Annotated in this window: 53 protein-coding genes (1 of these 53 only partly in view); 37 read left to right on the top strand and 16 right to left on the bottom strand. The window is 64.2% G+C overall.

The genetic code is table 11. The features are described from left to right. The 4 genes in view from ACVOKO_RS04215 to ACVOKO_RS04200 are tightly spaced (at most 21 nt apart) and all read left to right on the top strand, a layout consistent with a single transcriptional unit that may run on beyond the window. Window positions 1-680, top strand: the 3' portion of a protein-coding gene (locus ACVOKO_RS04215) for a helix-turn-helix domain-containing protein (RefSeq protein ID WP_346497588.1). It extends 97 nt beyond the left edge of the window; the window shows 680 of its 777 coding nt (coding positions 98-777); its start codon lies beyond the left edge, outside the window; it ends in the stop codon at window positions 678-680. Between the two features lie 21 nt (window positions 681-701). Next, entirely contained in the window at window positions 702-1,442 is a 741-nt protein-coding gene (gene modA, locus ACVOKO_RS04210) for a molybdate ABC transporter substrate-binding protein (RefSeq protein WP_346497586.1), read from the top strand. A gap of 2 nt (window positions 1,443-1,444) precedes the next feature. Next, complete coding sequence (modB, locus tag ACVOKO_RS04205) at window positions 1,445-2,128, top strand: molybdate ABC transporter permease subunit (protein ID WP_346497733.1); 684 nt, start codon at window positions 1,445-1,447, stop codon at window positions 2,126-2,128. Next, window positions 2,118-2,783, top strand: coding sequence for a sulfate/molybdate ABC transporter ATP-binding protein (locus tag ACVOKO_RS04200; RefSeq protein ID WP_346497584.1), 666 nt, complete (start codon window positions 2,118-2,120; stop codon window positions 2,781-2,783). The genes modB and ACVOKO_RS04200 overlap by 11 nt, the downstream gene beginning before the upstream one ends. Window positions 2,784-2,839: 56 nt before the next feature. Here the strand turns inward: ACVOKO_RS04200 and ACVOKO_RS04195 are convergent, their stop codons facing one another. Continuing rightward, window positions 2,840-4,048: an NnrS family protein gene (locus ACVOKO_RS04195; protein WP_346497582.1), complete on the bottom strand. Its 1,209-nt coding sequence runs from the start codon at window positions 4,046-4,048 to the stop codon at window positions 2,840-2,842. Window positions 4,049-4,484: 436 nt separating this feature from the next. Here ACVOKO_RS04195 and ACVOKO_RS04190 point away from each other — a divergent pair, with 436 nt between their 5' ends. The 10 genes from ACVOKO_RS04190 (at window position 4,485) to ACVOKO_RS04145 (ending at window position 12,809) form a co-directional block, all read left to right on the top strand. Next, window positions 4,485-5,525, top strand: a complete 1,041-nt coding sequence (locus ACVOKO_RS04190) for an aliphatic amidase (RefSeq protein WP_346497580.1) — start codon at window positions 4,485-4,487, stop codon at window positions 5,523-5,525. Between the two features lie 35 nt (window positions 5,526-5,560). Further along, window positions 5,561-6,739 carry an AAA family ATPase gene (locus tag ACVOKO_RS04185; protein ID WP_346497578.1) on the top strand — a complete coding sequence of 393 codons (1,179 nt, stop codon included), beginning with the start codon at window positions 5,561-5,563 and terminating at the stop codon, window positions 6,737-6,739. A gap of 27 nt (window positions 6,740-6,766) precedes the next feature. Then, entirely contained in the window at window positions 6,767-7,924 is a 1,158-nt protein-coding gene (amiC, locus tag ACVOKO_RS04180; protein WP_346497576.1) for an aliphatic amidase expression-regulating protein AmiC, read from the top strand. Next, a complete protein-coding gene (locus tag ACVOKO_RS04175; protein ID WP_346497574.1) occupies window positions 7,921-8,538 on the top strand; it encodes an ANTAR domain-containing response regulator in 618 nt (205 codons plus the stop codon). Before amiC ends, ACVOKO_RS04175 begins: the two co-directional genes overlap by 4 nt. Window positions 8,539-8,540: 2 nt before the next feature. Beyond that, window positions 8,541-9,047, top strand: coding sequence for an AmiS/UreI family transporter (locus ACVOKO_RS04170; protein ID WP_346497572.1), 507 nt, complete (start codon window positions 8,541-8,543; stop codon window positions 9,045-9,047). A 97-nt stretch (window positions 9,048-9,144) separates the two neighbouring features. Beyond that, complete coding sequence (locus ACVOKO_RS04165) at window positions 9,145-10,791, top strand: mechanosensitive ion channel family protein (protein WP_346497570.1); 1,647 nt, start codon at window positions 9,145-9,147, stop codon at window positions 10,789-10,791. 184 nt (window positions 10,792-10,975) lie between these two features. After that, the gene (gene rocF / locus ACVOKO_RS04160; RefSeq protein ID WP_346497568.1) at window positions 10,976-11,896 is read left to right on the top strand and encodes an arginase; all 921 of its coding nucleotides are present in this window, start codon (window positions 10,976-10,978) and stop codon (window positions 11,894-11,896) included. Between the two features lie 141 nt (window positions 11,897-12,037). Then, window positions 12,038-12,190 (top strand): entericidin A/B family lipoprotein, encoded by a 153-nt coding sequence (locus ACVOKO_RS04155; RefSeq protein ID WP_346497566.1) that lies wholly within the window; start codon window positions 12,038-12,040, stop codon window positions 12,188-12,190. A 52-nt stretch (window positions 12,191-12,242) separates the two neighbouring features. Continuing rightward, window positions 12,243-12,380 carry an entericidin A/B family lipoprotein gene (locus tag ACVOKO_RS04150; protein WP_062170399.1) on the top strand — a complete coding sequence of 46 codons (138 nt, stop codon included), beginning with the start codon at window positions 12,243-12,245 and terminating at the stop codon, window positions 12,378-12,380. A 207-nt stretch (window positions 12,381-12,587) separates the two neighbouring features. Next, window positions 12,588-12,809 (top strand): CsbD family protein, encoded by a 222-nt coding sequence (locus ACVOKO_RS04145; protein WP_346497563.1) that lies wholly within the window; start codon window positions 12,588-12,590, stop codon window positions 12,807-12,809. A 242-nt stretch (window positions 12,810-13,051) separates the two neighbouring features. Here the strand turns inward: ACVOKO_RS04145 and ACVOKO_RS04140 are convergent, their stop codons facing one another. Further along, window positions 13,052-13,879, bottom strand: a complete 828-nt coding sequence (locus ACVOKO_RS04140; protein WP_346497561.1) for a hypothetical protein — start codon at window positions 13,877-13,879, stop codon at window positions 13,052-13,054. Between the two features lie 123 nt (window positions 13,880-14,002). On the opposite strand from ACVOKO_RS04140, the gene ACVOKO_RS04135 reads away from it, so the two are divergent. The 4 genes from ACVOKO_RS04135 to ACVOKO_RS04120 all read left to right on the top strand — a co-directional run bounded on the left by ACVOKO_RS04135 (window position 14,003) and on the right by ACVOKO_RS04120 (window position 18,517). Beyond that, the gene (locus ACVOKO_RS04135; protein ID WP_346497559.1) at window positions 14,003-15,304 is read left to right on the top strand and encodes a tryptophan--tRNA ligase; all 1,302 of its coding nucleotides are present in this window, start codon (window positions 14,003-14,005) and stop codon (window positions 15,302-15,304) included. Window positions 15,305-15,326: 22 nt separating this feature from the next. Continuing rightward, window positions 15,327-15,620 carry a hypothetical protein gene (locus tag ACVOKO_RS04130; RefSeq protein ID WP_346497557.1) on the top strand — a complete coding sequence of 98 codons (294 nt, stop codon included), beginning with the start codon at window positions 15,327-15,329 and terminating at the stop codon, window positions 15,618-15,620. 85 nt (window positions 15,621-15,705) lie between these two features. Then, the gene (locus ACVOKO_RS04125) at window positions 15,706-16,638 is read left to right on the top strand and encodes an MBL fold metallo-hydrolase (protein WP_346497555.1); all 933 of its coding nucleotides are present in this window, start codon (window positions 15,706-15,708) and stop codon (window positions 16,636-16,638) included. Window positions 16,639-16,864: 226 nt separating this feature from the next. Next, window positions 16,865-18,517 carry a M28 family metallopeptidase gene (locus tag ACVOKO_RS04120; protein WP_346497731.1) on the top strand — a complete coding sequence of 551 codons (1,653 nt, stop codon included), beginning with the start codon at window positions 16,865-16,867 and terminating at the stop codon, window positions 18,515-18,517. Window positions 18,518-18,680: 163 nt separating this feature from the next. On the opposite strand, the gene ACVOKO_RS04115 is transcribed toward ACVOKO_RS04120, so the two are convergent. Next, window positions 18,681-20,015, bottom strand: coding sequence for an MFS transporter (locus ACVOKO_RS04115; protein WP_346497553.1), 1,335 nt, complete (start codon window positions 20,013-20,015; stop codon window positions 18,681-18,683). A 198-nt stretch (window positions 20,016-20,213) separates the two neighbouring features. Between ACVOKO_RS04115 and yedA the strand changes: the two genes are divergently transcribed. Together yedA and rarD are read left to right on the top strand one after the other, a co-directional pair. Further along, complete coding sequence (gene yedA, locus ACVOKO_RS04110; RefSeq protein WP_346497551.1) at window positions 20,214-21,116, top strand: drug/metabolite exporter YedA; 903 nt, start codon at window positions 20,214-20,216, stop codon at window positions 21,114-21,116. Continuing rightward, window positions 21,113-22,024 (top strand): EamA family transporter RarD, encoded by a 912-nt coding sequence (rarD, locus tag ACVOKO_RS04105; RefSeq protein ID WP_346497549.1) that lies wholly within the window; start codon window positions 21,113-21,115, stop codon window positions 22,022-22,024. The genes yedA and rarD overlap by 4 nt, the downstream gene beginning before the upstream one ends. Window positions 22,025-22,156: 132 nt before the next feature. Here rarD and ACVOKO_RS04100 read toward each other — a convergent pair whose 3' ends face one another. The 3 genes from ACVOKO_RS04100 to ACVOKO_RS04090 form a co-directional block, all read right to left on the bottom strand. Next, window positions 22,157-22,528 carry a VOC family protein gene (locus tag ACVOKO_RS04100; protein ID WP_346497547.1) on the bottom strand — a complete coding sequence of 124 codons (372 nt, stop codon included), beginning with the start codon at window positions 22,526-22,528 and terminating at the stop codon, window positions 22,157-22,159. Window positions 22,529-22,789: 261 nt separating this feature from the next. Then, the gene (locus tag ACVOKO_RS04095) at window positions 22,790-24,499 is read right to left on the bottom strand and encodes a M28 family metallopeptidase (RefSeq protein WP_346497545.1); all 1,710 of its coding nucleotides are present in this window, start codon (window positions 24,497-24,499) and stop codon (window positions 22,790-22,792) included. Window positions 24,500-24,560: 61 nt separating this feature from the next. Continuing rightward, window positions 24,561-25,214 (bottom strand): DUF4097 family beta strand repeat-containing protein, encoded by a 654-nt coding sequence (locus ACVOKO_RS04090; RefSeq protein ID WP_346497543.1) that lies wholly within the window; start codon window positions 25,212-25,214, stop codon window positions 24,561-24,563. A gap of 46 nt (window positions 25,215-25,260) precedes the next feature. Between ACVOKO_RS04090 and ACVOKO_RS04085 the strand changes: the two genes are divergently transcribed. After that, window positions 25,261-26,604 carry a murein hydrolase activator EnvC family protein gene (locus ACVOKO_RS04085; RefSeq protein ID WP_430980712.1) on the top strand — a complete coding sequence of 448 codons (1,344 nt, stop codon included), beginning with the start codon at window positions 25,261-25,263 and terminating at the stop codon, window positions 26,602-26,604. A 116-nt stretch (window positions 26,605-26,720) separates the two neighbouring features. Next, the gene (locus ACVOKO_RS04080; RefSeq protein WP_346497539.1) at window positions 26,721-28,139 is read left to right on the top strand and encodes a S41 family peptidase; all 1,419 of its coding nucleotides are present in this window, start codon (window positions 26,721-26,723) and stop codon (window positions 28,137-28,139) included. A gap of 290 nt (window positions 28,140-28,429) precedes the next feature. Here the strand turns inward: ACVOKO_RS04080 and ACVOKO_RS04075 are convergent, their stop codons facing one another. Continuing rightward, entirely contained in the window at window positions 28,430-29,122 is a 693-nt protein-coding gene (locus ACVOKO_RS04075; protein WP_346497537.1) for a rhomboid family intramembrane serine protease, read from the bottom strand. Between the two features lie 201 nt (window positions 29,123-29,323). Here ACVOKO_RS04075 and ACVOKO_RS04070 point away from each other — a divergent pair, with 201 nt between their 5' ends. Continuing rightward, complete coding sequence (locus ACVOKO_RS04070) at window positions 29,324-30,772, top strand: outer membrane protein transport protein (RefSeq protein ID WP_346497535.1); 1,449 nt, start codon at window positions 29,324-29,326, stop codon at window positions 30,770-30,772. 845 nt (window positions 30,773-31,617) lie between these two features. Here ACVOKO_RS04070 and putA read toward each other — a convergent pair. Beyond that, window positions 31,618-34,836: a bifunctional proline dehydrogenase/L-glutamate gamma-semialdehyde dehydrogenase PutA gene (gene putA / locus ACVOKO_RS04065; RefSeq protein ID WP_346497533.1), complete on the bottom strand. Its 3,219-nt coding sequence runs from the start codon at window positions 34,834-34,836 to the stop codon at window positions 31,618-31,620. Between the two features lie 290 nt (window positions 34,837-35,126). Between putA and ACVOKO_RS04060 the strand changes: the two genes are divergently transcribed. The 6 genes from ACVOKO_RS04060 to ACVOKO_RS04035 all read left to right on the top strand — a co-directional run bounded on the left by ACVOKO_RS04060 (window position 35,127) and on the right by ACVOKO_RS04035 (window position 39,869). After that, window positions 35,127-35,600, top strand: a complete 474-nt coding sequence (locus tag ACVOKO_RS04060; RefSeq protein ID WP_346497729.1) for a DUF2244 domain-containing protein — start codon at window positions 35,127-35,129, stop codon at window positions 35,598-35,600. A gap of 17 nt (window positions 35,601-35,617) precedes the next feature. Continuing rightward, window positions 35,618-36,556 (top strand): cytochrome c oxidase subunit II, encoded by a 939-nt coding sequence (coxB, locus tag ACVOKO_RS04055; protein ID WP_346497531.1) that lies wholly within the window; start codon window positions 35,618-35,620, stop codon window positions 36,554-36,556. Window positions 36,557-36,618: 62 nt separating this feature from the next. Continuing rightward, window positions 36,619-38,229 carry a cytochrome c oxidase subunit I gene (ctaD, locus tag ACVOKO_RS04050; RefSeq protein WP_346497529.1) on the top strand — a complete coding sequence of 537 codons (1,611 nt, stop codon included), beginning with the start codon at window positions 36,619-36,621 and terminating at the stop codon, window positions 38,227-38,229. A gap of 11 nt (window positions 38,230-38,240) precedes the next feature. Further along, window positions 38,241-38,378: a hypothetical protein gene (locus ACVOKO_RS04045; RefSeq protein ID WP_346497527.1), complete on the top strand. Its 138-nt coding sequence runs from the start codon at window positions 38,241-38,243 to the stop codon at window positions 38,376-38,378. Beyond that, complete coding sequence (locus ACVOKO_RS04040; RefSeq protein WP_346497525.1) at window positions 38,375-38,971, top strand: cytochrome c oxidase assembly protein; 597 nt, start codon at window positions 38,375-38,377, stop codon at window positions 38,969-38,971. Before ACVOKO_RS04045 ends, ACVOKO_RS04040 begins: the two co-directional genes overlap by 4 nt. A gap of 22 nt (window positions 38,972-38,993) precedes the next feature. Beyond that, on the top strand, window positions 38,994-39,869 hold the full coding sequence (locus ACVOKO_RS04035) for a cytochrome c oxidase subunit 3 (RefSeq protein WP_057630480.1): 876 nt from the start codon (window positions 38,994-38,996) through the stop codon (window positions 39,867-39,869). Window positions 39,870-39,964: 95 nt separating this feature from the next. On the opposite strand, the gene ACVOKO_RS04030 is transcribed toward ACVOKO_RS04035, so the two are convergent. Further along, window positions 39,965-40,183 (bottom strand): twin transmembrane helix small protein, encoded by a 219-nt coding sequence (locus tag ACVOKO_RS04030; protein ID WP_282268147.1) that lies wholly within the window; start codon window positions 40,181-40,183, stop codon window positions 39,965-39,967. 57 nt (window positions 40,184-40,240) lie between these two features. On the opposite strand from ACVOKO_RS04030, the gene ACVOKO_RS04025 reads away from it, so the two are divergent. After that, on the top strand, window positions 40,241-40,975 hold the full coding sequence (locus ACVOKO_RS04025; RefSeq protein WP_346497522.1) for an SURF1 family protein: 735 nt from the start codon (window positions 40,241-40,243) through the stop codon (window positions 40,973-40,975). 162 nt (window positions 40,976-41,137) lie between these two features. Here the strand turns inward: ACVOKO_RS04025 and ACVOKO_RS04020 are convergent, their stop codons facing one another. After that, window positions 41,138-41,293: a hypothetical protein gene (locus tag ACVOKO_RS04020; RefSeq protein ID WP_346497520.1), complete on the bottom strand. Its 156-nt coding sequence runs from the start codon at window positions 41,291-41,293 to the stop codon at window positions 41,138-41,140. A 35-nt stretch (window positions 41,294-41,328) separates the two neighbouring features. On the opposite strand from ACVOKO_RS04020, the gene ACVOKO_RS04015 reads away from it, so the two are divergent. From ACVOKO_RS04015 to cyoE, 3 genes are read left to right on the top strand one after another with little or no spacing between them, the layout of a single operon-like run. Then, entirely contained in the window at window positions 41,329-41,904 is a 576-nt protein-coding gene (locus ACVOKO_RS04015) for a hypothetical protein (RefSeq protein WP_346497518.1), read from the top strand. A 10-nt stretch (window positions 41,905-41,914) separates the two neighbouring features. Continuing rightward, window positions 41,915-43,078 carry a COX15/CtaA family protein gene (locus tag ACVOKO_RS04010; protein ID WP_346497516.1) on the top strand — a complete coding sequence of 388 codons (1,164 nt, stop codon included), beginning with the start codon at window positions 41,915-41,917 and terminating at the stop codon, window positions 43,076-43,078. Between the two features lie 3 nt (window positions 43,079-43,081). Beyond that, window positions 43,082-43,975, top strand: coding sequence for a heme o synthase (cyoE, locus tag ACVOKO_RS04005; protein WP_346497514.1), 894 nt, complete (start codon window positions 43,082-43,084; stop codon window positions 43,973-43,975). A 421-nt stretch (window positions 43,976-44,396) separates the two neighbouring features. Here the strand turns inward: cyoE and ACVOKO_RS04000 are convergent, their stop codons facing one another. The 6 genes from ACVOKO_RS04000 to rpsU all read right to left on the bottom strand — a co-directional run bounded on the left by ACVOKO_RS04000 (window position 44,397) and on the right by rpsU (window position 50,131). After that, window positions 44,397-45,383: a bile acid:sodium symporter family protein gene (locus tag ACVOKO_RS04000; protein WP_346497512.1), complete on the bottom strand. Its 987-nt coding sequence runs from the start codon at window positions 45,381-45,383 to the stop codon at window positions 44,397-44,399. An 18-nt stretch (window positions 45,384-45,401) separates the two neighbouring features. Continuing rightward, complete coding sequence (locus tag ACVOKO_RS03995) at window positions 45,402-45,893, bottom strand: protein tyrosine phosphatase family protein (protein ID WP_346497510.1); 492 nt, start codon at window positions 45,891-45,893, stop codon at window positions 45,402-45,404. A gap of 22 nt (window positions 45,894-45,915) precedes the next feature. After that, entirely contained in the window at window positions 45,916-47,655 is a 1,740-nt protein-coding gene (dnaG, locus tag ACVOKO_RS03990; RefSeq protein ID WP_346497508.1) for a DNA primase, read from the bottom strand. A gap of 274 nt (window positions 47,656-47,929) precedes the next feature. Then, window positions 47,930-48,829, bottom strand: a complete 900-nt coding sequence (locus ACVOKO_RS03985; RefSeq protein WP_430980711.1) for a YihY/virulence factor BrkB family protein — start codon at window positions 48,827-48,829, stop codon at window positions 47,930-47,932. Window positions 48,830-49,323: 494 nt separating this feature from the next. Beyond that, a complete protein-coding gene (locus ACVOKO_RS03980; protein WP_346497506.1) occupies window positions 49,324-49,770 on the bottom strand; it encodes a GatB/YqeY domain-containing protein in 447 nt (148 codons plus the stop codon). Between the two features lie 145 nt (window positions 49,771-49,915). After that, on the bottom strand, window positions 49,916-50,131 hold the full coding sequence (gene rpsU, locus ACVOKO_RS03975) for a 30S ribosomal protein S21 (RefSeq protein ID WP_002808376.1): 216 nt from the start codon (window positions 50,129-50,131) through the stop codon (window positions 49,916-49,918). A gap of 127 nt (window positions 50,132-50,258) precedes the next feature. Between rpsU and tsaD the strand changes: the two genes are divergently transcribed. The 4 genes from tsaD to ACVOKO_RS03955 all read left to right on the top strand — a co-directional run bounded on the left by tsaD (window position 50,259) and on the right by ACVOKO_RS03955 (window position 55,558). Next, the gene (gene tsaD, locus ACVOKO_RS03970; protein WP_346497505.1) at window positions 50,259-51,290 is read left to right on the top strand and encodes a tRNA (adenosine(37)-N6)-threonylcarbamoyltransferase complex transferase subunit TsaD; all 1,032 of its coding nucleotides are present in this window, start codon (window positions 50,259-50,261) and stop codon (window positions 51,288-51,290) included. 82 nt (window positions 51,291-51,372) lie between these two features. Further along, window positions 51,373-51,732 carry a dihydroneopterin aldolase gene (gene folB, locus ACVOKO_RS03965; RefSeq protein WP_062170347.1) on the top strand — a complete coding sequence of 120 codons (360 nt, stop codon included), beginning with the start codon at window positions 51,373-51,375 and terminating at the stop codon, window positions 51,730-51,732. A 129-nt stretch (window positions 51,733-51,861) separates the two neighbouring features. Next, the gene (locus ACVOKO_RS03960) at window positions 51,862-53,124 is read left to right on the top strand and encodes a mechanosensitive ion channel family protein (protein ID WP_346497502.1); all 1,263 of its coding nucleotides are present in this window, start codon (window positions 51,862-51,864) and stop codon (window positions 53,122-53,124) included. Between the two features lie 259 nt (window positions 53,125-53,383). Further along, window positions 53,384-55,558, top strand: a complete 2,175-nt coding sequence (locus ACVOKO_RS03955) for a glycoside hydrolase family 3 N-terminal domain-containing protein (RefSeq protein ID WP_346497500.1) — start codon at window positions 53,384-53,386, stop codon at window positions 55,556-55,558. Window positions 55,559-55,752: the final 194 nt, after the last annotated feature.

Raw genomic sequence — 55,752 nt, 5'->3', positions numbered from 1 at the left:
CCTGCGCGTTTTCCGATGCCTGCAGTTCGCAGGGTTATGACAAGACTGCGCTGAACGAGCTGCACGTGATGGTCGATCACGTTGGCCCCTACCATGCGGGCGACTACATCTTCCGCGCCGGTGAGCCGTTCGACTCGATCGCCGCTGTGCGTGCCGGCATGGTCAAGACGTTCGTCGACGACAGCCTCGGCAACGAGCAGGTGCTGGGTTTCGCCCTGCCCGGCGAGGTCATCGGTTTGAACGCCATCCACGGCTCGCGCTATCCCTGCAATGCAGTGGCGCTGGATACCGTGCATCTATGCCGCATTTCGTTTCCGCGCATCAGCCTGCTGGCCAGCCGCATGCCGGGGCTGCAGGCCAAGTTGTTCAGCCTGCTCAGCGCCGAGATCGGCAAGGCGGCGCTGCTGGCGGCCAACTACCGTACCGAGGAGCGCATGGCGGCGTTCCTGTTGGATATCTCCAACCGCTATGCGCGACGCGGCTTCTCGGCCAATCGCTTCAACCTGACCATGACCCGCACCGAGATTGCCAACTACCTGCGCATGGCACCGGAAACCGCCAGCCGGGTGTTGCGCCGGCTGAGCGATGAGGAAGTCATCGCAGTGAAGCAGCGCGAGATCATCCTGCTGCAACCTGAGCGCTTGGCGCTGATGGCGGCCACCGATGACACAAGCGAATGATGCCCAACCGAGGATGCATGCATGAACAAGCTGTGGGCGTTGTTGTTGCTGGCCGCCGCACTACCGGCCAGCGCGGCTGAGCTGACGGTCTCGGCCGCCTCCAGCCTGACCGAGAGCTTTCGTGAAATTTCCGCTGCGTATGAGAAGGCCAACCCGGGCACGAAGGTTGATTTGAACTTCGCCGCCTCCGGTACCTTGCTGCAGCAGATCGCCCGTGGCGCGCCCGTCGATGTGCTGGCCTCCGCCGACCAGGCGACGATGACGCAGGCGCAGACCGGGGGACTTATCGATCCTTCCACCCAGCATGTGTTCGCACAGAACAGCCTGTGGGTAGTGGTGCCGCCGAACGCAGCACGCAAGCCGGCCAACTTGGCAGCGTTGGCGGCTGCGGACGTGAAGCGTGTCGCCATCGGCAACCCGGACAGCGTGCCGGTAGGCCGCTATGCACGCGGCGTGCTGCAGCAGGCTGGTCTGTGGCCGGCGCTGCAGGCCAAGCTGATCAGCACCCAGAACGTGCGCCAGTCGCTGGACTACGTGGCACGTGGCGAAGTGGACGCTGGTTTCGTCTATGCCACCGATGTGCAGGCAATGAGTGATCGCGTGCAGCGCGCCTTCCAGGTGCCGGTTGCCGGCGGTATCAGTTATCCGCTGGCGATGGTGAAGACCAGCCGCAATGCCGCTGAGGCCAAGCGCTTCATCGCCTTCGTGCGCTCGGCGCCGGGCCAGGCCATTCTGCACAGGCACGGTTTCGGCAGCCCCTGATGGTGGATCTGGACTGGAGCGCGTTGTGGTTGTCGCTGAAGGTGGCCGGCTGGGCGACCGCGATCAACCTCGTGCTCGGCGTTGGCCTGGGTGCCTTGCTGGCGCGCCGACGCTTTCCCGGCCGTGAACTGCTGGACACAGTGTTCACCCTGCCGATGGTGTTGCCGCCCACCGTGCTCGGCTATTACCTGCTGGTGTTGATCGGCAGCAATGGCCCGCTCGGGCGCTGGTTGGAGAGCAGCTTCGGCATCAACCTGGTGTTTACCTGGCAGGCGGCGGTGATTGCGGCGGCGGTGGCCTCGTTCCCCTTGGTGTTCAAGCCGGCGCGGGCCGCGTTCGAGGATGTGGATGGGCAGCTGGAACAGGCGGCGCGCACCTTGGGGGTGTCCGAGTGGGCGCTGTTTTTCCGGGTGACCTTGCCGCTGGCATGGCGCGGCATTCTGGCCGGCCTGCTGTTGGCGTTCGCGCGTGCGATGGGTGAGTTCGGCGCCACCATCATGGTCGCCGGCAGCATTCCCGGGCGCACCCAGACCTTGTCCATCGCCATCTACGAAGCGGTGCAGGCCGGCAACGATGGCCGCGCCAATGCCCTGGTACTGCTGTCCTCGCTGGTCTGCATCAGCGTGCTGCTGCTCGCCGCGCGGTTGGTAGGGCGGCGACAGGAAGGGGCGCGGCATGTGGCTTGAGCTGGACATCCAACGCCAGTTGCAGGCGGCTGGCCAGCAGTTCCAGCTGCAGCCGGCACTGCGTTGCACGCAGCCGAACGTGGTGTTGTTCGGCCCGTCCGGCGCCGGCAAGAGTCTTACCCTCAAGGCGGTGGCCGGACTGCTGCGGCCGGATACCGGGGTGATCCGGATGCACGGCCAGCCCTTGTTTGACGCGGGCGCAGGCATCAACCTTTCGCCGCAGCGCCGTCGCATCGGTTATGTGTTCCAGGACTACGCCTTGTTCCCACACCTCACGGTGCGGCAGAACGTAGGCTTCGGCCTGCAGCGAGGTCTGTTGAATCCGCCACGCGGTCGCCGCATCGATGCGGTGGAACAATGGCTGCAGGCGTTCCGCATCGATCACATCGGTGATCTCCTGCCGGCGCAGATATCCGGCGGCCAGCGTCAGCGCACCGCCTTGGCGCGGGCATTGGTGACCCAACCGCAGGCCTTGCTGCTGGATGAGCCGTTCGCGGCGCTCGACCACGCGTTGCGCGCGCATCTGCGCCAGGAACTGGAAACCGTGTTGGACCAGACCGGCATCCCGCTGCTGCTGATCAGTCATGACCCGGAAGACGTGGACATGTTCGGCCAGCAGGTGGTGCATCTGGCCGACGGCCGCGTGCAGGTCTGAGCAGCGCCGCGTCTTCTGCATCACGCAGCGCATGCGGTATGTGCTGACGGGCTTGCTCAGTCCGGCTTTCCATCCGCGCGCGGGCGGCAGTAGATCCACGCCAGCCGCAGCAGCCATGGCGCGAGCACCAGCAACCAACCGGCAGCTGCCACGGCGTGCCAGCGCCAGGGATCGTCCAGCAGCGGCGCGAGGATGCGCAGTACTGCTACCAGCTGCAGGCCGAGCAGGGCGATCCAGGCCACCAGCGGCATCACCAGCGCACGGCCCGAATGGCCTTGGGTGACGCGTGTGACCATCGCCACCAGCAGGCTCCCGAACAGACCAATCGCCAAGGCGTGCAGCGGTGCGCGTTCCAGCCAGCCAGGCTGCCCGGCAAGCGCGGCGATGTCCTGCAGCAGGTACAGCAGCATCGCCAGCGGCCACCACGCCAGCCCGTAGAACAGCACCGCCAGCAAGGCCGGCTTGGGGCCACGCGGCCACCAGCGCCACAGCGTGTACAGTGACAGCAGCAGCAAACCGGTATCGGCCAGCAGCGTTGCCAGGGGCTGCTGCAGGTTTTCACCGGCCAGATGCAGCAGGCACAGCCCCCACAGGATCGCCAGCCATTGCGGTGGCCGCCACGCCTGATAGCCCGGCACCACGTTGCCAGCGAAGAAGGGGAACATGCGGTGGGCAACGCTGGCGTAGACCGGCAGCAGCAAGCCAAAGCTGCCGATCGAAACGCTGAGGGCGTGCCAGCGGATATCGCCACCAACAGCAGCGGCGGCAAAAGCCAGCAGGCCAAGCCAACCCACCAGCAAGCCAGACCAGCACGACAGGGCGTGCCAGGTGCGCCCGCGCTCCTGCAGCAGCAAGCGGCCCAGAACCCACACACCGAAGCCCCAGCCAAGGATGGCCAGCAACAGCCCAAGCCGCAGCCCAGCTGACCAACCGACGCTGGCTGCCAGCAGCGCTAGCTGCGCCCCGAACAGTCCGCCACCAACACCGGCGTACTGCCAGCGCGGCAGCGCCGGCAATCCCATCCAGCGTGGGAAAACAGTCAACAGGAAACCGAAAATGAAACTCGGCAGCACCAGGTACTGCATCCATAACCCGTGCAGCCAGGCCGCCGGCAAGGCGGGCGCGGGCAGGGGTTTGCCCAGTTGCAACCCACCCAGCCACAGCGCCCACCAGCCCATCGCCAGCCCGAGATTGGCCACGCCGATGAAGAACAGCAGCCGGTGCGGCGCGTTGAGGATGGGCAGGCGTGTGGGAGTGGTGTTCACGGCGAGAGTATCCGCCCACTGGAAGCCGGCTGTGCTGATCAATGTCAACGTCGGTGACAGGGCGCGGAACCTTGGGCGGCGATTGCCGGAAAAATAAAATGCGGTGTTGCAGCGCAACGCCGTCGTTCTGGCCATCCTCGTCCACCGTGCTCTGTAGACGGGCCTGGCTGCTGCGTGCATCCAGTGTTTTATCCGTGTAACGCGGGCTTATCCCAATTCAGCGTCATGTGCAGGATCTGCCATGTGGAATCCTTACGTCGTAGTGCACTTGACAGTGTTTTTTTTCCGGTTATATCTTTGCCGAACCAGGCACAACTGCATCAACGTCGATGCGGATGTGCCAACCAGATCGAGTAACAAGAGCAAATGGGCTCTCCCGGAATTCTCCGGGAGGGCCTTTTTTTGTCCAAAAAAAATCTATCGGGAGAGGCAAATCATGCGTCATGGTGATATTTCCAGCAGTGATGACACAGTTGGCGTGGCGGTAGTCAACTACAAGATGCCGCGGCTGCACACGCGTGCAGAAGTGTTGGCCAATGCCCAGAAGATTGCCGACATCGTTGTTGGCATGAAACAGGGCCTGCCTGGCATGGACCTGGTGATCTTTCCGGAATACAGCCTGCAGGGAATCATGTACGACCCTGCGGAAATGATGGAAACCGCGGTGTCCGCACCGGGAGTGGAGACAGAGCTGCTTGCCAGCGCCTGTCGCAAGGCCAACACCTGGGGCGTGTTCTCGCTTACCGGTGAGCGTCATGAGGAGCACCCGAACAAGGCGCCGTACAACACCCTTGTGCTGATCAACAACAAGGGCGAGATCGTGCAGAAATACCGCAAGATCATCCCGTGGTGCCCGATCGAAGGCTGGTATCCGGGCGGCCAGACGTATGTCAGTGACGGCCCGAAGGGCATGAAGATCAGCATGATCATCTGCGACGACGGCAACTACCCCGAGATCTGGCGTGATTGTGCGATGAAGGGTGCCGAGCTGATCGTGCGCTGCCAGGGCTATATGTATCCAGCAAAAGAGCAGCAGGTGCTGATGGCCAAGGCCATGGCCTGGGCGAACAACAGCTACGTTGCCGTGGCCAACGCGGCAGGTTTCGACGGGGTGTATTCCTACTTCGGGCACTCCGCGATCATCGGCTTCGATGGCCGTACGCTGGGCGAGTGCGGTGAGGAGGAAATGGGCATCCAGTACGCGCAGTTGTCGGTATCGCAGATCCGCGATGCGCGTGCCAATGACCAATCCCAGAACCATCTGTTCAAGCTGCTGCACCGTGGTTACACCGGGTTGCGGAATTCCGGTGAGGGCGACAAGGGCTTGGCCGAGTGCCCGTTCGAGTTCTACAAGACCTGGGTCAACGATGCGGAGCAAGCCAGGGAGAACGTCGAGAAGATGACCCGGTCCACGGTGGGCGTGGCGCAATGCCCGGTTGGGCGCTTGCCGTACGAAGCCAAGGAAAAAGAGGCCTGAAGCCAGCGAGAACACGCGTGATGCGCTGTTGCGGGATGGCGACCGACAACAGCGCAGTTGTGCTTCGTCCTGCAATCGCACAAGGAGTGACCGCAATGCCGTTTCTAACCGACATGCTGGAGCAGACACAGCGCAAACGCGCGCTGGACGGGGTGCTTTCCGTTGAGAACAGGGCGCCGGACGGACTTGTCCAAGCGCATCTGTGCGTAAACAGTTCGCTGGAGAGCCGGTATCGCTTCGATATCGGCGTCATCATGGCCAGCCTGCGCAGCGAGATATTGGGCCAGGACGCAGCACTGCAGTCGGTCGAGGACATGCTCAAAGTGGTGCGTGCGGATATCACCGATCCACGCCGCCCCCTGTTCACTGCGTTGTTTCTGGGGCCAACCGGTGTGGGCAAGACCGAAATCGTGCGGGCGCTGGCACGTGCATTGCACGGCGATGCCGATGCGTTCTGCAGGGTAGATATGAATACCTTGTCGCAGGAGCATTACGCCGCCGCGCTGACAGGTGCGCCTCCTGGCTACGTCGGCGCCAAGGAAGGCACCACACTGCTGGACCAGGAAAAGCTGGAGGGCAGCGTTGGTCGCCCCGGAATCATGCTGTTCGACGAACTGGAAAAGGCCAGCCCGCAGGTAGTGCAGACGCTGCTGAACGTGCTCGACAACGGGATGTTGACGGTGGCGTCCGGCGAGCGTACCTACAGTTTCCGCAACACCTTGATCTTCATGACCAGCAATCTTGCCGCGCACGAAATCCAGCGCTACGACCAACGCCGCACAGGTTGGCGGGGTCTCATCCGCGGAGCGACGGCGGCATCGCGTCAACGCGCCGTGGACGGTCTGGTGCGCGCCCGGTTGCTTAAGGCATTCGCACCTGAGTTCATCAACCGGATCGACAAGGTCATCACCTTCAATTGGATAGAGCAGGGTGTTGCCGAGCAGCTGGCTGCGCTTGAAGTCAAACGGCTCAATCGACGTCTGCAGAAGCATGGCTGCACGTTGGAAGTGACGCCGCCGGTGCTGGCCAGGGTCATCGCCAATGGCTTCGACAGGCAGTTCGGCGCGCGTGCGCTTCGGCGCAGCATGCGCCAGCATCTGGAGGTGCCGCTGGCCGGTTATCTTATTGATCACCATGCCGGGGCAGCGGCAACTGCGAACATCGTCTACCTCGCCGTGCTCGAGCACGGCGAGGTCCACTTTCTGCGCCGCTGAGCGACGCCAAACCGGGAGCAGGGCAGCATGGCAACAAACCGCGACCAGCCAAGCTTGGGGCTTCTGTTCTCCGAGACCGGCGTGACGGCCGATATCGAGCGCTCCCAACGGCATGGCGCGCTGCTGGCGGTCGATCAGCTCAATCGCGAAGGCGGCGTCGAAGGGCGTGCCATCCAGGTGCTTTCGCGTGATCCGGGCGGAGATCCAGACCGCTACCGGCTATATGCCGAGGACCTCATCCGCAACCACGGGCTGCAGATGTTGGTGGGCTGCTACATGTCGCATACGCGCAAAGCGGTGATGCCGGTGGTGGAGCGCATGGACGCGCTGCTGTGCTTTCCAACGCCGTACGAAGGTTTTGAGTACTCGCCAAACATCATCTACGGCGGCCCGGCGCCCAACCAGAACAGCGCGCCGTTGGCGGCGTACCTGATCCGCCATTACGGCGAGCGGGTGGTGTTCATAGGCTCGGACTACATCTATCCGCGCGAAAGCAATCATGTCATGCGCCATCTCTATCGGCAGCATGGTGGCAAGGTGCTGGAGGAGATCTACATTCCCCTGTATCCCTCCGACGAGGACCTTGCCCATGCAGTTGAGCGCATTGCCAGGGCCAGGGCCGACGTCGTTTTCTCGACGGTCGTTGGTATCGGCACCGCGGCACTGTACCGGGCCATGGCGCGACGCTACGGGGATGCACCCCGGCCACCCATCGCCAGCCTGACCACCAGCGAGGCCGAAGTGGCCAGAATGGGTGCGGAAGTGGCTGAAGGGCACGTGGTGGTAGCGCCCTATTTCTCCAGCATCGATACGGCGGAGAACCGAAAGTTCGTGAGCGCTTGCCAGGCATCGTTTCCGCCGGGTGTAAGTATTACCGCATGGGCCGAGGCGGCCTACACCCAGACGTTGATGCTTGGCCGTGCCATGCAGAAAGCGCGCAGCTGGCGTGTGGAAGACGTACAGCCGCAGCTGTATGGGTTGCGGATTTCGGCGCCCCAGGGCGAGGTATGGGTGGAGCCGCAGAACAATCACAGTCACCTTGCCGCGCGCATTGCCGAGATAGACAGCAGCGGCATCTTCCAGGTCAAGTGGCAATCGCCGGAGCCGATCCGCCCGGACCCCTATGTTGTGGTTCACAACCTGGACGACTGGTCGACCAGCATGGGTGGGAGTGTGCCGGCATGAGTGCCTCCACCATCCTGGCGAGCTTGCGCGAGCTGCAGGTGATGGTGCTCATTCCGCCGTCTGAAGTGAGCGACACGCTGGTGTTGCAGCTGATCCGCATCGGCTGCTCGGTGCGTAACTGTTGGCCACCGCCCAAGCGCTTCGATGTGGCTGTGGATGTCATCTTCACCGGCATCTTCCAGAACAGGCACCATGAAGACATCAGTGCGCTGATTGCCAGCGGTCAACCTAGTACCACGGTATTGGCCCTGGTTGAGTACGAGAGCCCGGCGGTGCTCTCGCAGATCATCGAACTGGAGTGCCACGGCGTGATCATCCTGCCATTGGATGCGCATCGCGTGCTGCCATCGCTGGTTTCCGCACGCCGAGTCAGTGGCGAACTGCTGAAGCTGAAACAGAAGAATACCCAGCTGCAGGAAAAACTCGCCGGCCAAGCGGATATCAACCGCGCCAAGGTGATGCTGATGAGCCGCCATGGCTGGGAGGAAAGTCAGGCCCACGCATGGTTGTCGCAGGAAGCAATGAAGCAGCGTGAGTCGATCCAGAAGATTGCGCAAGACGTGGTGAAAGCAAAAAGACCGGCGGAGAACCGTCCTGAAGGCAGCGGGAGTTGATCATGATGCTTGGGCTGATATTGCTCTACGTGGGTGCGGTTCTGTTTGTAAACGGCGTGTGGCTGATGGACCGTATCAGTGGCAAGGAGGTGGCGGTCATCAATAGCCTGGTAGGTGGCCTGAGCTTGCTGGTGGCCTTGTATACGATCTTCGTCCTCGCCGATGTAAAAAGCGGCGCCTTCACCTTGCTGTTCGCCTTTACCTATCTGTGGGTGGCGGCCAACCAGTTGATGGGCAACGACGGCAGGGGGCTGGGCTGGTTCTGTCTGTTCGTCAGCATTACTGCCGCTACCGAAGCGGTGCGAGCGTTTACTGCGCTGGATGGCGCGTTCGGGCTATGGAATGCGCTCAACTGGAGCGCATGGACGGCTCTATGGTTCAGCTATTTTCTGCTGCTGGGCTTGGCTCGGAACATCCAGAAGCCAGTGGCCGGGTTCACCGTGTTGTGCGGGGTATTTACTGGCTGGTTGCCGGGTTTGTTGATACTGGGCCAGGTGATCAAGCTCTGAGGATGGGCCGCTGACGGCGGTGGGCCCATTCGCGGGCTTCCATTCGCCATGCCTTTGCGGCAACACTGCACCGGGCAGTCACCTGCGGGGAAGCGCAATGATGTTCCGAAGCCGCGTCGAAGTCTGGTCGGTGGGACGCCGGTTCGCCTTGCTAGCGCTGGTAGTCACGCTTGCGGCGCTGGCCGGGCTGGCCTTTCCCACCACGGCGGTAGCCGCGAATGAAGCGGCCCAGGTTGAAGGGCCGGTCCCGGCCATGGTGCGCTATTACAACCGCGACATCCTCAGCTTCCGCGCTGCTTTCATGGGCCGCTCGCCGTTGCAACGGGCCGAGGTTGCCGAGTTCAACATCAAGCGGATTGTCGATGAGCCCGGCCTGCCTGGGATCAGTTTCAAGGACACGCTCGACGGCACCATCCTGCTGCTGGGCGGTGAAGTGGTCACCATGATCACCCCGCAGGACGTGGACAGCGCGCATGGCCAGAGCATGGCGCAGGTGCGCGATGAGGTGCAGCGCCAGCTCGGTGACGCGGTGGCAGCGGCCGAGCGTGAGCGCGCACCGGGACGGGTATTGCGTGGGGTGATGCACAGCCTGGCCGCAACCCTGCTGGCGGTGGCGCTGATCTGGTTGATTGCATGGGGCGCGCGCAGGCTGCGCGCGGCGATGCTGGCCTGGGTGGGCGAAAAGGCCGGCACATTGCGCAGCGCTCCGCTGCGGCAGATGCTCACCGGCGCCAATGCGGTGGCTGATTGGCTGTCGCGGGCGGTGCTGCTGGTTGCGGTGTTGGTGCTGGCCGAAGAGTGGCTGCGCTACATCTTCCGTCAGTTCGATTACACCCAGCCCTGGGCCACGGCGATGACCTTGTGGCTCGCCGGCCAGGCCAAGCTGTGGCTGTTGGCGGCGGTGGCTGCAATTCCCGGGCTGGTCACGGCGGTGATCATTTTCCTGTTGGCGCGGCTGTGCAGCCAGATTGTCGGCATGCTGTTCCGTGGCGTGCAGAACGGCCGCTTCAAGCTGTTCGGCATTGACCGGCAGCTGGCCGAGCCGACCCGCAAGTTGACGGTTGGCGGCATCTGGCTGTTCGCGCTGGCGATGGCCTATCCGTATCTGCCGGGCTCCAGCAGTGATGCGTTCAAGGGCCTGAGCGTGCTGCTGGGGGTGATGATCTCGCTGGGCGGATCCAGCGTGGTCGGCCAGGCCGCAGCGGGCTTTACCTTGCTCTACGCGCGGACGATGTCGGTGGGCGATCTGGTCAACGTCGCCGATGTGGAAGGCCAGGTTGTCCACATCGGCTTGTTCACCACGCGTATCCGCACCATCACCGGAGTGGAAGCCAGCATCCCCAACATGCATGTGCTCAGCGGCAAGCTGCTGAACTACTCACGTGACCCACAAGCGGCAGGCATGTGGCTGGAGACCAGCGTCACCATCGGCTATGACACGCCGTGGCGGCAGGTGCATCGCCTGTTGCTGGATGCCGCCGGCAAGACCGCGCATGTGCAGAGCACGCCGGCCGCACATGTGTTGCAGACCGCGCTCAATGATTTCTATGTGGCCTATGTACTGCGCGTGCATATCGTGCAGTTGCCGCTGCGCGCGCAGATACGCAGTGAGCTGCATGCCAACATCCAGGACGCGTTCAACGCCGCCGGGGTGCAGATCATGTCGCCCAACTACATCGCCGACCCGGAGTTGCCGAAGATCGTGCCTCCCGCCGATTGGGACCCCAAAGGCCCCACGCCATGATCGCCGGGCTGGCGTTGCGCAGCTGAACAGGCTGGCGCAGATGACTGACATGTTCCGGGCGTAAGCTTGCCGTGACGCCCGCCGCGGGTGTCGCAACGCGGCGCCGGGGCGCTGGTTTGACGCGCTGCCGCAAGGCCTTTGTGCGGCAGATCGCTAAACTGCTTTCATTTGCAACGGAGGTGGTATGACTGGTTTTCGTCCGGTGTCGCTGATTGGCGTGCCCACTGATGTTGGTGCCGGTGCGCGCGGTGCACGGCTTGGCCCGGAGGCGCTGCGCATTGCAGGTCTGCCCGAAGCCTTGGCTGACCGCGGTGTGGACGTGCGCGATGTCGGCAACCTCGATGGCCCGCGCAATCCGTGGACCGGCCCGGTGCAGGGCTATCGTCATCTGGATGAAGTGGTGGCCTGGAACCACGCGCTGATGGAGGCAACTTACGCCGAGCTGAGCGAAGGACGCCTGCCGATCATGCTCGGTGGCGACCATTGCCTGGGCGTGGGCTCGATCACCGCCGTGGCGCGCTGGTGCCGCGAACAGGGCAAACAGTTACGGGTGCTGTGGCTGGACGCGCACTCCGATTTCAACACCTCCGATGTCACCCCGTCGGGCAATATCCACGGTATGCCGGTGGCCTGCCTGTGCGGGCTGGGCCCTGAAGGCCTGACCCACCTGGGTGGCAGCGCCCCGGCAATCGCGCCGTGGCAGGTCCACCAGATCGGCATCCGCTCGGTCGATCCGGAAGAGAAGCGGCTGATCAAGCAGCACCGGGTAGATGTGTACGACATGCGCCATATCGACGAAGCCGGCATGAAGCGCACGGTTGAAGCGGCGCTGCACGGAGTCGACGCCAACACCCACCTGCATGTCAGTTTCGACGTGGATTTCCTCGACCCCAGCATTGCACCGGGCGTCGGCACCACCGTGCCGGGTGGCGTCAATTACCGCGAAGCGCAGCTGGTGATGGAGATGATTGCCGACACCGGTTTGATGGGCTCGCTGGATATCGTCGAGCTGAATCCGCTACTGGATCATCAGAACCGCACCGCCGAGTTGGCCGTAGACCTGGTGGAGAGCCTGTTCGGCAAATCCACGCTGATGCGGGATTAACGTTCAACCGACATCACTGAACGAGTGCTGCGCGACTTCACGCGGAGCACACGGGCCAGCCGCCAGATTCGTCTTCACACGCGGAGTGTCTGCCGCCGGTCATCGGCCACGGCAGCCGAATTCAAGGGAGGAGACAAGATGATGAAGCGAGTGATGATGCTGGCCCTGGTGGGCGCGTTCTCGATTGGCATGCTCAGTGGCTGCAACACCGTCGCGGGCGCCGGCAAGGACATGCAGAAGGCGGGTGAGAAGGTCGAAGACAAGGCCAAGGACTGTAACGACGGCAAGTGCTGATGAACACGCGGTCCCATGGATCGCATCGATGAAACCACCACAGGAGAAACACATGAAGCGTTTGGTCGCCCTGATGTTGTTGTCGCTGTTCTCGGTCGCGGTGCTGTCTGGCTGCAATACCGTCGCCGGCGCTGGTAAGGATGTGCAGAAGGCTGGTGAGAAGGTTGAAGGCGCTGCCAAGGGCCATTGACCCTGCCGCGTCCACCCGATGAATGAAGAAGGCCGGCATTGCCGGCCTTCTTCTTGTCTGCGCTTTATTGCGCTTGCTGCATCGTCAGCCTGAATCGTCATTCACGGACATCAGTGCCCCACAACGCGGTGTGGACCCTGTGCCAACACCTGCTCCCACAAGATGGCCCCACGCGAATCAACCGCGTATCCCACAAGGAGCAGCGTAATGAACAAAGACATTATTTCCGGCAAGTGGACCCAGCTCAAAGGCAAGGTACAGGCCAAGTGGGGTGACATCACCGATGACGACATGAAGGTTGCCGAAGGCAACGCCGAATATCTGGCCGGGCGCCTGCAGGAGCGTTATGGCTGGGCCAAGGACCGCGCTGAAACCGAGGTGCGCGATTTCCAGAAAACCCTGCACGACGAGTATCCGGACTACCGTTGATCAACATCGCTTGAGCAATGGTGAAGGATCAATAACAAAGGGCCGCGAAAGCGGCCCTTTGTTTGTTTCAGATGTGTCCCCGGGCGGGCTGCTGTGGGAGCGGCGTAAGCCGCGAAGCTAGGGGCATCATCAGATGGCACATCTGGCACGTGCTTTGGCAATGTCAGCTTCGCGGCTTATGCCGCTCCCACAAAAACAAACCCAGATCCCGACAGGCGGCTGCTGCTCAGCGACCTGCGAAATCAGCGCCCACGTGCCGGCGGATCCGGCACGAAGCCGCTCGGGAACGCCTGTGGCGAGTTATCCACCCGCGGGTAACCGCGCGGCAGGATACCCATGGCAACCAAGCGCTGGCGCGAGTCGTAACGGATTTCGCTGACCTGCACCGGCGTGCGGCTGGCACGTTCGAAGTTGGTCAACGACGAACTGGACCACTCGCGCTCGCCATGGCCGGTGCCCAGCCGCTGCCGCGATTCGCTCTTGGCCATCGCGCTGGGCGCAGCGGCTTCGGCCGCACGCCCACTGGCGTTTGCGCTGGCCTCGGCGCGGTCTTCGTACTGCGGCATCGGGCGCGGCGACGGCCGTGGCATCGGCAATGGACGCACGTCGTAAACCGGCCGGCGTGCCTCGTTGAATACCGCGATGCCGATCACCCCCACATTGGCCGGGCGGCCGGTGCGGCTGGCGTAGCTGTCACTGGAGCGGGTGAACACGAACTGCGCGACTTCGGCGTTGGATTTGCGCCAACCGGTGATCTCGCTGCTCTGCCAGGGCTCCAGCACATAGCCGGACTGGCTGGCCGAGGCGGTCTGGCCGGTGATCGCGTTGACTCCATCCACCGACAGCACCACCAGTACGCGCTGGCCGCTGCGGTTTTCCATGCGCACGCTGTAACGGTGGCCCGGCTCGCCGGCCACCCATTGCTGGCCACGGTGGGCATGGGTTTCCAGCTCGGTATCGCGGTCGCGGTCGATCACCGACAGCAGCACCGGGCCCTCATCGGCCGGCCGGACCGGGCTGAACCCGCAAAGGGCGACAACCGACAACACACTGGCAATCAAACGGTACATGGCGCTGGCTCCTGGGCGGGGTACGTGGCCTTGAACGGCCGGGCGCGGGCAACGGGGTTGAAGGCGGGGACAGCTGCGGGCGGTTACACTGGCCCGGTTCATCCGCTCGTCAGCTTGGTTTACATGACTACCCGCGTCCTTACCGGCATTACCCCCTCCGGCACTCCCCACCTCGGCAACTACGTCGGCGCGATCCGCCCGGCCATTGCCGCCAGTCGCGCCTCGGATATCGAGAGCTTCTTCTTCCTGGCCGACCTGCACAGCCTGATCAAGGCGCAGGAGCCCGAGCGCACCCAGCGTTCGACCCTGGAGATCGCGGCCAGCTGGCTGGCCTGCGGCCTGGACCCGGACAAGGTGTGGTTCTACCGGCAGAGCGACATCCCGGAAACCACCGAGCTGATGTGGTTCCTCACTGTTGTTGCCAGCAAGGGCATCCTCAACCGCGCCCACGCCTACAAGGCCGCGGTGGACAAGAACCGCGAGGAGCAGCTGGACGACGATGCAGGCGTCAGCGCCGGCCTGTTCATGTACCCGGTGCTGATGGCCGCCGACATCCTGATCTTCAACGCCAACAAGGTGCCGGTGGGTCGTGACCAGATCCAGCACATCGAAATGGCGCGTGATTTCGCCCAGCGCTTCAACCATGTGTACGGCAAGGAATACTTCGCCCTGCCGGAAGTGATCATCGACGAACAGGTGGCCACCCTGGCCGGCCTGGACGGCCGCAAGATGAGCAAGAGCTACAGCAACACCATCCCGCTGTTCGTACCGCGCGAAGAGCTGAAGAAGCTGGTGTTCTCGATCCTCACCGATTCGCGCATGCCCGGCGAGCCCAAGGACACCGAAGGCTCGGCGCTGTTTCAGATGTACCAGGCCTTCGCCAGCCCGGAGCAGACCGCTGGTTTTGCCAAGGCCTTCGCCGAGGGCATCAGCTGGGGCGATGCCAAGCAGCAGCTGTTCGAGCGTATCGACGCCGAGCTGTCGCCGCTGCGCGAGCGCTACAACGCACTGATGGCAGAACCCGAAAAGATCGAAGCCATCCTGCGCAAGCGTGGCCAGCAGCTGCGCGAGCAGTTCGCCATTCCGTTGCTGAAGGAACTGCGCCATGCCGTCGGCCTGCGCGACCTGTCCGCTGCCGGCGACAAGCCCAAGGCCGAAGTCGCTGCCAAGGCGGCGTTGCCGCTGTTCAAGCAGTACCGCGAAAAGGACGGCCGCTTCTACTTCAAGCTGCTCGATGGCGAAGGCGAACTGCTGATCCAGAGCGAAGGCTTTGATTCGCCGCGCGATGCCGGCCAGCTGATCGCCGTGCTCAAGCAGGCCGAGCAGGGCGATGCGCTGCAGAGCGAGTTGTTCAAGGTTGAAACGGAAGTAGAGCCGGTGCTGGCGGCATTGCGCGAACTGCGCGAGGCTGCGGCAAAGGAATGATCCCCTGGGGAGGAGCACGTCGATGGCCTGGTTGTCGTTGTTGTTGTTTCTCCCCTGGTTCTGCGTGATGGGGGCGCTGTACTGGTGGTTTCCACGCCAGCCGCGTAGCCGCAGGCGCACGGTATTCGATGCAGCCATGCTGGTGCTGGCCTTGGTGGCCAGCATTGGCTTCATGTTGTGGGGCTATCAGGTGGGTGCGGCCGAGGTTGCCGAGGGGCTGTGGAAGCAGATCCTGGCAGTGCTGTATGCCTATGGCGGCTTCCTGGCGGTGATGGTGCTGGCGCTGCTGCTGCGCCCACGCGTACTGCAGCCCTAGGCCGACGCGGCTGCGACAAAAGTCCGGGTTGAGTGGCGCGGTGGGGGCTGGCAGGATCGAAGCCAGTATCTGCCGGAGTCCTTGCATGTCCCTTGCCCATGGCATCCACACCATCGATACCGCGTTCCAGCGCGATCACTTCGATGCGGCCTATCTGATCGTGCAGGACGGGCGCGGCGCGTTCGTTGATTGTGGCACCACCCATTCGCAGCCTCATCTGCTGGCCTGCATCGCGCAGGCAGGCCTGCAACCGGCCGACATCGACTGGTTGATCCTCACCCATGTGCATCTGGACCACGCTGGCGGCACCGGCGCACTGATGCAGCAGCTGCCCAATGCCAGGCTGGTGGTGCACCCGCGCGGCGCCCAGCACATGATTGATCCGGCCCGGCTGATTGCCGGTGCCACCGCGGTGTATGGGCAGGACGAGATGGCACGCAGTTACGGTGAGATCGTGCCGGTGCCCGCCGAACGGGTGGTGGTGGCCGAGGACGGGCATCGTGTTTCGCTGGCCGGCCGCGTGCTGGTCTGCGTGGATACGCCGGGACATGCACGCCACCATTTCTGCGTCTGGGATGCGGCCAGCCGCAGCTGGTTCACCGGCGATACCTTCGGCCTGTCCTACCGCGAGCTGGATCATGCCGCTGGCGCTTTCATCATCCCAACCTCCTCGCCGGTGCAGTTCGAGCCGGAGGCGATGCATGCCTCGATCGAACGGCTGATGCGCGAGGCGCCCGAGGCCATGTATCTGACTCACTACGGTCGCGTGGAAGGCACGGCGCGGTTGGCGAAGGAACTGCATGAGCAGATCGACGCGATGGTGGCCATTGCATTGCGTTGCAAGGGCGAGCCGCAGCGACACCGCCTGCTGGTGGATGCACTGGGCGCGTTGTATGTAGCGCGATTGCGGCTGCAGGGCAGCCCGCTGGACGCCTCGGAAGTACTGCGTGTGCTGGCCATGGATATCGAACTCAACGCTCAAGGCCTGGCCTGCTGGCTGGACCGCGAAAAACGCTGAAGGCCGGCAGGTTTCCGGTAGTGCCGAGCCCTGCTCGGCTGTGGCTTTCCCGGGAAAGCAGCAGGTAAATGTTGGCGCGGCGTACGCCGCGAAGCCGCCATTGCCGGAATTACGGATTGGCCTGCAATCTGCCGGATTCCTGGCTTCGCGGCTTACGCCGCTCCTACAAGGCAATGCCGGTTAGAATTTGCCATTCATTCTGTCGTTGGTAGTTGCCTTGAATCCGATGCGCATCCTGCTGCTTTCTTCCTGCCTGTTTGTCGGCGGCGTCGCATCTGCGGCCAATGACCTGCCTGGCGGTGGCATCGACCCGGAAGCGTTGTCGCGGCATGTGCGCATTCTTGCCTCCGACGAGTTCGAGGGCCGGGCGCCGGCAAGCAAGGGCGAACAGCGCACCATCGACTATCTGGTCGAGGAATTCCGCAAGGCTGGCCTGCAGCCGGGCGGCAAGGACGGCAGTTGGGTGCAGGAAGTGCCGCTGGTACGCGCGACGGTGAACGGTGAGGTCGCTGCCAGTCTGTCGCTGAATGGCAAGGCCCAACCGCTGGTCAACGGTGAAGACATCACCTTGCAGAGCCTGAGCCCGTTGGGTGTGGTCGACCAGCAGGACACGCCGCTGGTATTCATCGGCTACGGCATTTCCGCGCCGGAACGGCATTGGGACGATTACAAGGGTCTGGACCTGAGCGGCAAGATCGCCGTCGTGCTGATCAACGATGCCGACTTCGAGGCCGATGCACCGGGTGCGTTCGACGGCAAGGCCGTTACCTACTACGGCCGCTGGACCTACAAGTTCGAGGAAGCCGCACGTCGCGGCGCCGAAGGCGTGCTGATCGTGCACGAGACCGCGCCGGCCGCGTATCCGTGGGCGACGGTGAAGGCATCCGGCACTTCGCCGCTGTTCGATATCGAACGCAGCAAGGAAGACGCGCTGGCCGCACATACGCCGGTACGCGGCTGGATGCAGCGGGCTTTGGCCGAGCGCATCTTCAGTGCCGCCGGGCTGGATTTCGAGACCGAAAAACGCAAGGCGATGCGCGCCGATTTCCAGCCCGTGGCGCTGGGTGATGCGCGGCTTTCCACCAGCTTCTGGGTGGACCGCGAGCGCGTGGTGAGCCGCAACGTGGTGGCCAAGCTGGAAGGCAGCAGCCATCCGCAGGAATCGGTGATCTTCTCCGCCCACTGGGACGCCTTCGGTATCGGCCAGCCGGACGCAAACGGCCAGACCGTGCGCCACGGCGCCATCGACAACGCCACCGGCGTGGCCTCGGTGCTGGAGCTGGGCCGGGTGTTCGCCGCCGGCCCGCGTCCGCAGCGCTCGTTGTACTTCATTGCATTGACGGCCGAAGAGAAGGGCCTGCTCGGTGCCAGCTATTACGCCGCGCATCCGCTGGCACCGCTGGAAACCACCGCGGCGGTATTGAACATCGAGATGTTCAGCCCGGATGGCGAGACGGTGGATATCGCCACCTGGGGCAATGGCCGCGTCTCGCTGGAGAACGATGTGCAGCGCGTGGCGCAGGCACGTGGCCGACGCTGGTCGCCGGACCCCAATCTGGAAGCGGGTTTCTTCTACCGCGCCGATCACTTTGCGTTTGCGCGCAAGGGTGTACCGGCGATCACCGTCGGCGCCGGCCTGGACAAGCTGGAGGGTGGTGTTGCCGCCGGTCGCGCGCTGCGTGATGCCTACTTCGCCAAGTGCTACCACCAGGCCTGCGATGCGTGGACGCCGCAGTGGGATGCGCGCGGCCTGGCTGCCGACACCTTGTTGGTCTATGACATGGGTTTGGAATTGGCCAATAGCCGGCATTGGCCGACATGGCAGAAGGGCGCGGAGTTCAGGGCTGCGCGCGAAGCCAGCGATGCTGCCCGGCGCTGAGTGATGTGAAGGCCGGCTGGCTGATGCTGCCGGCGTTCTGCTTTTCAGCTCTTTGCGCTTTGTTTTCCGCTTTCCGAATTCCGCATTTATGCCGTCATTCCCGCCTGCGCGGGAATGACGGCATACGGGCATAAAGCCAAAGCCAGCACCAAAGCCGAAGCTATTACTGGCGCGTCCCATCCAGCCAGTTCGGCCCCTTGTTCTTCAGAAAGAACACATAGACCACCAGCGACACCGCGATCACCGCAGTCACATACATGGCGAACGCATCCACGTGGCCGGTCTTCAGTGCGCCCTGGTACAACAACGGTGCCGTGCCGCCGAACAGCGAATTGGCCATCGCATAGCCAAAGCCAACACCCAGCGCACGCACGTGTGTGGGAAACAATTCGGCCTTCACCACCGCGTTGATCGAGGTATAGCCCGTCAGGATCACAAAGCCAACAGCCAGCACCATGAATGCCCTGAACGCATCATGCTGCTGCGGCAGCGCGGTGATCATGTACCAGCTGTAGAGCACGCCGCCGACGCCGAAGAACACCAGCAGGCTCTTGCGTCCGACCCTATCCGACAACCAACCGCCAACCGGCTGCAGCAGCATCAGGAAGGTCAGCACGCCGAGGTTGATCAGCGTACCGGTCATCACGTCATCGCCCGCAAACGCGCTCTGGATCATCTTCGGTCCGTTCACCGAATAGGTGTAGAACGCGACCGTGCCACCGGCGGTGATCAGGAAGCACAGCAGTAACGGCCGCCACTGGTGCACGAACAATTCGTACATGGAGCCGGAGGCCTTGGCGCGGCCTTCCTTCGCGGCCTCGATCTGGTCCTGGTTGAGTGACTCGTCCATGCTGCGGCGCAGCCAGAACACCACGATGGCGGCAATGCCGCCGATGCCGAAGGCGATGCGCCAACCCCAGGCCGAGATTTCGGGTTTTTCCCACAACAGCAGCATTGCCAGCAGGGTCAGCTGGGCCAGCACATGGCCGCCGACCAGGGTCACGTAGTGGAAGGACGACAGGAAGCCGCGGCGGCCTGGGATGGCCGCTTCGGACATGTAGGTGGCGCTGGTGCCGTACTCACCGCCGGTGGCAAAGCCCTGCGCCAGCCGCGCGATCAGCAGGATCAAGGCCGCTGCGCCACCAATCTGCGAGGCGGTCGGGGTGATCGCGATCAGGAACGAGCAGGCCGCCATCACCGTCACCGACACGGTCAAGGCGCGGCGGCGACCGTAGCGGTCGGCGAAGCGGCCGAAGTACCAGGCACCGATCGGGCGCATCAGGAAGGTGGCAGCGAAGATCGCCCACACATAGATGGTGGAGTTCTTGTCGGCGGCCGAAAAGAACTGTGATTCAAAGTAAACCGCGAACACCGAGTAGACATAGACGTCGTACCACTCCACCAGGTTGCCGGCCGAGCCCTTCAAGGTGTTGGAGATGGAACGGCGCAGCGCGGCGCGATCGGAGGCTGCCGGTGCGGCGGCGGTGGGGGTGTTCATGCAGGCGGTGTCCTCGCGGGGTGGCCAAGGCCGGGCGATGCACGCAGCAGGGCCAGGCGAATGGCTTCACCCTACCGCAGCCGGCGTCTGCATGACGTAGTCAGTCTTGCCAAGCGAATACAGCATGCCGTTTTTCAGACTGATCTCCGTGCCGGGGTGGCCTAGAATCCACTTTCCCCCGAATGGTGGCACCGCCTCATGTCCTCCCCCGAATCCGCGCCGGCTGCTCCTCCCAGGGGTGGCCTTGTCGTTCTGGCCTTGTTCCTGGTCTACGTGGTGTGGGGGTCCACCTATCTCGGCATCCATCTGGCACTGGAAAGCGGCCTGCCACCGTTGACGGTGATTTCAGGTACGCGCTTTGTAATTGCCGGCAGCGTGCTGTACGCCTTGCTGCGCTGGCGCGGTGTGGCCGCGCCGACCCGCGCGCAATGGAAGACGCTGGCGGTGATGGGCCTGTGTCTGCTGTTCCTCGGCAACGGCATGGTGGTGTTGGCCGAACGCGACGTCTCTTCCGGTCTGGCGGCGGTCGCGGTGGCCTCGGTGCCGTTGTGGATGGCGCTGTTCTCGGCCATCCGGGGTGAGAAGGTTACCGGCGGCGAATGGCTGGGCATCGCCGTTGGCTTCGTCGGCGTGGTCTGGCTCAACGCCGGCAGCAGCCTGACCGCGACCCCCACCGGCTTGATCCTGCTGCTGATTGCGCCGTTGGGCTGGGCGGCCGGTTCGATCTGGTCGCGCGGCCGCGACCTGCCATCGCCGTTCATGACCGCTGCCGGGCAGATGCTCTGCGGCGGCGTGATCCTGGTCTGCGCCGGCCTGCTGCGCGGTGAGCGCATCAACGCCTGGCCCAACCTGCAGGGCCTGTTGTCGGTGAGCTACCTGACCGTATTCGGCTCGATCATCGCTTTCACCGCTTATGTGTGGCTGCTGCACAACGTGCGGCCGGTACTGGCCAGCAGCTATGCCTACGTCAATCCGGTGATCGCCGTGGCCTTGGGCGCTTGGATCGCGCATGAGCGCTTCAGCATTTCCGATCTCGGCGCGATGGCGGTGATTCTGGCTGGCGTCGTGGTCATCACTCTTGCAAGGCTGCGTCGCGCATGAACAGCAACAGCGAACACCGCAACGGCCTGTGGGCCACCACCCTGGCCTTCGTCATCTGGGGGCTGTTCCCGCTGTACTGGCACCTGCTCAAGGAGGTGCCGTCGTTCCTGATCATTGCCCACCGCATCGTCTGGAGCGCGGTATTGCTGGTTGGCGGGCTGAGCATCGTGCGCGGCTGGGGCTGGTTGACGGAGGTATGGGCAACGCCACGGCGGTTTTGGCTGCTGGGTCTGTCCAGTCTGCTGATCGCGCTGAACTGGAGCTTGTACATCTGGGCGGTGAATGCCGGCCACGTGGTTGAAACCAGCCTGGGTTACTTCATCAATCCGCTGCTCAGCGTGTTGCTGGGGGTGGTGGTGCTGGGCGAACGGCTGGGCAAGCTGCAGTGGCTGGCGGTGGGGTTGGCCGCCCTCGGCGTGGCCTGGCTGACCTGGCAGAGCGGGCGCCCACCGTGGATCGCCATTGGCCTGTCCATCACCTTTGGCCTGTACGGCCTGCTGCGCAAGCTGGTGGTGGTCGATGCGGTGAGCGGGCTGGGCGTGGAAAGCCTGTTCATGGTGGCACCGGCGCTGGCCTATGTGATCTGGTCCGAGGCCGGCCATGGCGGTGGTTTCATTTCCGGCTGGGGCGTTGGCAACGACGTGCTGCTGGTGCTGGCCGGTGCGGTCAGCGCGATACCGCTGATCGCCTTTGCCTTTGGCGTGCGGCGGGTGCCGCTGACCGTGGTGGGCCTGCTGCAGTACATCGCGCCGACCCTGCAGTTCCTGGTAGGTGTGCTGGTGTTCCGTGAAGCCTTCAATGCCAATCAGCTGGTCGGTTTCTGCCTGATCTGGGCCGGGCTGGTGGTGTTTGCGGTGGCCGGCGTACGCAAGGCGCGGATGGCGCGCGTGGTCTCGCCAGCGGCCTAAGCAGCGCTCGAGTAGCCCGGGTAAGCGCAGCGCCCCCGGGGCCGTTGGCGCACGCTTTGATGAAACCGTATCGCCGACTCCCGGGTGCGCTGCGCTTACCCGGGCTACGCTGCTGGCAGTGCAGCGGGCCACTCAGCGGTTGATGACAGCTTCGATACGATGCCCGTCGGGGTCGATCAGGAACGCCGCGTAGTACTGCGCGCCATAGTCCGGGCGCAATCCCGGCGCACCGTTGTCGCGGCCACCGACGGCGAGTGCCTGCGCATGGAAGCGATCGACCGCCGCCTGATCGGGTGCGGCGAAGGCCAGGTGGAAGCCGGCGCTTGGCGCGCGCACCTCGCTGCGCAGTTTCAGGCAGAACATGTCCTGGTCGTCGACCAGACCATAGCCGATGGCGGTTTCGTCCTCGAACACGCGACGGAAACCCAGCGCGCCCAGCGCGGCATCGTAGAACGCAGCGCTCAGCGCAAGATCGGTGACCGGGAAGGAAACGTGATGCAGCATTGGAACCGACCTGCCGATTGTTGAGGATGCGCCGACGTTAGCGGTTTGGCGGCGATGTGTCTGCTGTTGGCTTGCGCAGCCCCGCAATCACCGTAGTCCGGGTAAGCGCAGCGCACCCGGGGCTTTTGGCGCACAGTCGATCCCTCGTTCCCGGGTGCGCTGCGCTTACCCGGGCTACGGCGCTATTGGCAGTCATATCCGTCCCGCACAAACAGAAACGGCGCCCAAAAGGCGCCGTTTTTGTTTGCTATCAGCAGCGGCTTACTTGGCTGCGTTGCTGTCCTTGTTCTTCATCATCGCGTCGCGGTTGGCCTTGAACGGATTGCCTTCATACCAGTTCGGCCAGGCATCGCCGCCGGCCAGCTGCTGGCCAACGCCGTACAACAGCTCCAGGTCTTCGACGATGCCGTCGAGCTTCCAGGTGGCCGGGTCGTACTCGTCCTTGGGGCCGTGGTAGCGGTCCTTGCCATAGGCTTCGGCCGCACGCTTGCCGGCCTCGACGCCGCCGTCGATCAGGTCTTCGCCGCCATCGGCATACAGTGCCGGCACGCCGGCCTTGGCGAAGTTGAAGTGATCGGAGCGGAAGTAGAAGCCGCTCTGCACCGAACTTTCCGCATGCAGGGTACGGCCCTGCTTGGCCGCCAGCGGCTTGAGCAGGTCTTCCAGCTCGGAGCTGCCAAAGCCCGTCACGGTGAGGTCACGCGCGCGGCCATTGACCGACATCGCATCGATGTTGATCACGCCGGCAATCTTGTCCAGCGGGAAGGTCGGGTGGTTCACGTAGTACTGCGAACCGAGCAGGCCGGATTCCTCCAGCGTCACCGCCAGGAACACCACCGAGCGTTCCGGCGGGGTCTGCTGATGGGTCATGGCGTCGGCCACTTCCAGAATGCCGGCCACGCCGGTGGCGTTGTCGACCGCACCGTTGTAGATGTTGTCGCCTTCCTCGCCCTCATGCTTGCCCAGGTGGTCCCAGTGCGCCATGTACAGCACGGCTTCGTCGGCACGCTTGCTGCCCGGCAGGACGCCGACCACGTTGCGCGATTTCTTCTGCGCGATGGTGCTCTTCAGGTCCAGCGACAGCCGCGCGTTCAACGGCGCCGGCTTGAAGCCACGCTTGCTGGCATCCTTGTAGGCCTTGTCCAGATCCAGCCCGGCATCGGCGAACAGCGTGCGTGCGGCCTCGGCGCTGAGCCAGCCCTGTGCCTGCAGGCGCGGCTGCTTGTCTTCGGCGGCCGGCAGGTCGTACTGCGCGCCGCCCCAGGAGTTCTTCACCACGTCCCAGCCATACGAGGCACCAGCGCTGTCATGCACGATCAGCGCGGCGGCGGCGCCCTTGCGTGCGGCTTCCTCGAACTTGTAGGTCCAGCGCCCGTAATAGGTCATGCGCTTGCCATCGAACAGCTTGGCGTCGTCGGTGTGGAAGCCGGGGTCGTTGACGAACATCACCACCGTTTTGCCCTTCCAGTCCTGGCCGGTGTAATCGTTCCAGTTCTGTTCGGGCGCATCCACGCCGTAACCGACGAAGACCAGCTCGCTGTTGTCGATCTTGATTTCTGGCTGGCCGCTGCGGGTGCCGATCACCATGTCGGTGCCAAACACCAGGTCGCGGCTGGCGTCGCCCTGCTGGATCTTCAGCACGGTGCTCGGCTCGGCCGTGGTCTCGGTCATCGGCACTTCCTGGAACCAGCTGTCGCCGTTGCCCGGCTGCAGGCCGATGCGCTGCATCTGGTCGCGGATGTAGTTGACCGTCAGCTCCTCGCCGTTGCTGCCGGGGGCGCGGCCTTCAAATTCGTCCGAGGCCAGGGTCTTCACCAGCTCGCCGAAGTCGGCTGCGTTGATGCCGCCGGCAAAGGTGTGGGCCGGGGCCGGTGCAGGGGCGGGCGCGGGGGCCGCCGGTGCCGGCGCCTCCTGCTTGCAGGCGGCCAGGGCCGCGGCGGCGGCCAGGCACAACAACAGTTTGCGTTGCATGAAAACTCCGGGTTGCAAGGTCGAACCCGGATTCTAGGCAGGATTGGCCTGCAATGCGCGTTCAGCGCGGCGCGGTTTCACTGTCGAAACGCTGCGGCGTGGCACCGGTGACCGGGCCGATCTTGGCCGAGTCGTGCACCAGCAGGGTGACTTCGCGCTCGAATACCAGCTGGCCTTCGACCACGGCGTTCGGGCCGATCACGACGCGCGGCTTGCGCGGCGCGGTCAGCGAGATGCCAAACGAAGGGCGATTGACCTTGATGCCGCCTTTGACCACCGAGTCGATGCCGACGGTGATGTCGCCATTGACGGTTTCGATGTCGCCATCCAGCTGTACGCCGACCAGGCCGATGCTGCCGTTGACGGTTTCGACATCGCCGCCGATGCGGCTGCCACGGTCCACATAGATGCCGCCGTTGACGGTATCCAGGCCGCGCGCCAGCACCAGGTTGCGGCCGGTGCGGATGCCGCCATTGACCGTCTCGATGTTGCGCGCCTGCACATTGTCTTCGGCGCGTACGCTGCCGTTCACGGTTTCAACCCCGCGCGCCTGTACCCCGGCGGCCAGCTTGATGCTGCCATTGACCGTTTCCAGGTCGCCATAGGTGGCGCCGGCATCGGTCTGGATGCTGCCATTGACCTTGCTGATGTCGTCGGCAGCCAGCACCAGCGGGGCGTTCGCACTCAGCAGCAGGAGCAGGAATAAACGTTTCATGAGATCTCCGCGATGGAAATACCGAGGGACAGGGCGGCATAGCATCATGCTTGGGTACAATCCGCATCTGCCTGAAGTCACTGGAACCTCTTTGCGCCAGCCCAGTCAACAGCCTTGCCCCCAGCGGCTTGCGGCCCAGCCGCAGTGGCGCGGCAGTTGCCTGCTGATCCTGGCGTTGCTGGCCGGGCCGTTGCTGGCGCAGAACACTTCACGCGATACCGAGAAGAAGCTGCAGCAGCTGCGCGGCGAGCTCAAGAGCGTGGCGCAGGAGCGGCGGCAGCTGGAAGGGCAGCGTGGCCAGGCCAGCCAACGCCTGCGCGAGGCCGACCAGAAGGTCGCCCGCAGTGGCCGCGCGGTTGCCGAGGCCGAGGCTGCCGTGCAGCGCGAACAACAATCACTGAGTGCGCTGCAGCAGCGCCGGGCCACGCTGGAAAGCGGCCTGGCCCAGCAGCGCCAGCAACTGGCCACGCTGTTGCGCGGTGCCTACCAGCTCGGCAATCACGCCCCCTTGAAGCTGTTGCTGTCGCAGGACACCGTGGCCGATGCCAACCGCGAGCTGGCCTACCACCGCTATCTGCAACGCGAGCGGGCCAAGGCAATTGCCGGCCTGACCACCGACCTGCAGGCGCTGACCAGCACCGAGCAGCAGATCGTGGCGCGCAGCAGGGAACTGGAGCAGGCCCGCGAACAGCAACGCCAGCAGGCCGCAGCCTTGGCCCAGGACCGTCGCCAACGTGCAACCGTGCTGACCGAACTGGACAGCCGCTACCAGGACCGCAGCCAGCGCGAACAAGCCCTCGGCAAGGACGCGCGCGCGCTGGAACAGGTGTTGGCCAGCCTGCGTGCGGCCGCCGCCCGGGCGGAAGCCGAGCGCCGCGCGGCTGCCCGTCGCGCCGCCGAACAGGCACGGCAGGCTGCGGCAGCCAACAGCGGTTCGAGCCGCAGCCCGGCACGGGCCACGCCGGGCAAGACACCGCCACGGGTAGTAGCCAACGCGCCGGCACCACGGGTGGGCGGGCTTGGCTGGCCGCTGTCGGGCAATCTGCTGGCCCGTTACGGCGGCCGCCTGCCGGACGGCCGCAGCAGCGCCGGCGTGCTGATCGGCGCGCCTGCCGGCAGCACGGTGACCGCCGTGGCCGATGGCACCGTGGTGTTCTCCGACTGGATGACCGGCTACGGCATGATCCTGATCGTCGACCACGGCAACGGCTACATGAGCCTGTACGCCCACAACGACACCCTGCTCAAGGATGCCGGCGCCACCATCAAGCGCGGCGATGCGGTGGCCAAGGTCGGCAATTCCGGTGGCCAGGGCGTCACCGCGCTGTACTTTGAACTGCGCCGCAACGGCCAGCCGGTGGACCCTTCGACCTGGCTGCAGCGGCAGTAACGGGGGCTGAGCGGCGCTGCCGCCGTTCGCACGGATTCAACGGGAATTTAGCCATGCTTCGCGCATAATCGGGGCCTGCGTGTTTGTTGCGCATCCGTTTTCTCATGGAGTGGTTCATGCGTGTAGCCCGTCTTGCTGCTGCCCTGCTGTTGGCCCTGTCACCGGCCCTGGCGTTTGCCCAGAGCGCCCCGGACACGGCGTCCAAGGCGGACGATCCGGATGCCAATGAATCGGTCACCTCACGCGTACCACTGGATGAGATCCGGCGTTTTGTCGGTGTCTACAACGCCGTGCGTGCGGCCTATGTGGATCCGGTTGATGACAAGAAGCTGATGCAGTCGGCCGTACGCGGCCTGCTGCTTGAGCTGGACCCGCACAGCACCTACTTCGACAAGGAAGATGCCGAAGCCTTTGACGAGCAGACCAACGGTGCCTACGAAGGCATTGGCGTGGAGGTGCTGCAGCAGAAGGACAACACCTTGAAGGTGGTGTCGCCTATCGACGGCACGCCGGCGGCAAGGGCTGGGCTGCAGGCCGGTGACCTGATCGTGGCCATCGATGGCACCCCGATCAACAGCATCGACGCCAGCGAACCGCTGCGCGGCAAGGCTGGCAGCGCGGTGGTGCTGACCATCGCCCGTGGCGAGCAGAAGCCCTTCGATGTCAGCGTGATGCGCGAGACCATCCGCGTCACCAGCGTGCGCAGCAAGATGCTGGAGCCGGGCTATGGCTATATCCGCATCAGCACTTTCCAGGCCGACACCGGCGCCGATTTCCAGAAGCAGTTGAACCAGTTGCAGAGCCAGGCTGGCGGCAAGTTGAAGGGGCTGGTGCTGGACCTGCGCAGCAACCCCGGCGGCCTGCTGACCGCCGCCGTGCAGGTAGCCGATGATCTGCTGGAGAAGGGCGGCATCGTCAGTACCCGTGGCCGCATTTCAATCAGCGATGCCAAGTTCGATGCCACCCCCGGCGACCTGCTCAAGGGCGCGCCGCTGGTGGTATTGGCCGATGCCGGCTCGGCCAGCGCCTCCGAAGTGCTGGCCGGCGCCCTGCGTGACAATGGCCGCGCCCGCGTGGTCGGCAGCCGTACCTTCGGCAAGGGCTCGGTGCAGACCGTGCTGCCGCTGGACAATGGCGATTCGGTCAAGCTGACCACCGCCCGTTACTACACCCCCAGCGGCCGCTCGATCCAGGCCACCGGCATTCTGCCGGACGTGGAGCTGGCGCCGGATCCGGCCGACGTGCCGAGCGATCTGCCAGCCAGCCTGAGCGATTACAGCGAGGCCAAGCTGCCAGGGCATCTGCGCGGCGATGACGAAGCGGTGGGCAGCAAGGCCGGCGTGGTATTGCCGGGCGATGCACCGATCCAGTCGGCACTGCAGGAACTCAAGCACCCCGGCTCGGTGGCGGCAGCGCAGGCGGCGGCGAAGGCCAAGGCCAAGCCCGTCAGCGCCGAAGTGAAGCCGGCAGAAGCTGCAAAACCGGCAGCTGCAACACCGGAAGCCAAGCCAGTCGAGGAAGAAAAACCCCTGTAGTGCCGAGCCATGCTCGGCAGGGGCCTCACCGGCAATATCGCAATATCGCCGCGTAGTGCCGAGCCATGCTCGGCAGGGCTTCACCGGCAATATTTCCGCGTAGTGCCGAGCCATGCTCGGCAGGGGCTTCACCGGCAATATTTCCGCGTAGTGCCGAGCCATGCTCGGCAGGGCGTCACCGGTAAGGCTTCAGCCGAACATGGTTCGGCTCTACCTTGGCGCCCGTTGCCTGCGATCCGATGTATCGCAGGCTTCGCGGCTGACGCCGCTCCCACAAAACAACAAATCGGCTAGAAGCCCTTGCGCTTGCGCAGCCGCCTGGCAATGGCCGCGCGCACATACAGCCCGTAAACAATGCCGAACAGAAAGCCGGCCACATGCGCCGACCAGGCCACCATGCCGAAGCTCGGGCCGATATAGGCAAACACCACCTGCAGGGCCGCCCACACGCCGATCAGCAGAAAGGCTGGCGCCCGCACAAATTCCAGGAACAATCCCAACGGCAGCACCACGCCCAGCTTGGCGCGCGGGAACAGGGTCAGATAGGTGCCCATCAAGGCCGACACCGCGCCACTGGCGCCGATGATGGTGCGTTCGGGCGAGCCGATCACATACAGCGCGGCAAGGTTGGCAACCGCGCCCCCGAACAGGAACAGCAGCAGCAGCCGCCACGGCCCCAGCACCCGCTCGGCAGGCAGGCCGAAGATCAGCAGGAACACCAGGTTGCCCAGCAGGTGTGACCAGTCGGCATGCAGAAACAGCGCGGTGAACAACCTTAATACGCTGCCATCACGCAAGGCCGCCCACCAGTCATGGCTGCTGCCCAGCCCGGTGGCCAGCGCACCCCAGTCCAGCCACAAGGTGCGCCGCGCCTCATCCGGTCGTGAGATCGACCATAGGAACGCGGCAAGCAAGGCAAGGCACAGCAGCGGCACTGCCCAGCGCAGACCTGTCTTATTTCTGGAAGGAATGGAGACGAACATGGGTCCGGAAGCCTAACCCGGCAGCGCTCGGGACGGGCTGGGAATATGTCTTTCGTCGTTATTGTTTAGTTAAGCACCGTGGGTGATACTGCATACGGCGTCGTATGTCGGGAGGGGACTCCGGCGCACCGTCAAGCGGCTTGGCTGCTTGGAGGTGCAGGCGCAAAACGACAATTACCGTTTACGGAGAGAGCTTCGAATATGACCGCTTCTGCTATTGCCCGCGTAACCGCACTTGCTGTCGGCATCGCCGGCGCCCTCGCTTTCAGCCACGCCGACGCTGCCGCCTTCCAGCTGAAGGAAAACAGCGCCAAGGGCCTCGGCCGCGCTTTTGCTGGTTCGACCAGCGCATGGGACGACGCTTCGGTGGTTGCCACCAACCCGGCCTCCATGCGCCTGCTCGATGGTCGCCAGTTCCAGGCTGACCTGAGCGCCATTAGCTTCTCGGCTGATTTCAAGAAGGCCTCTGGCCGTAACTCCGGCCCGGGCGGCCCGGGCACCGGCACCGAGATCACCGGTGGCAACGGCGGCGACGCTGGCATGATCGCGCCGGTTCCGGCTGCGTATTTCCACCTGCCGTTCGGTGAGAACGACAACATGCATTTCGGTCTGTCGCTGACCGCGCCGTTCGGCTTCAAGACCGATTACGACAAGAACTGGGTAGGCCGCTACAGCGGCGTGACCACTGACCTGAAGGCCATCGACCTGGGTGCGGCGTTCTCTTACGACGTCAACCCGTATGTGTCGTTCGGCGCGTCGGTGTTCGTTGAGCACCTGACCATCGAACTGTCCAACGCACTGGACATGGGTGCCGTGGTCAACGGTGCCGCCCAGCAGAAGGCTGCAGCCGCCGCTGCTGCCGCTGGCCGCACTCCGGCACAGATCGCCGCCGCCGCCGCCACTGCTGGTCAGCAGGCCGCGCTTGGTGGTTTCTCGCCGGGCAGCGCTGATGGTTTCGTCACCATCGAAGGCGACAACAATGCCGTCGGTTACGTGCTCGGCACCACCTTGAGCCCGACCGAAAACACCAACATCGCCTTCAGCTACCGCTCCAAGGTTGAGCACAAGATCACCGGCGGCAAGGCCAACTTCACCGTTCCGCAGAACGTCTCGGTGGCCCTCGGCCAGCCGGGCAGCGGCCTGTTCGTGGACACCTCGGGCAAGGCCACGGTGACCCTGCCGGCTTCGCTGTCGATGAGCGTTACCCACCGCGTCAATGATCGCTGGACCGTGATGGGCGACGTGTCGCGCACCGCATGGAAGACCGCGTTCGATGAAGTCACCGTCGACTTCGCCTCGAACCAGCCGGACAACACCCTGGGCTTCCACTACAACGACACCACCTTTGCCTCGATCGGTACCGAGTACAAGCTGTCCGACACCATCACCCTGCGTGGCGGTGTGGCCTATGACGAGTCCCCGACCAGCATCGAGCACCGTGACGTGCGCGTGCCGGACGTGACCCGCAAGTGGCTGTCGCTGGGCCTGGGCTGGACCCCGTCGGAGAAGACCGAGTTCAACTTCGGTTACACCCACCTGTTCACCAATGAGCCGGGCATCAACGTCACCTCGGCCACGGGCAACGTGGTCAAGGGTAAGTACGACGTGGGCGGCGACATCCTCGCAGCTTCGATCAACTACAAGTTCTAATAGAACCCGTAGCTGATGCATGCAGAAAGCCCCGCGCAAGCGGGGCTTTTTGTTTGTGCGCGGAGTGCACGGCAGGGCGATCGCGCAGTTGTAGGAGCGGCGTCAGCCGCGAAGCTGGTGGCGATGGAATTGCGAGTGCCTCTGCAATCGGATGGACCATCTGCTTCGCGGCTTACGCCACTCCCACAAGCCTCAGGAATGATGGGGTGCGCGGGAAGCCTCTGCCGAGCATGGCTCGGCACTACGCTCCCTCCCTTTCGCGTAGCGAAGGGGAGGGTTGGGGAGGGGGTGGTTTTGACTCTGTTTGCAGTCGTGCAGGGCGATGGCGTGTGCAGGTTGTGGGAGCGGCGTAAGCCGCGAAGCTGGCGGCGATGGAATGACCAGTGTCTTTGCAATCTGATAGGCCGTTTGCTTCGCGGCTTACGCCGCTCCCACAAGCCTCAGGAGTGATGGGGTGCGTGGGAAGCCCCTGCCGAGCATGGCTCGGCACTACATGCTCCCTCCCTTTTGCGTAGCAAAGGGGAGGGTTGGGGAGGGGTAGGTTTTGCCTCTGTTTGCAGTCGTGCACGGCGATGGCGTGTGCAGGTTGTAGGAGCGGCGTAAGCCGCGAAGCTGGTATCAATGAAATTGCGAGTGCCTCTGCAATCTGACGGGTCATTTGCTTCGCGACTTACGCCGCTCCTACAAGCCTCAGGAGTCATGGGTGCGTGGAAAGCCCCTGCCGAGCATGGCTCGGCACTACGCGCTCTCCCTTTCGCGTAGCGAAGGGGGCGGGGTTGGTTTTTTGAGGTGCAAAGAAAAACCCCGCTTGCGCGGGGTTTTTCTTGATCAGGACACGATTGGAATCAATCGCCCAGGGTCAGCAGCGAGGCGTTGCCGCCGGCTGCGGTGGTGTTCACCGTCACCGTCTTTTCAGTGGCGAAGCGCAGCAGGTAGTGCGGGCCGCCGGCCTTGGGGCCGGTGCCGGAGAGGCCCTGGCCGCCGAACGGTTGCACGCCGACCACGGCGCCGATCTGGTTGCGGTTGACGTAGACGTTGCCGACATTGACGCGCGAGGCGATGCGGTCGACGGTTTCGTCGATGCGCGAATGCACGCCCAAGGTCAGGCCATAGCCGGTGGCATTGATCTGGTCGATCACCGCATCGAGCTGATCGGCCTTCCAGCGGATCACGTGCAGCACCGGCCCGAAGATCTCCTGGTGCAGCTGGCCCAGATCCTTCAGCTCGTACGCGCGCGGTGCGAAGAAGGTGCCGTGTGCGGCAGCCTCGGACAGCGGTGCGGTGGCGATCAGGCGCGCTTCGGCGTCCATGCGTACGGCGTGGTCCTTGAGGATCTGCAGCGCGTCGGCGTCGATCACCGGGCCGACGTCGGTGGACAGTTCACCCGGGTCGGCAACCTTCAGTTCGGCCATCGCGCCGGCCAGCATGCCCATCACCTTGTCGGCGATGTCGTCCTGCACGAACAGCACGCGCGCTGCCGAGCAACGCTGGCCAGCGGAGGTGAAGGCCGAGCCGATGGCGTCCTTGACCAGCTGTTCCGGCAGCGCCGAGGAGTCGGCGATGAAGGCGTTCTGGCCGCCGGTCTCGGCGATCAGCACGCCGATGGCAGCGTCACGCGCGGCCATGGTGCGGTTGATGATGCGGGCGGTGTCGGTGGAGCCGGTGAAGGCCACGCCGGCCACGCGCGGGTCGGCGGTCAGGGCCGCGCCCACCACCGAGCCGGAGCCCGGCAGGAACTGCACCACGCCTTCCGGTACGCCGGCATCGAGCAGCAGCTTCACCGCGTAATAGCCGATCAGGTTGGTCTGCTCGGCCGGCTTGGCGATGACGCTGTTGCCGGCGGCCAGGGCGGCAGCCACCTGGCCCATGAAGATCGCCAGCGGGAAGTTCCACGGGCTGATGCAGACGAACACGCCACGGCCGTGCAGCTGCAGCTCGTTGCTTTCGCCGGTGGGGCTGGGCAGCTTTTCGCCGGCGCCGAACTGGTCACGCGCCTGCTTGGCGTAATAACGCAGGAAATCCACCGCCTCGCGTACTTCGGCGACGCCGTCGGGCAGGCTCTTGCCGGCTTCCTTTACACACAGCGCCATGAACTCGGCGATGCGGGCTTCCAGCTGGTCGGCGGCATGCTCGAGGATGGCAGCGCGGCTGGCAGCCGGGGTGCGGTTCCAGGCCGGCTGGGCGGCCACGGCGTTGGCCAGCGCCTTCTGCACGGTGGCGGCATCGGCGGCCTGCCAGTGACCCACGACCTGGCGGTTGTCGGCCGGGTTGGTCACAGGCTGGGTGGCGCCGGTGGTGCTGGCGCCCGGTACCAGCGGGGCGGCCTGCCACGGCTTGACGGCGGCGTTGAGCTGCTCGGCCAGGGCGCGCAGTTCGTTGTCGTTGGCGAGGTTGATGCCCATGGAGTTGGTCCTGTCGTGGTTCTGGCTGCGCAGCAGGTCAACCGGCAGCGGGATCTTGGGGTGAGGAATGGAGGCGAACGAGGACACGGCTTCGACCGGATCGCGGATCAGGTCGTCGATGGACACGTCTTCATCGGTGATGCGGTTGACGAAGCTGGAGTTGGCGCCGTTTTCCAGCAGGCGGCGCACCAGGTAGGGCAGCAGGTCCTCGTGCGAACCGACCGGTGCGTACACGCGGCAGGGCACGTTCAAGCGGTCGGCCGGAATCACTTCGGCATACAGGTCATCACCCATGCCGTGCAGCTTCTGGTGCTCGTAGACGCCGCCCTTGGCGATCTGCTTGATGGTGGCGATGGTGGCCGCGTTGTGGGTGGCGAACATCGGGTAGATGGCGTCGCTGTGGCCGAACAGGCGCTTGGCACAGGCGATGTAGGACACGTCGGTGTTCTGCTTGCGGGTGAACACCGGGTAGCCGGGCAGGCCTTCGATCTGCGCGCGCTTGATTTCCGCATCCCAGTACGCGCCCTTGACCAGGCGCACCTGCAACTTGTGGCCGATGCGGCGGGCCAGGTCGGCGAGGTAATCAATCGTGTACGGCGTGCGCTTCTGGTAGGACTGGACGACGATGCCGAAGCCTTCCCAACCCTTCAACGAAGGATGGCTGACCACGCGCTCGATGATGTCCAGCGACAGTTCCAGGCGGTCGGTTTCTTCAGCGTCGACCGTACAGCCGATGCCGTAGGACTTGGCCAGCTGCGCCAGTTCCAGCACGCCCGGTACCAGGTCCTTGAGCACGCGCTCGCGCTTGGCATGTTCGTAGCGCGGATACAGCGCCGACAGCTTGATCGAGATGCCGTGCGAGGTGGTCACGTCACCATCGGCCTTGCCGCCACGGGCGATGTTGTCGCTGCCGATGGCGTGGATGGCGCGGCGGTAGTCTTCCAGGTAACGCAGCGCATCCTTCATGGTCAGCGCACCTTCGCCGAGCATGTCGAAGGAATAGCGGTAGTTGCTGTTGTCGCCCTTGTGCGAGCGCGACAGCGCTTCGTCGATGGTGCGGCCCATGACGAACTGGTGGCCCATGATCTTCATTGCCTGACGCACGGCCAAGCGGATCACCGGCTCGCCAACGCGGCCGATCAGCCGCTTGAAGGCGCCATGCACGTCGCGCTTGGTGGCATCGGCCAGATCAACCAGATGGCCGGTCAACATCAGGCCCCATGTGGAAGCGTTGACCAGCACCGAATCGGACTGGCCCATGTGGCGCTTCCAGTCGGCTTCGCCGAGCTTGTCTCGGATCAGCTTGTCGGCGGTTTCCTGGTCCGGAATGCGCAGCAGGGCTTCGGCCACGCACATCAGCAGCACGCCTTCCTCGCTGCCCAGATCATATTGGCGCATGAACGCTTCGATCGCGCCCTGGTTTTTTGCGCGCGCACGCACACGCTGTACCAGGTCGGCGGCGGTTGCCTGTACCTGCGCCTGTTCGTCGGCCGGCAGGCGCGCCTGCTCCAGCAGTTCGCGCACATGGCTGGCTTCATCTTTCAGCCAGGCATCGGTGATGGCCTGACGCAGCGCGGATGGCGCCGCTGGCAGCTCAGGCGCCAGCAACGGCGGGGCTGCTGGCGTTGGGGAGGCGACATCGGGAGAAGGTGTTGCGTTCATGCGCTCGGCCACGGTTGGATTCGGCCATTTTAATCTTCGGCGGCGGATTTCCTAGCCCCCTGCGAGCATCTTTTTGCAGGGCGAAAGCACTGGCCTGTGGGCGATTCCGCAATATTTACCCGACACGTTTCTATTGTGCCGATTCCGGCATTTAAATCGACGTGCTTGGGCGATATCAGCGCAATTCCGGTGTGCACTGCAGCATTGATGACGTTGATGAATGGAAGCTTGCCGGGCGTGCGCAGGCAGGGCTACCATCGAACTCGATTTCCGCGATGGACGCGGCTGCGATGATCCAGGTGCTTCGGCAAGATTCCGATGGCTCAGGGACGCAGTTGTTACTGCACCCCCCACGGGCACTCAGTGCTCGGCAGTTCGTCCAGTTGTTTGCGGCGTTGGCAGGATTGATGGTGTTCGCGGCTGGCCTTGCTTGGCTGTCCGGCAACCGTCTGGCCCCTGTCTTCGCGTTGTTGCATGGCTTCCTGGTGGCCGCTGCCCTGCGCGCGTGTTGGCGCAGCAGCAATCGCCGGGAAGAGATCCGGGTAGGACCGGACTGCGTGGAAGTGATTCCCGCAGCCGGAGTTTCGCCGGTATTCCGCGCACACCCGTATTGGGTGCGGGTGGTGACCGGGAAGGAACGGGTCCTGCTGGTTTCCAGCGGCAAATGGGTGGAAGTGGGGAGTTTCCTCGCGCCCGTGGAACGTCGGGAACTTGCGGTGACACTTGAAGGCTTGCTCGCTGCCAGCAGTGGTGGCAACCGATGACGTCAAGGGTCTAGGCAATGAAGCAAAGCAGCGTGTGGGGCGCGAAGTTGAAACACGGTTTGGCAGCGGCGGCGATGATGCTGTCGGCGCAGGCAGCATGGGCGCAATCGGCCGATCCAAAGGAATGGCAGCTCAACATGGGCAAGGGCGTCACCCATACCTCGCGTATGGCGTGGGACGCGCACATGGTGGCGTTGTGGGTGTGTACCGTCATCGGCGTGCTGGTATTCGGCGCGATGGCTTACGCGATCTTCAAGTTCCGCAGGTCCAAGGGGGCGGTGGCCAAGCAGTTCAGCCACAACACCAAGGCGGAAATCATCTGGACCGTCATCCCTATCGTCATCCTGGTGGTGATGGCCTGGCCGGCCACGGCCAAGCTGATCGCCATGTACGACACCCGCGATTCCGAGATGACGGTGAAGGTCACCGGCTATCAGTGGATGTGGAAGTACGAATACCTGGGTGAGGACGTGGCCTTCACCAGCCGCCTGGACCGCAAGTCCGACGAAGTGCGGCAGAGCGGCAGCGTGCCGACCATGGCCAGTGACCCGCATTACCTGCTGGACGTGGACAACCCGCTGGTGCTGCCGGTGAACACCAAGGTCCGCTTCGTCATCACCTCCGACGACGTGATCCATGCGTGGTGGGTGCCGGCACTGGGCTGGAAGCAGGACGCCGTGCCGGGCTTCATCAACGAACGCTGGACCAACATCGAAACCGAGGGCGTGTACCGCGGCCAATGCGCGGAGCTGTGCGGCAAGGACCACGGCTTCATGCCGATCGTGGTCAAGGCCGTGTCCAAGGACGAGTTCAAGTCCTGGCTGGCCTCGCGCAAGCCGGTGCCCGCTGCACCTGCCGAAGCGGCACCCGCACCTGTTGCCGAACCGGCGGCGGCGGCGCCTGAAGCAACGCCGACTGTCGCTACACCCGCCGCACCTGCGGCGGCCGGTGCCTGATACCACTGCGTGCCGGTGCTGCCGGCGCGATGCCTGAAAACGCATAACGAGGTGTAGTTGCAATGGCGAATACCGCAGTGGACCACTCCGATCACCACGGGCACCAGCAAGGTTTCTTCGAGCGTTGGTTCTTCTCGACCAACCACAAGGACATCGGCACGCTCTACCTGCTTTTCAGCTTCACGATGTTCATCGTCGGCGCGGCGATGAGCGTGGTGATCCGGCTGGAGCTGGCACAACCCGGCCTGCAGTTCGTCAAGCCGGAGTTCTTCAACCAGATGACCACCGTGCATGCACTGGTGATGATCTTCGGTGGCGTGATGCCGGCCTTCGTCGGCCTGGCCAACTGGATGATCCCGCTGCAGATCGGCGCGCCGGACATGGCCTTGCCGCGCATGAACAACTGGTCGTTCTGGCTGCTGCCGGTGGCCTTCGGCATGTTGCTGGTGACCTTGTTCCTGCCCGGTGGCGCACCGGCCGGTGGTTGGACGTTGTACCCGCCGCTGTCACTGCAGGGTGGCTACAACGTGGCCTTCAGCGTATTCGCCATCCACGTGGCCGGTGTCAGCTCGATCATGGGCGCGATCAACATCATCGCCACCGTGCTCAACATGCGCGCACCCGGCATCGATCTGCTGAAGATGCCGATCTTCTGCTGGACTTGGCTGATCACCGCCTTCCTGCTGATCGCGGTGATGCCGGTATTGGCCGGTGCGGTGACCATGCTGCTGACCGACAAGTTCTTCGGCACCAGCTTCTTCAACGCTGCCGGTGGCGGTGACCCGGTGATGTACCAGCACATCTTCTGGTTCTTCGGTCACCCCGAGGTCTACATCATGATCCTGCCGGCGTTCGGCGTGGTCAGCGAGATCCTGCCGACCTTCAGCCGCAAGCCGCTGTTCGGCTACCAGGCGATGGTCTACGCCACTGCCGCCATCGCCTTCCTGTCCTTCATCGTGTGGGCGCACCACATGTTCACGGTGGGCATGCCGCTGGGTGGCGAGATCTACTTCATGTTCGCCACCATGCTGATCTCCATCCCGACCGGGGTGAAGGTGTTCAACTGGGTCAGCACGATGTGGGAGGGCTCGTTGACGTTTGAAACGCCGATGCTGTTCTCCATCTCGTTCGTGATCCTCTTCACCATCGGCGGTTTCTCCGGCCTGATGCTGGCCATCGTGCCGGCCGACTACCAGTACCACGACACCTATTTCGTGGTGGCGCACTTCCATTACGTGCTGGTGACCGGCGCGGTATTGGCGCTGATCGCGGCGGTGTATTACTGGTGGCCGAAGTGGACTGGCCGCATGTACAACGAGTTCTGGGGCAAGTTTCATTTCTGGTGGACGATGGTATTCGTCAACCTGCTGTTCTTCCCGCAGCACTTCCTCGGCCTGGCTGGCATGCCGCGGCGTATTCCGGACTACAACCCGGTGTTCGCCGACTGGAACCTGATCAGCTCGATTGGCGCATTCGGCATGTTCGCCACCCCATTCATGATGGCGGCGATCCTGCTGCACTCGCTGCGCAACGGTAAGCGTGCCGAAGCGCGCGCCTGGGAAAGTGCCAAGGGCCTGGAGTGGACCATTCCCTCGCCGGCACCTGCGCATACCTTCACCGTGCCGCCGGTGATCAAGCCGGGCGATCTGGCGCATGACGACGTGAGCCATTGAGGAGCCCGGCAATGAACAGCAACGAGCATTTCCAAGCTGAGGAGATGGCGCTGCGCAAGCGCCGCTCGCGGCGCACCGCGCTGGTGGTTGGCCTGATCGCGGTCGCGGTGTATGTCGGCTTCATCCTGTCCGGGGTGCTGGCGAGTTGACCACGCCGGCGCCCGCACCCAAGCCCAAACCCAATGCCGGCCTCGGTCGGCTGATCGGCGTGGCCTTTGCGGTGTTCGTGCTGACCTTCTCGCTGGTGCCGCTGTACCGCATCGCCTGCGAAAAGGTATTTGGCGTGCGGCTGGAGCGCGGCGCCACCACGCATGAAACCAAGGCACATGCGGCCAACAGCAAGCGCACGGTGCGGGTGGAGTTCGATGGCGGCGTCAATTCCAAGCTGCCCTGGGCCTTCCATCCGGAAAAGCTGACGATGGACGTGGTGCCGGGCGAGTTGAACGAGGCCCTGTACTTCGCCCGCAACGACAGCGAACGCGCGCTGGTCGGCAGTGCGGTGCCGTCGGTGGCGCCGGCGCGGGCTTCGGGCTACTTCAACAAGACCGAATGTTTCTGCTTCACCGCGCAGACCCTGCAGGCAGGGGAGAAGCGCGAGATGCCGGTACGTTTCATCGTCGACCCGGACCTGCCGGCCGACGTCAACACGATCACCTTGTCCTACACCTTCTACAAGAACGATGCGCTGACCGAGCAGCTGGCCCCGGCAACCGCCGCGGCCGCTGCCCACGCAGCTCCCTGATCACGGACCCGGAAGCAACGCCATGGCCCATAACGCCCCTGATGCCAACGTCTACTTCGTGCCTAGCAGCAGCAAATGGCCGTTTGTAGGATCGATCGCGATGCTGGTGATGATGGTCGGGGTAGCCAGCTGGCTCAACGACGCCAGCTGGGGCCGTTGGACCTTCTTCACCGGCGTGGCGATGCTGGTGTTCACCCTGTTCCTTTGGTTCGGCGATGTCATCCGCGAATCGGTGGGCGGCAACTACAACCGGCAGGTGGATGGTTCGTTCCGGATGGGGATGATCTGGTTCATCTTCTCCGAGGTGATGTTCTTCGCCGCGTTCTTCGGTGCGCTGTTCTACACCCGCAACATGGGCCTGCCGTGGCTGGGTGGTGAAGGCCATGGCGTATTGACCAACGAATACCTGTGGGACGGTTACTCGGCCGCGTGGCCGACCAACGGCCCGGCCGATATCGGCGGTGCGTTCCAGACCATCCCGGCCTGGGGCCTGCCACTGATCAATACCTTGATCCTGCTGACCTCCGGCGTGACCCTGACCATTGCCCATCACGCGCTGAAGGCGGGCAACCGCAAGCAGCTGCTGATCTGGCTGGGCCTGACTGTCGTGCTGGGCTGCGTGTTCCTGTTCTTCCAGGCCGAGGAATACATCCACGCCTACAAGGAATTGAACCTGACCCTGGGCTCGGGCATCTACGGCTCGACGTTCTTCATGCTGACCGGCTTCCACGGCGCACATGTGCTGCTGGGGACGATCATGCTGCTGGTGATGTGGTTCCGCGCCGCCAAGGGCCACTTCACCCGCGACAACCACTTCGGTTTTGAAGCTGCCGCGTGGTACTGGCACTTTGTCGACGTGGTGTGGCTGATGCTGTTCCTGTTCGTCTACGTGCTTTGATCACGGTACCGGGAGTGGGGAATGGGGAATCGGAGGTGTGCGGCATCCGCTCCTACTTCCACCATTCCCGATTCCCTTTCACCCATTCGCGGCTTTCAGCCGCCAACCCCATGTGGCTTGATCCAGCCCATATAGATGCTCAGCGCGACCAGCAGGATCAACACTACTGACAGCGCGATACGCCGCGTCAACGCATTGACCGTCCGTTTGGTCTGGCCGCGATCGATCATCAGGTAATAGAGGCCGGCTCCAAGATTCCAGACGATGACGATCAAGAACGCGATCACCAACAGGGTCTTCAACGAATCATTCATGCGTGGCTCGTTCGGTGGGAAGGCAGTGCTATATCACCCGCTTGGCGGCAGCTTGTCATGACGCGACAGCACACGGCCATCTTCGGCTGGAGCCTGGCACTGCTGGTAGCGGCCCTGTTCTGCGTGCTGGGCGGCTGGCAGCTGCAGCGCATGCACCAGAAGGAGGCCCTGCTCGCGCAGCTGCCACCGGGCCGCGAGGCCGCAGTCAGCCTTGCCGAGGCTGCCGCCGCGCCGGACGCCCTGCATTGGGTGGCAGATCAGCTGCAGTTCCTGCCGGCCACGGTGCTGCTAGACAACCAGCTGCGTGATGGCCGTGCCGGCATCAAGGTTTACCAGCCGGCGCGCGCAGCCACCGGCACCGTGGTGCTGGTCGATCTGGGCTGGCTGCCGTTGCCGGCTGACCGCAGCCTGCCGGCCATCAACACGCTGCAGGGCACGCAGGCCGTGCAGGGCCTGTGGGCGCCGGCACCGGCAAGCGGCATTGCCCTGGGCCCGGCCTTGACCGCAACCACCCAGCCGCAGACATGGCTGGCCACGCGTATCGACCTGCCTGCCATTGCTGCGCAGTTGCAGCTGGGCAACGGCGCGTTGGCGCCGAAGGTGCTTCGCCTGGATCCGGCAATGCCGCTGGGGTATGCACGTGACCTGGACCTGCTGCCCAATACCTTGCCGCCATCGCGGCATCTTGGGTATGCGGTGCAATGGTTTGCGATGGCCTTGGCGGTGTTGCTGATTGCGCTGGTGTTGCAGTTCAGGAGGCGCAGGACGGCGGGAGTTGGGAATGGGGGTTAGGTTGGAGCTGGGCCAAAGCCAAAGCCAAAGCCAAAGCCAAAGCCAAAGCCAAAGCACCCCTCCCCAACCCTCCCCTTGGCTACGCCAAAGGGAGGGGGCAGATCGCCGCGCCGTCGCTTTGGTCCTTGCTCCTGCTTTTGCCGTTGAATTTCCCCCTCCCTTTCACCAAAGGTGAAGGGGAGGGTCGGGGAGGGGTGCTTTCAGCCTTTGCTTCTGCTTCTGCTCTTGCTCCAGCGCCAGCGCCAGTGCCAGTGCCAGCTCCAGCTCCAGCTCCAGCTCCAGCTCCAGCCCCAGCTCCAGCTCCAGCTTCTGCCCCAACCACTCTCCGTCGCCAGCTCTAAAAGAACCCAGCCATGAACGCACTCACTCCCGACCAGCTCGCCACCCGCAACCGCGGCCGCCGGGTACTGCTGCTGATCTTCGCCATGTTCTTTGGTTCGATGGCGTTGGCCGGCATCCTGCGCTTCTCCGGCTGGACACCGCAGATCAACCGCCATCATGGCGAACTGCTGCAGCCGGCGGTGGACTTGCGCAGCGAGCAGCTGCAGCTGGCCAATGGCCAGGCCTACGACTGGAACCCCGGCGAGCGCCACTGGCGCATCCTGCTGGCGCCGCCGGCAGACTGCGCACCTGCCTGCGTCACTTTGTCGCAGCAATTGGACAAGGTGTGGCAGTTGTTCGGGCATAACGCGGATAATGTCGAGATATTGTGGCTGGGCACGCCGCCTGAACAGGTGGCCGCCACGCCGGCACTGAAGGTGCTGCAGCCCCAGCCTGCGTTCCGGGCCAAGCTGCCGGGTGTTGATGACCCGGCCGGTACCCCGGTGTATGTGATTGATCCCAATGGCTTTGTGGTATTCCGCTATGCGCCGGGTTTTGAACCGGGTGGATTGCGGGCTGATCTATCCAAGCTGTTGAAACTGATGTGAGTTCCGTTCGATGAATGCCTCCGCGCGTCCGGCGCTGTACCGCAATTTCCACCGACTGGCGTGGTTCGCACTGATCATGACGGCGAGCACGATCATGTTCGGCTCGTTCGTGCGCCTGTCCGATGCCGGCTTGAGCTGCCCGGATTGGCCTACCTGCTATGGCCGCGTGACCTGGCCGCAGACGCAGATGGAAGCGGCCCAGCATGTGGCCAGCGAGATCCGTCCGCTGGAAACCCACAAGGCCTGGCGCGAACAGGTGCATCGCTTCCTGGCCGGCCTGCTTGGTGTTGAAGTACTGACGCTGGCGCTGCTGGCGGCGCGCCGGCGCAAGCGTGGCATTGCCCAGATCGTCACCGCCTCGGTGCTGGTGGCCATAGCCATACCCTTGTACATGCGCGGCGAACATGTGGCCGCCAGTGTGCTGGCCATCGGCGGTGAAGCGATCCTGCTGCGGGCGGCGCTGCGCTGGTCCAACATCGACCTGGCGCGCGCGGCGGTGCTGACCCTGGCGGTGGTGATCTTCCAGGCCCTGCTTGGCATGTGGACGGTGACCTGGCTGCTCAAACCCATCGTGGTGATGGGGCATCTGCTCGGCGGCATGGCGATGTTCTCGTTGCTGGCATGGATGGCGTGGAAGGCCACCGACCTGCCGATCACCTTGGCCGAGGAGCCGCGCCTGCGCTGGTGGCTGCGTGCCGCGGTGGCAATGGTGGTGCTGCAGATCGCGCTCGGCGGCTGGGTCAGCGCCAACTACGCGGCGCTGGCCTGCGGCGGCGGCAGCGCCTCGCTGGACAACTTCCCGCGCTGCGTCAGCCAATGGTGGCCGCAGCAGAACTACAGCGAAGGCTTCACTCTGTGGCGTGGCATCGGTGTGGACTACGAAGGTGGCGTGCTCGATGGCGCCTCACGTATCGCCATCCAGATGGCGCACCGCATGTTCGCGGTAGTGGTGGCGCTGTATCTGCTGGTGTTGTCGGTACGCATGTTCCGTTTGCCGGGCATGCGCGGTTGGGCAAGCACGCTGATCGCGCTGGTGCTGTTGCAGGTCACGCTGGGCGTGCTCAACGTCAAGCTGGCGTTGCCGCTGGTGGTGGCGGTGATGCACAGCGGCGGTGCGGTTGCCCTGTTGTTTGTATTGGTCACGCTGCTGGCGCGGCTGCGCGCTCCGGAGTGAATGATGCGTACAACATGGCGTGATTACTGGGACCTGACCAAACCTAAGGTGGTGGCACTGATTGTGTTCACCGCCCTGGTCGGCATGTGCCTGGCCATTCCCGGCCTGCCGACCACCGCGCAGGTGGTGACCGGTCTGCTGGGCTTCCTCGGCATCTGGTTGTCGGCATCGGCGGCGGCGGCCATCAATCAGCTGCTGGATGCGCGCATCGACGCACAGATGGCGCGTACGTCCTGGCGCCCGCTGGTGGTGGGCAAGGTCTCGCCGCGGCAGGTGCTGGTGTTTGCCGGCGCGTTGACCGCGTTGTCGATGACCATCCTGGTGCTGTGGGTGAACGTGATCACCGCGGTGCTCACCTTCGCCTCGCTGATCGGCTATGCGGTGGTCTACACCGTCTACCTGAAGCGTGCGACCTCGCAGAACATCGTCATCGGCGGCCTGGCTGGCGCGACGCCGCCGCTGCTGGGCTGGGCGGCGATCACCGGCATGCAGGGCAGCTCGGATTGGGCCTACGCCTCGCTGCTGGTGCTGATCATCTTCATCTGGACCCCGCCGCATTTCTGGGCGCTGGCGATCTTCCGCCGCGCCGATTACGCCAAGGCCGAGATCCCGATGTTGCCGGTAACCCACGGCGTGCCACACACCCGCAAGCAGATCCTGGCGTACTCGATGGTGCTGGCGGTGGTGACGCTGCTGCCGGTGGCGATCGACATGAGCGGCATGTTCTACCTGGGCGGGGCCACGGTGTTGAACATCGTCTTCCTCTGGTACGCATGGAAAATGCAGAACCCGCCGGACGAAATGTTCAACATGAAGATGTTCGGCTATTCCATCGTCTACCTGATGGCGCTGTTCGCCTTCCTGCTGGTCGACCATTGGCTGTTGCCCTGGTTGTGACCCAGCACTGAAAAGGCCGGCGAAAGCCGGCCTTTTTTATTCAAACAACGGCAACTGCGATTGTGGGAGCTGCGTGGTTGTGGGAGCGGCGTCAGCCGCGAAGCTGATGATATTTCCGTTTGGGGTTGGATCTGCAACCGCTGAATGTTTGATTGCAGTTTGCGCTGGCATCGGATGCATTGGTGGCTTCGCGGCTTACGCCGCTCCCACAACCGCTTCCCCGGGCTACGTGTCTTCGGGATCTCGGGGAACGCCCCTGCCGAGCATGGCTCGGCACTACGCTCCCTTCCTTTGCCGCAGGAAAGGGGATGGTTGGGGAGGGGTTGCTGTGCTTGATGTAGTGCCGAGCCATGCTCGGCAAAGGGCTTTACCAGTAAGGCCTCCGCCGAGCATGGCTCGGCACTACCAACTTCGGTGTCGATTATTGCTGCTTTGATTCAGCGTTCTGCTTCGCATACCGCTGCGCCACCATCGAGCAGACGATCAGCTGGATCTGGTGGTAGATCATGATCGGCAGCACGATCGCGCCGAGGCTGCCGCCAGCAAACAACACCTTGGCAATTGGCACGCCGGTGGCCAGGCTCTTCTTGGAGCCGCAGAACATGATGGTGATCTGGTCGGCGCGGTTGAAGCCAAGCCGCCGCGCCAGCCAGGTGATGCCGGGCATCGCGATCGCCAGCAACACCACCGCAACCAAGGCAGCAGCCAGCAATGACAACGGCGGGGTCTTGCTCCACAGGCCTTCGCTGACCGATTCGCCAAAGGCTGCATAGACCACCAGCAGCACTGTGCCTTGGTCGGTGTAACGCAGCAACGGCCGCTGCCGCTCTATCCAACTGCCGATCCACGGCCGCAGCAGATGCCCAAGCACGAACGGCACCAACAGCTGCAGCATGATCGCGCCCACCGCATGCAGCGGGTTGGCCATGCCGCCCTGCGAGCCGGCCAGCACCGTCATCAGCAACGGGGTCAGGAACACGCCGAGGATGCTGGACAGGGAAGCCGCACACACCGCCGCCGGCACATTGCCACCGGCAATCGACGTAAAGGCAATCGAGGATTGCACGGTCGAGGGCAGCGCACACAGGAACAGCACGCCGATGTAGAGCTCAGGTGTCAGTGCCCAGCCGGCCAGCGGCTTCATCGCCAATCCCAATACCGGGAACAGCACGAAGGTACAGACCAGGATGGTGATGTGCAGGCGCCAGTGCAGCAGCCCGGCAACGATGGATTCACGCGGCAGGCGCGCGCCGTGCAGGAAGAACAGCGCGGCGATGGCGATATCGGTGAAGTGGTCGAAGCCCTTGGCGGCGGCGCCAGTGAGCGGCAGCACGCTGGCCAGTACGACGGTTCCGAGCAGTGCGAGGGTGAAGTTGTCCGGTCGCAGTCGCGACCACCAGCGTGTCATGTCGGCCAGGCCTCCTGATCAGGGTGTGGGTACTTCCAATGCAGCGCGTACAGCCGGTTCCAATGACGTCATGCCGGCGTCACGGCCGAGTTTGAGTGCGTCATCCACCGATGCACCGTTGATGCGGGCATCAATCAGTGACAGCAGTGCGCCGGCGCGGTTGGACGAGGCGCAATGCAGCAGTGTCTTGCCGCTGTCCTGCTTGAGCAGGCGGTCCAGTGTGCGGGCATTGGCTTCGCTGATGTCGGCGGCGCCGGCGATGGGCAGGCGCACATAACGCAGGCCCAGTTGTTCGGCCAGTGCGGCCTCGTCATAGCCGCGATCTTCCTCCGGCCGGCGCAGGTCGATGATGCTGGTGACGCCATTGGCGGCGGCATCGCGCAGCTGCTGCGCACTGGGCTGGCCAGCGGTGATCAGGTCTGGCCGTGCTTGGCGCAGCGTCGCATCACCCGCGAAGGCGTTGGCGCAGAGCGTGAGCATGAGGAGCAGTGGCAGGCGGTAGCGGTACATGCGGATGCTCCGTTGCAGGTTGTCAGAGGCGCAGGCTGGCGCGTGCCTTGAGCAGCTCGCGCAGTTCGTACTTGTCGGTCTCGTCCAGGCCTTGCTGGCGCTGCTTGGCCTGCAGTTCGTCCAGCCGCTGGGTCAGCAGTTGTTTCTCCAGCTGCATCACCGCGTCCTGCAGTTCCTGCGCCCACAGCGCTTCATCGCCGGGCAGAGCCTGCGCGGCCAGCTTGTGCAGGGCGGCCTGTTCTTCGCGATCGTTGAAGTGTTCGAGCAGGGCGCCGGTGCTGATGTCCGGGCGTTGCTGCACCAGCGCCATCAGTTCGACCAGCAACTCGATGCCGGGCAGGCGCAGGCCGCCGATGGCGTGGTGGCCCTCCAACGTCATTACCAAGGATGGCTGCTGCAGCAGGATGGCGATGGCCGCACGCACCAGGCTGCGCTTCTGCGCTGGCACGGCGTTGTTGCGCATCGGCGGACGCGGCGCAGGTGCTGTGGCAGCGCTGCTGGTGTTGCCAATGCCGGTCAGGCGCGCCAGCTCCTGCTTCATCAGGTCGCCGAAAGCGCCATCGGGAATCTGCGCCAGCATTGGTTTTGCGCGTTCGGCCAGGCGTGCCTTGCCGTCCAGCGTACCGAGGTTGATCTCGCGGCTGAGCTCGTCGAAGAAGAACTGCGACAGCGGCGTGCCCTGCTTGAGCCGCGCATCGAAAGCCTCGGCGCCTTCCTTGCGCACGATGGTGTCCGGGTCCTCGCCATCGGGCAGGAACAGGAAGAAGGCCTGGCGGCCATCCTTCATGCGCGGCAGCACCGACTCCAGTGCGCGCCAACCGGCGCGGCGACCGGCGGCATCACCGTCGAAGCAGAAGTACACATCCGGCGCGTTGCGGAACAGCAGCTCGGCATGATCGGGGGTGGTTGCCGTGCCCAGCGTCGCCACCGCCTGGGTGACGCCGAACTGGAACAGGCTGACCACGTCCATATAGCCTTCAACCACGATCAGGCGTTCGATCTTCTGGTTGGCCTGACGGACCTGCCACAGGCCGTACAGTTCGCGGCCCTTGTGGAACAGCGCGGTTTCCGGCGAGTTGAGGTACTTGGGGCCGTCGTCCTTTTCCATGACCCGGCCGCCGAAGGCGATGACCCGGCCACGGCGGTCGAAGATGGGGAACATCACCCGGTCGCGGAACTTGTCGTAAACGTGGCCGCGGTCGTTCTTGGAGAACAGGCCCACCCGTTCGAGCAGCTTCATGCGCCGCTCGTCCTTGCCCAGTGCATCCTTCAGCGCGCTGTAGCCATCCGGCGCATAACCGATGGCGAAGCGCGTGCGGGTATCGGCATCTACGCCACGGCCGTCGAGGTAGGCAAGGGCCTTGTCGTTGCCTTCCAGCTGCTTCTGGAAGAAGCGGGTGGCGGCATCCAGCGCCGAGTACTGGTCGCGGCTGTCGTCCTGCTGCTGCGGCGTGCGGGCATTGGTTTCGCGCGGGATTTCCATGCCCACGCGCTTGGCCAGTTCATCCACCGCATCGAGGAACTCGAGGCGGTCGTAATTCATCAGGAAGCTGATCGCGGTGCCATGCGCGCCGCAGCCGAAGCAATGGTAGAACTGCTTGGTCGGCGAGACCGTGAACGAGGCCGAGCGCTCGTCATGGAACGGGCAGCGCGAAGCATATTCCTTGCCCTGGCGCTTGAGCGGCAAGCGTGAACCCACCACCTCGACGATGTCGGTGCGGGCCAGCAGGTCGTCAATGAACGCGTCGGGAAGTCGGGCCATGCGGCAAATGAGCAGCGCCGCCGGTTGGCGGGGGCGCGATGAAAGGGGAACAGGCAGTGTACTAGGCTGGGCTGCTGCTGGTTGCGGGTTGGGCTTGATGGTTTTCAGTCAAAGGCGCAGAGCTACCCCTCCCCAGCCCTCCCCTTCGCTGCGCGAAAGGGAGGGGGCAACGGCTGCAGCCTTCGTCATTTTGCGAACTGCAGCTCTTGCCCCCTCCCTTTCGCGCAGCGAAGGGGAGGGTTGGGGAGGGGTAGCTGTCGCCCTTGCTTCCACATCAATCCACAGCCCCAGCATCAACCCCCGCAGCCGCCACCTTGCGCCGCGCATACACCCGCTCATCAATCACCGCGGTGATCAGCGCGCCGCCAAAGAACACCACGCTGGCGTAGTAGATCCAGATCAGCATGATCACCAGCGTGCCCATTGAGCCGTAGGCGCTGCCCGGCGCGGCGTTGGCGATGTACAGGCCGATCGCATAACGGCCCAGCGCGAACAGCACCGCGGTGATGACGCCGCCGAGGAAGGCTTGGCGCCAGTCCACCGGCCGGTCCGGCAGGTAGTGGTAGAGAAAGGCGAAGCCCAGCGCATACAGCAGCAGGGTGGTGATGTAGCCCACCGCCGGCAAGGCCGAGGGCAGGTGCGAGAAAATCACCTGCAGGGCGGTGGTGGCGACCATCGACACGATCAGCAGGAAGCCCAGCGCCAATACCACGCCGGCGGAGAACACCCGCTTCTTCAGCCAGCCGAACACCCCCTCGAAGCGCTTGGAGTCGCTGCGGAAAATCAGGTTCAGCGCTGCCTGCAGCTGGGCGAACACCACGGTGGCGCCGATGAAAAGCAGCACCAGGCTCCAGATGCCGGCGAACGAGCCCAGGTCCGGCTGCGCGCTGGCGTTGGTGATCACCGTGCGCGCGACCTCGGCCACGCTGGGGCCTGCCAGTGAGCCGATCTGGTCGATCAGTGTCTGTTGTGCAGGTGGGTACAGTGAGGCGGTCAACCAAAGCAGCAGGACCAGCAGCGGCGCCAGCGACAGCAGCGTATAGAAGGCCAGTGAGGCGGCCTGGGTCATCACATCGGTTTCGACGAAGCGGCGGACCAGAGCGGCCGGCAGGCTTTGCTGGAGCAGCTCCAGGCGGGATTTGAACGTGTGCAGGGTGGGGCGGGTGAGGGGCATCAGGGTTTGATGTGGCGTGAAGACAGGGTTCTGTTCTAGCAAAGCCGGGCTTCGGAGCGGGTGAATGGGGGAGGTCCTCGCCGGCCAAATCCGCCCACACCCGTAGTGCCGAGCCATGCTCGGCAGGGGCTTTCCCGGTAATACACGACGATGTGGGAGCGGCGTCAGCCGCGAAGCCACATATCCCTCAGATTGCAGGCAAGCAGGTGATTCCAGCGCCGCCAGCTTCGCGGCTGACGCCGCTCCCACAAAAGCAAGTGGCAGCGCGGCATCTGTAGTGCCGAGCCATGCTCGGCAGGGGCTCTCCCGGCAATACACAACGATGTAGGAGCGGCGTAAGCCGCGAAGCCACATATCACTCAAATTGCAGGCAGGCCGGTGATTCCAGCACTGCCAGCTTCGCGGCTCATGCCGCTCCCACAAAAAGCATATGGGCAAGAAACGACAAAGCCCGCGCGGGGCGGGCCTTGTCGGTACAGGCTTGGCAGCTGGGATCAGCCGGCCAGGGCCTGCTTGACCAGCTTGGACACCAGGCCCATGTCGGCCTGGCCAGCCAGCTTGGGCTTGAGCACGCCCATCAGCTTGCCGATGTCGGCAGCGCTGCTGGCGCCGGTCTCGGCCTTGGCAGCGTCAATCGCGGCCTGGATCTCGGCTTCGCCCATCTTGGCCGGCACGTAGCGCTCGATCACCACGATCTCGTCGCGCTCGATCACGGCCAGGTCTTCACGGTTGGCGGCTTCGAACTGGGTGACCGAGTCCTTGCGCTGCTTGACCATCTTGTCCAGCACGGCAATCACGTCGGCGTCGGTCAACTCGATGCGCTCGTCCACTTCGCGCTGCTTGATGGCGGCATTGATCAGGCGGATCACGCCCAGCGAGTGCTTGTCGCCGCTCTTCATGGCGGCCTTCATGTCTTCGAACAGCTGTTGCTTCAGGCTCATGGAGCACCTCTTTGGGTCGGGAATAGGAGGGAAGAGACGTCAGCATTGCTGGCATCTGGAACGCAAAAAGCCGGCGACGCTTGCGCGTGCCGGCTTTCACCCCAGTACGGAAGGCCGGAGCCCCCCGTTCAGGAGTCGCGTACGATCAGTACAGGCGCTGACGCTTGGTGACGTCGCGCGAGGAACGACGCAGCTGGCGCTTCACGGCAGCAGCGGCCTTGCGCTTGCGTTCCTGGGTCGGCTTTTCGTAAAACTCGCGCTTGCGGGTTTCGGCCAGCACGCCGGCCTTTTCGCAAGTGCGCTTGAAGCGGCGAAGAGCAAACTCAAAGGGTTCGTTCTCGCGGACTTTAACGCTGGGCATGGAATCTCCGGGGACTCAGTAGAAAAACCGGGTCATACCCGGTGAGCCGCGCATTATAGTCCCTTTGAACAGACGTGCAACCCCCTTGGATTTGGCGGGGGCGTCAGACAGGTTCACAATACGCCTTATGAAAGTCCTTGGCATTGAATCTTCCTGCGATGAGACGGGCGTAGCCGTCTATGACACCTCCTTTTCCGGGGCGGCTGCGCTGCGTGCGCATGCCGTTTACAGCCAGATCGCGCTGCATGCTGAATACGGCGGCGTGGTGCCGGAGCTGGCCAGCCGCGACCACGTGCGCAAGACCCTGCCGCTGATCCGGCAGACCCTGGACGAGGCTGGCATCGCCATTTCCGAGATCGAGGGCGTGGCCTACACCGCCGGCCCCGGCCTGGTCGGGGCGCTGCTGGTGGGCGCCGGCGTGGCCCGGTCGTTGGCCTGGGGCCTGGATGTGCCGGCCATCGGCGTACACCATATGGAAGGCCACCTGCTGGCACCGCTGATGGAAGACGACCCGCCGCAGGCGCCGTTCGTGGCGCTGCTGGTCTCCGGTGGCCATACCCAGCTGATCGCGGTGGACGCCATCGGCAAGTACCGCCTGCTCGGCGAGACCCTCGACGATGCCGCCGGTGAGGCTTTCGACAAGACCGCCAAGATGATGGGCCTGCCGTACCCGGGCGGCCCGCAGCTGGCCAAGCTGGCCGAGCTCGGCACCCCGGGGCGCTACAAGTTCACCCGGCCGATGACCGACCGGCCGGGGCTGGATTTCAGCTTCTCCGGTCTGAAGACCCAGGTGCTGATGGCCTGGCGCGACAGCGACCAGACCGATCAGACCCGCGCCGACATCGCCCGTGGCTTCGAGGACGCGGTGGTGGATACGCTGGCGATCAAGTGTGGCCGCGCGCTGGATGCGGCCGGTTGCGACGTATTGGTGGTGGCCGGCGGCGTCGGCGCCAACAAGCGCCTGCGCGCCAAGCTGCAGGACGCTGCCCAGCGCCGTGGCGGCCGGGTCTGCTTCCCGCGCCCGGAACTGTGCACCGACAATGGCGCGATGATCGCCTTCGCCGGTGCCCTACGCCTGCAGGCCGGCCAGCACGGTCCGGCCGAGATCAAGGTGACGCCGCGCTGGGACATGGCCTTGTTGCCGCCACTGCAGGGCTGAAAAGCAGGCCTGCCGTGCTCGTCCACGGCAGGCTCAGTCTGCTGCCGTTACCATGTCGTATTCATCCAATACGACAGATGCAATGGACAAGGTATTCATCGAAGGGCTCGAAATCGACGCCCTGATCGGCATCTACGACTGGGAACGGCGCATCCGCCAGACCCTGGTGTTCGATCTGGAAATGGGTTTTGACAACCGCAAGCCGGCCGCCAGCGACGACATCGTCGACACGCTGAACTACAAGGCCGTCAGCAAGCGCTTGATGGAGTTCGTACGCGCCTCCGACTTCGGTCTGGTGGAGACGCTGGCCGAGCGCTGCGCGCAGATCGTGCTGGACGAGTTCAATGTGCAATGGCTGCGGCTGAAGCTGAGCAAGCCCGGTGCGGTGCGCGGTGCGCGCGCGGTCGGGGTGATCATCGAGCGCAGCCGCGCAGCGGCGTGAGCCAGCATGCATAAGGCCGGGCGTCCTGTGGCGCACGGCCTGGATGGTTTCCTGTTCGCACACGCCCAGCAGTGACGTGATGGGCCGGGCAGGGTGTTTCTGCAATACACGTAAAAGGAAGCGAGCACGATGGCGGTAATGGGAATTCGTTGGCTGGATCAGCTGGAAAACATGCTGGCGCCGTATCCAATGGCCTACCCGGCGGTGGTGCTGGCTGGCCTGGTGCTGGTGGCCTGGCTGGCCAACTTCGTCACCAAGCGTGTACTGCTGCGCGGCCTGCGTTCGATGATCGAACGCTTCTCCGGTCCCAATCACAACGCCAGGCAGCCGCTGCGGGTGATCGCGCGGCTGTCCAACATCGTGCCCTCGGTGGTGCTCGCCGCCGGCCTGAGCATCGTGCCGGAGCTGCCGCCCGGCCTGGTGCACGGCTTGAAGGCGCTGTGTCATGCCTGGACCGTGCTGACCATCGCAATGGCGGTGTCGCATGCGCTGGATGCCTTCAACGATTTCTACGAACGCCGCGCCGATGCCCGCAACAAGCCGATCAAGGGCTACCTGCAGGTCGTCAAGATCGTGGTGTTCGTGTTTGCCGGCCTGTCGATCGTGGCGATCCTGGTTGGTGTGGAGCTGCTGCACCTGGTCACCGGCCTGGGTGCGGCCACTGCGGTGTTCATGCTGATCTTCCAGGACACCATCCTGTCGCTGGTGGCCAGCGTGCAGATCAGTGGCGATGGCCGCGTGCGCATCGGCGACTGGATCGAGATGCCCAGCCAGAACGCCGATGGCGACGTGATCGACATCGCACTGCACACCGTCACCGTGCAGAACTGGGACAAGACCGTCACCACCATTCCGACCAAGAAGCTGGTCACCGAGTCGTTCAAGAACTGGCGTGGCATGCAGGAGTCGGGTGGGCGGCGGATCAAGCGTTCGATCTACCTGGACCAGCACAGTGTGCGTTTCCTGGATGGCGCCGGGCTCGAGCGGCTGGGCCAGATTGCGCTGCTGGATGATTATCTTGCCGGCAAGCAGCAGGAGCTGCAGCAATGGAACGCGCAGGTGGCGCAGGCGCACCCGGAGCCGGTCAATGCGCGCCGGCTGACCAACCTGGGCACGTTCCGCGCGTACGTGGAGCTGTACCTGCGGCACAACCCCGGCATCCACCAGGACATGACCCTGCTGGTGCGGCAGATGGCACCCACCCCGCAAGGCCTGCCGCTGGAGATCTACTGCTTCACCTCCTCGATCGCCTGGGCAAAGTACGAAGCCATCCAGTCGGACATGTTCGACCACCTGCTGGCGATCCTGCCGGAGTTTGGCCTGCACGTATTCCAGGAATCCAGCGACGCGATGCTGATGACCGCGCGCGACCAGCGCGACCGGCAACCCTAGCGCCAGCCGCGCACTGTAGTGCCGAGCCATGCTCGGCAGGGGCCCTGCCAACAAACCCGAAACACCAACCTGCACTGTGTGCCCAGCCATGCTCGGCAGGCGAGAGGACGCACTGTAGTGCCGAGCCATGCTCGGCAGCGCCGTACCGTTAAACCCCCAGCACAGCAGAACTCAGCTCCACCACTGCACCCCGCGCGCCAACCGCTTAACGAACGGGGCGCTAGAATCCCCGCCTGCTTGTGTTTACCAAGGAACACCGGTGTCCCCCGACCGCATTGAATCCCTGATCGCGCGCATGACCGTCGACGAAAAAGTCGGCCAGCTGAGCGTATTCGCCGACATGGGCCGCCCCTTCGCGCCGGACGTGAACCCCGAGGCCAACGTCCGCAACGCCGAGCAGGTGCTGGAGCAGGTGCGTGCTGGCCGCGTGGGCTCACTGTTCAACGGCGTCGGCGCCGAACTGGGCCGGCGCCTGCAGCAGGTGGCATTGGAAGAAAGCCGCCTTGGCATTCCGCTGATCCTCGCATCGGACGTGATCCATGGCATGCGCACGGTGTTCCCGATACCGCTGGGGGAAGCCGCAAGTTTCGAGCCCGAGCTGGCCCGGCGCACCGCGCGCGCCACCGCCATCGAGGCCACCGCCGCAGGCATCCACTGGACCTATGCACCGGCCGTGGATATCGCCCGCGACCAACGCTGGGGGCGTGGTGCCGAAGGTGCGGGCGAAGACGTGCTGCTGAGCTGTGAATTCGCCGCGGCCCGCGTGCGCGGCTTCCAGGGCGATGATCTGAAAGCCGCCGATTCGCTGCTGGCTACCCCCAAGCACTTCGCCGCCTATGGCGCCGTTGCCGCAGGCATGGAGTACGCGCAGGTTGATATCTCGCTGCAGACACTGCGCGATGTGCACCTGCCGCCCTTCAAGGCGGCGTTGGATGCAGGCGCCTTGTCATTGATGAGCGCCTTCAACGACATCAATGGCGTGCCCGCCAGCGCCAACCGCGCGCTGCTGACCGACCTGCTGCGCAACGAGTGGAAGTTCGAAGGCGTGGTGGTGTCCGATTACACCGCCGACATGGAACTGATCGCGCACGGCTATGCAGCCGATGAAGTGGACGCCACCCGCAAGGCGTTCCTCGCCGGGCTGGACCTGAGCATGCAGAGCGGTTTCTACGACCAGCATCTGGCCGGGCTGGTGCACGCTGGTGAGGTGCCGATGGCGGCGCTGGATGCATCGGTACGGCGCATCCTGCGGCTGAAGGATGCGATCGGCCTGTTCGACAACCCCTATCGCTCGCTCGACCCCGCACGCGAAGCCGATCAATCACATATCGCCGAGCATGATGCGCTGGCGCGCGATGCCGCGCGGCGCTCGGTAGTGTTGTTGAAGAACCAGGGTGAGCTGCTGCCGCTGAAGAAGCAGGGGCAGAAGATCGCCTTGATTGGTCCGTTCGTGCAGGACCGCGAGAATATCGAAGGTTGCTGGACGCTGTTCGGCGACAAGTCGCGTTACGTCACTCTGGAAAGCGGTATGCGCGCCGCATTGGCAGCGCATTCCGAACTGGAAATCGTACCGGGCTGTGGCTTGGAAGCACCGCTGGACGGTGGCATCGAGGCGGCAGTGGCCGCCGCGCAACGCGCCGATGTGGTGGTGTTGGCGATTGGCGAGCCGCAGCGCTACAGCGGTGAGGCGCAGTCGCGGGTGGAGATCACCGTGCCGCCGGCACAGCAGGCGCTGGCCGAAGCGGTTGCCGCGACCGGTACGCCGCTGGTGGTGGTGCTGCGCAATGGCCGCGCGCTGGCTCTGCAAGGTGCGGTACGTGATGCACAGGCCATTGCGGTGAGCTGGTATCTGGGCACGCAGAATGGCCACGCACTGGCCGATATCCTGTTTGGTGACTACAGCCCTTCGGCACGCTTGCCGGTGAGCTTTCCGCATGCGTCGGGCCAGCAGCCGTATTTCTACAGCCACCCGCGCAGCGGCCGCCCGGAACTGCCGACGATGTCGGAGTTCAAGTCGCGCTGGCGCGAGTTTCCCAATACCGCTTTGTACGCCTTCGGCCACGGCATCGGCTATACGCGTTTCGAATATGAAGCCCCGCGCCTGAGTGCCGCGCAGTTGGATTGGGACGGCGAGCTTGTCATCCGTACCCGCGTACGCAATCTCGGTGCGGTGGCGGGCGAGGAGGTGGTGCAGTTGTATGTGCACGATCGCGTCGCCAGCCGGGTACGGCCGGTGCGTGAGCTGAAGGCCTTCCAGAAGGTGGCCGTAGCTGTTGGAGCATCGGTGGAAGTGGAATTCCATCTGGACCGCGATCAGCTCGCTTTCACCGGGGTGGATGGCGAATACAGCGCTGAGCCGGGGATGTTTGATCTCTGGGTATGCACCTCGTCGGTGAGCGGCGAGGCGGTGAGCTTCGAGTTGCTCGGCCCCTGAGCCAAGTAGCCGCAGCAAGGTAGTGCCGAGCAATGCTCGGCAAGGGGGCTTTACCGGTAAGGCCTCTGCCGAGCATGGCTCGGCACTACCGAGGTTTTGGGCGAGGCCAGCTTCGCGGCTTACGCCGCTCCCACAAGCACTCTCCCCGTCCTGCGCGCTAAGCTCCAGGTGTAGTGCCGAGCCATGCTCGGCAA

The sequence above is a fragment of the Stenotrophomonas sp. STEN240 genome (assembly GCF_056756175.1).
Note: the sequence above shows the minus strand (reverse complement) of the source record. Positions and strands in the feature narration are given on the sequence as shown.

Excerpts from the sequence above, each read along its gene's own strand:
- ACVOKO_RS04125 (WP_346497555.1), top strand. The coding sequence starts at position 15,706 with ATGTCCCTTGCCCATGGCATCCACACCATCGATACCGCGTTCCAGCGC.
- putA (WP_346497533.1), bottom strand. The coding sequence starts at position 34,836 with ATGAACGCAACACCTTCTCCCGATGTCGCCTCCCCAACGCCAGCAGCC.
- tsaD (WP_346497505.1), top strand. The coding sequence starts at position 50,259 with ATGAAAGTCCTTGGCATTGAATCTTCCTGCGATGAGACGGGCGTAGCC.
- ACVOKO_RS04075 (WP_346497537.1), bottom strand. The coding sequence starts at position 29,122 with ATGTTCGTCTCCATTCCTTCCAGAAATAAGACAGGTCTGCGCTGGGCA.
- ACVOKO_RS04200 (WP_346497584.1), top strand. The coding sequence starts at position 2,118 with ATGTGGCTTGAGCTGGACATCCAACGCCAGTTGCAGGCGGCTGGCCAG.
- rocF (WP_346497568.1), top strand. The coding sequence starts at position 10,976 with ATGACTGGTTTTCGTCCGGTGTCGCTGATTGGCGTGCCCACTGATGTT.
- ACVOKO_RS04155 (WP_346497566.1), top strand. The coding sequence starts at position 12,038 with ATGAAGCGAGTGATGATGCTGGCCCTGGTGGGCGCGTTCTCGATTGGC.
- rarD (WP_346497549.1), top strand. The coding sequence starts at position 21,113 with ATGAACAGCAACAGCGAACACCGCAACGGCCTGTGGGCCACCACCCTG.
- ACVOKO_RS03985 (WP_430980711.1), bottom strand. The coding sequence starts at position 48,829 with ATGCCCCTCACCCGCCCCACCCTGCACACGTTCAAATCCCGCCTGGAG.
- ACVOKO_RS04000 (WP_346497512.1), bottom strand. The coding sequence starts at position 45,383 with ATGACACGCTGGTGGTCGCGACTGCGACCGGACAACTTCACCCTCGCA.
- ACVOKO_RS04150 (WP_062170399.1), top strand. The coding sequence starts at position 12,243 with ATGAAGCGTTTGGTCGCCCTGATGTTGTTGTCGCTGTTCTCGGTCGCG.
- amiC (WP_346497576.1), top strand. The coding sequence starts at position 6,767 with ATGGCAACAAACCGCGACCAGCCAAGCTTGGGGCTTCTGTTCTCCGAG.
- ACVOKO_RS03980 (WP_346497506.1), bottom strand. The coding sequence starts at position 49,770 with ATGAGCCTGAAGCAACAGCTGTTCGAAGACATGAAGGCCGCCATGAAG.
- ACVOKO_RS04100 (WP_346497547.1), bottom strand. The coding sequence starts at position 22,528 with ATGCTGCATCACGTTTCCTTCCCGGTCACCGATCTTGCGCTGAGCGCT.
- ctaD (WP_346497529.1), top strand. The coding sequence starts at position 36,619 with ATGGCGAATACCGCAGTGGACCACTCCGATCACCACGGGCACCAGCAA.
- folB (WP_062170347.1), top strand. The coding sequence starts at position 51,373 with ATGGACAAGGTATTCATCGAAGGGCTCGAAATCGACGCCCTGATCGGC.
- ACVOKO_RS04010 (WP_346497516.1), top strand. The coding sequence starts at position 41,915 with ATGAATGCCTCCGCGCGTCCGGCGCTGTACCGCAATTTCCACCGACTG.
- ACVOKO_RS04080 (WP_346497539.1), top strand. The coding sequence starts at position 26,721 with ATGCGTGTAGCCCGTCTTGCTGCTGCCCTGCTGTTGGCCCTGTCACCG.
- dnaG (WP_346497508.1), bottom strand. The coding sequence starts at position 47,655 with ATGGCCCGACTTCCCGACGCGTTCATTGACGACCTGCTGGCCCGCACC.
- ACVOKO_RS04170 (WP_346497572.1), top strand. The coding sequence starts at position 8,541 with ATGATGCTTGGGCTGATATTGCTCTACGTGGGTGCGGTTCTGTTTGTA.
- ACVOKO_RS04185 (WP_346497578.1), top strand. The coding sequence starts at position 5,561 with ATGGCGACCGACAACAGCGCAGTTGTGCTTCGTCCTGCAATCGCACAA.
- rpsU (WP_002808376.1), bottom strand. The coding sequence starts at position 50,131 with ATGCCCAGCGTTAAAGTCCGCGAGAACGAACCCTTTGAGTTTGCTCTT.
- ACVOKO_RS04045 (WP_346497527.1), top strand. The coding sequence starts at position 38,241 with ATGAACAGCAACGAGCATTTCCAAGCTGAGGAGATGGCGCTGCGCAAG.
- ACVOKO_RS04095 (WP_346497545.1), bottom strand. The coding sequence starts at position 24,499 with ATGCAACGCAAACTGTTGTTGTGCCTGGCCGCCGCCGCGGCCCTGGCC.
- coxB (WP_346497531.1), top strand. The coding sequence starts at position 35,618 with ATGAAGCAAAGCAGCGTGTGGGGCGCGAAGTTGAAACACGGTTTGGCA.
- cyoE (WP_346497514.1), top strand. The coding sequence starts at position 43,082 with ATGCGTACAACATGGCGTGATTACTGGGACCTGACCAAACCTAAGGTG.
- ACVOKO_RS04030 (WP_282268147.1), bottom strand. The coding sequence starts at position 40,183 with ATGAATGATTCGTTGAAGACCCTGTTGGTGATCGCGTTCTTGATCGTC.
- ACVOKO_RS04175 (WP_346497574.1), top strand. The coding sequence starts at position 7,921 with ATGAGTGCCTCCACCATCCTGGCGAGCTTGCGCGAGCTGCAGGTGATG.
- ACVOKO_RS04190 (WP_346497580.1), top strand. The coding sequence starts at position 4,485 with ATGCGTCATGGTGATATTTCCAGCAGTGATGACACAGTTGGCGTGGCG.
- ACVOKO_RS04025 (WP_346497522.1), top strand. The coding sequence starts at position 40,241 with ATGACGCGACAGCACACGGCCATCTTCGGCTGGAGCCTGGCACTGCTG.
- ACVOKO_RS04140 (WP_346497561.1), bottom strand. The coding sequence starts at position 13,879 with ATGTACCGTTTGATTGCCAGTGTGTTGTCGGTTGTCGCCCTTTGCGGG.
- ACVOKO_RS03995 (WP_346497510.1), bottom strand. The coding sequence starts at position 45,893 with ATGTACCGCTACCGCCTGCCACTGCTCCTCATGCTCACGCTCTGCGCC.
- ACVOKO_RS04035 (WP_057630480.1), top strand. The coding sequence starts at position 38,994 with ATGGCCCATAACGCCCCTGATGCCAACGTCTACTTCGTGCCTAGCAGC.
- ACVOKO_RS04120 (WP_346497731.1), top strand. The coding sequence starts at position 16,865 with ATGCGCATCCTGCTGCTTTCTTCCTGCCTGTTTGTCGGCGGCGTCGCA.
- ACVOKO_RS04060 (WP_346497729.1), top strand. The coding sequence starts at position 35,127 with ATGATCCAGGTGCTTCGGCAAGATTCCGATGGCTCAGGGACGCAGTTG.
- yedA (WP_346497551.1), top strand. The coding sequence starts at position 20,214 with ATGTCCTCCCCCGAATCCGCGCCGGCTGCTCCTCCCAGGGGTGGCCTT.
- ACVOKO_RS04145 (WP_346497563.1), top strand. The coding sequence starts at position 12,588 with ATGAACAAAGACATTATTTCCGGCAAGTGGACCCAGCTCAAAGGCAAG.
- ACVOKO_RS04085 (WP_430980712.1), top strand. The coding sequence starts at position 25,261 with ATGCTTGGGTACAATCCGCATCTGCCTGAAGTCACTGGAACCTCTTTG.
- ACVOKO_RS04090 (WP_346497543.1), bottom strand. The coding sequence starts at position 25,214 with ATGAAACGTTTATTCCTGCTCCTGCTGCTGAGTGCGAACGCCCCGCTG.
- ACVOKO_RS04165 (WP_346497570.1), top strand. The coding sequence starts at position 9,145 with ATGATGTTCCGAAGCCGCGTCGAAGTCTGGTCGGTGGGACGCCGGTTC.
- ACVOKO_RS04015 (WP_346497518.1), top strand. The coding sequence starts at position 41,329 with ATGAACGCACTCACTCCCGACCAGCTCGCCACCCGCAACCGCGGCCGC.
- ACVOKO_RS04070 (WP_346497535.1), top strand. The coding sequence starts at position 29,324 with ATGACCGCTTCTGCTATTGCCCGCGTAACCGCACTTGCTGTCGGCATC.
- ACVOKO_RS04135 (WP_346497559.1), top strand. The coding sequence starts at position 14,003 with ATGACTACCCGCGTCCTTACCGGCATTACCCCCTCCGGCACTCCCCAC.
- ACVOKO_RS04115 (WP_346497553.1), bottom strand. The coding sequence starts at position 20,015 with ATGAACACCCCCACCGCCGCCGCACCGGCAGCCTCCGATCGCGCCGCG.
- modA (WP_346497586.1), top strand. The coding sequence starts at position 702 with ATGAACAAGCTGTGGGCGTTGTTGTTGCTGGCCGCCGCACTACCGGCC.
- ACVOKO_RS03960 (WP_346497502.1), top strand. The coding sequence starts at position 51,862 with ATGGCGGTAATGGGAATTCGTTGGCTGGATCAGCTGGAAAACATGCTG.
- ACVOKO_RS04130 (WP_346497557.1), top strand. The coding sequence starts at position 15,327 with ATGGCCTGGTTGTCGTTGTTGTTGTTTCTCCCCTGGTTCTGCGTGATG.